Raw genomic sequence first — 57,671 nt, 5'->3', positions numbered from 1 at the left:
CGCCGTCGCGTGAGGTCCGTCACGTCATAGACGATGACCACCATCTCCCGGAACACGCCGGAAGAGGAGAAGATGCCCTGTCCGCAGGCTTCAACGACGCGCTCGCTACCGTCCACGCCGTGCAGGCGATAGACCTGCCGCACCGGTCCGTCGCCCGGCGCCGGCCGCAGCACGGCCAGTGCGCGCTCTCGCTCGCGATCCTCGGGATGCAAGGCGGCGAGGAACTGCGCCTCGTCGACCGGGCCTGGCTCGGCGTGGCCGAGCAGCAACGCCGTGCTGCGCGAGAACTGCCTCGCACCGTCCCGGTCAATGCGCAGGATGCCCACCCGGGCGGTTTCCAAGGCGAGTTGCAGGCTGGTTTCGGCGAGGCTCAGCGCACGCTGGGCTTCCATTTGCCTCGCCAGTGCTTCCTCGGCGCGGCGCCGTGTATCGAGAAGCTCCCGCTCGTAGGTGGCACGGTCCTTGGCAATGAACACCGCTACCGCCACGCCACCACCCTGTTCCAGATGCAGGTTGGCCAGGACCGGCAGTAACCCACCCTCGCTGGAGCGGATATCGAGTTTCAGTTCGGCAACGGAACCCTGGATCCGCAACAGCGGCAGCACGTGGGTCTGGTAGAAGATCCGTCCACCGACGCTGAGCAGGTCGCTGAAGGCGCGTCTGCCGACCAGCGCGTCCGCCGTATGGCCAAACCAGGAACAGAAGGTCGCGTTAACACGGACGATCACACCCCTGTCGTCCAGTACGGCCAGGCCGCAGGGGGCGTCCTGCCAGTCGCGGTGTCCCTCCGGCCCCGGATCGTTCACGAAGGCAGGACGTCGCGCAGGAACGCGTCCATCGCCCGCACGCTGGCATCGGGTGCACTCAGGTGCGGACAATGACCGACGTTGTCGATCAGCACATAGCGCGACCCCGGAATGACGTCCGCGAGGAACTCGCCGGCCGTGAGGGGAGCGATGATGTCCTCGGTGCACTGCAGGATGAGGGCCGGGCGGCGCACCTCCGCGGCTTCGGCGCGAAGGTCGGAGAGGAAGGTGACGCGGGCGAACTGGGCGGCGATGTCGGGATCCGTCCGGCAAAAGCTGTTGGTCAATTCTTCCGCCAGTTCCGGGCGCTCCGGCACGCCCATGATGGCCGGTGCCATCGAGCTCGACCATCCCAGGTAATTGGCTTCGAGGGTCTCGAGCAACTCGTCGATGTCCGCGCGCGAGAAACCGCCGGCGTAATCGCCGTCGTTCAGATAACAGGCTGAGGGCCCGACCATGACGTGGGCGTGCAGCAGGGACGGCTCCAGTTTCTCGACCAGCACGCCGATCATGGCGCTGACCGAATGGCCGACGAACACCACGGGCCCCTCGGCGTATGCACGGATGACCTCGACGAGATCCTCCGCGTAGGCGGTAAGGCTCGTGTAGCGGCCGGGATCATAGGCAGACACATCCGACTGCCCGCTTCCGACCAGGTCCAACAGGAGCACCCTGTAGCGGTCCGCGAACACCGGTGCGATGAAGCGCCACATGTTCTGGTCACAACCAAAGCCGTGAACCAGGACCAGCGTGGCCGGCCCGTTACCGACGACCCGGACACGATTGCGCTTTTGCAGGTCCATACGAACTCCGGCATGGTCCCGCTCATACAGGGACATTGATTTACGCGCGGGGTGCGCGACGGATTTACCCTTGCAAGTTTGTCATGTCCGTCGCCGGGCTGCAGGGGCGATTCTGTCGGTTCTTCACGCAACCGGACTTGTCGGCGGAGCCTCGGCGATTTTCCCCAACCTACTTCCTTCAGATAAACAAGTAGTACATATTCACGAGAGGGCCGACGGCGAGAGGACGTTCCGAATGCACGATCCCATCCATCCTGGCCGCCGGGGTTTTCTCCAGGCGTCCACTCTCGGAGCACTGGCATCGTGGCTCCCCGTGGGCAAGGTCGACGCAGCGGCAAGACCTGCCCCGGCGGCCGTATTCCCGCAGGCGCCTCTCGCGCCGCAACCCTTCCAGTTGCTCCCTGCAGGCTCGATCCGCCCGACGGGCTGGCTTCGGCGCCAGCTGGAGATCCAGGCCGAGGGTCTCGGCGGACGGGTCGACGAGACCTGGCCGGACCTCGGTCCGCAGAGCGGCTGGCTCGGCGGCACCGGCGAATCGTGGGAGCGCGGACCCTACTTCGTCGACGGCCTGCTGCCGCTCGCATGGCAACTCGATTCGCCGGCGCTGAAGGCCAAGGCCCAACGCTTCATCGATTGGACCCTCGACAATCCCTGGCCCAGCGGCATGTTCGGCCCGAAGTCCAACGACGACTGGTGGCCGCGCATGGTCATGCTGAAGGTACTGACGCAGTACCAGGAACTGACCGGCGACGCTCGCGTCGTGCCCTTCATGACGCGCTACTTCCATTACCAGCTGGGCGCGCTGCCGGAACGGCCGCTGCGCGACTGGGGGCGCATGCGCTGGCAGGACGAAGTGGCCTCGATCCTCTGGCTTCATGCGCGCACGCAGGATCCGAAACTCCTGGAACTGGCCGCACTGCTCAAGAAGCAGGGCTACGACTGGCAAGGCATGTTCGCCGAATTTCCGTTCCATGAGAAAACCGACGCAAAGCTGGTCGAAGCCAAGGGCGGCAAGAACGCTTTCATGGAAGACGATGGTTTGCAGGTACATGGCGTCAACGTCGCCCAGTCGCTGAAGGCGTCGCCGGTGTGGTCGCTGGTGTCGCGCGATGCGAACGACCGCGCGGCCATCCATCATCAACTCGCACAACTCGACACGTACCATGGCCTGCCCAACGGCATGTTCTCCGCCGACGAGCACCTGGCAGGGCGCAGTCCGTCGCAAGGTGTCGAACTTTGCGCCGTCGTCGAGGCCATGTATTCGCTGGAAATGGCGCTGGCCATTACTGGCGATGCCGTACTCGGCGACCGGATCGAGCGCATCGCGTATAACGCCCTGCCTGCCGCCTTCACCGACGACATGTGGGCCCACCAGTACGACCAGCAGCCCAACCAGGTGGAATGCAGCCTGCACCGGCGGCCGTGGACCACCAACGGACCCGAGGCGAACCTGTTCGGCCTCGATCCACATTTCGGCTGCTGCACGGCGAATTTCCACCAGGGCTGGCCGAAGCTCACGGCGAGCGTGTGGATGGCTTGCGCCGATGGCGGCCTTGCCGCCACCGTGTACGCACCGTGCCGCGTCAGCACCGTGGCCCGCGGCGTTGCCATCGAGATCGAGCAGGAGACCGACTACCCCTTCCGCGACGATATCCTCATGACGCTGCGGCCGGCGTCGCCGGTGGCGTTCCCGCTGCGCCTGCGCCTGCCGGGCTGGTGCCGTTCCCCGTCGGTGCGAATCAACGGCGAGACGGTGGAGGCGACGGCGGGCAAAGGCTTCCTCACCGTGGAACGCCGGTGGAATCCGGGAGACAAGATCGCCTTGTCGTTCCCGGCCGAGGTCGTTACCGAAAAGGGCTACAACGACTCCGTCAGTTTCAGCCGCGGACCCTTGGTGTTCTCGTTGCCGATCGGCGAGTCATGGATCAAATGGCGCAAGCGCGGCCTCACCAACGACTGGCAGGTCTACCCGACCTCGCAGTGGAACTATGCCGTGGGCGCGGCGGGCACGGTGGAGCAGCACCCCATCGGCAAGCGGCCTTTCGCCGGTGCGACACCGGCCGTGACGCTCTCCGTACCGGGCCGGCTCGTGGCCTGGAAGGCGGAAGAAGGCGCGGCGGACCCCGTGCCGGTGAAGCCGGCCGTGGAGGACGAACCGGCCACCACGCTGCGCCTGGTGCCTTATGCGGGTGCCAAGCTGCGCATCACCTCGTTCCCAGCAATGACTTCCTGATCGAGCGCATCCCGCAAACGCAAAACGCCCCTTTCGGGGCGCTTTGCGTATCTGGCGGAGAGTGAGGGATTCGAACCCTCGATAAGGCTTTTGACCCTATACTCCCTTAGCAGGGGAGCCCCTTCGGCCTCTCGGGCAACTCTCCGTGTAACGAGCCAGCAAGGATACTTGCCCTTGCTTCGGCCGTAAAGCGTTTACTGGTCGTCCCCGGTATGGCCGGCGGGATCGTTCTCGTTCTTGATGCGCTGGTAAATTTCTTCGCGGTGGACCGCGACATTCTTCGGCGCATTGATGCCGATGCGCACCTGGTTACCCTTCACACCCAGAACGGTGACGGTCACCTCGTCGCCGATCATCAGGGTTTCACCGACCCGGCGGGTCAGAATCAGCATGATTGATACTCCATAAAATCAGGTATTGGCTTCCCCACCAACGACAACCTCACCCCGAGTGCTTGCCGTCAATGGATCGACGTTTCGACCATCGAAGGCCGATTGCCTTCCCCGGCTCTAGTTGTGTGTGTGTCGCTGACCAGCTGTCCTGCCATCGCGATCCGTAGGATCGATGCCGAAGGATGCTTTCGACATTCGGATGATACTAGCCGAGCCAAACAGGCGGACGCAACGCACGAATCCCCGAATACGTGCACCAGAGCGCCCTTGCGGCACCCTGGCGACCACTCGGCCATGCTTCGTTCAGCGCAGGCGTGCCTCCACCCAGGCCGGGATACCGGCAAGGACGCCGGGCAGGGTCGGGCTGTCGAGGCCGCCGCCCTGGGCCATGTCCGGACGGCCACCGCCCTTTCCTTCGATGTGCGAGGCGACTTCGGCGACCAGGTCGCCCGCCTTCACCTTGCCCAGCGCGGCGCCGCCGACGCCCGCCACCAGCGAGACGCGGCCATCCACCGCACCCGCCAGGACGATCGCGCAATCGCCGAGCTGCTGCTTCAGCACGTCCATGGCGTCACGCAGCGACTTGGCGTCCATGCCTTCCAGCCGGGCGGCCACCACCTTGATGCCGCCGACGTCGACGGCCGAGCTCGCCAGGTCGGCCGACGCCGAGCTGGCCGCCTTGGCCTTGTACGATTCGATCTCACGTTCCAGTTTCTTCTGCCGGTCGAACAACTGGCGCAGCTTCTCGACCACGTCGTCGCCGGTAGCCGCCAGCAAGCCCGAAACCTCACCCAGGATGCGTTCCTCATCGGCCACGCGGGCCATGGCGCCTGCGCCGGTCACCGCCTCGATGCGGCGGACGCCTGCGGCGACGCCGGACTCGGAAACGATCTTGAACAACCCGATATCGCCCGTGCGGTTCACGTGCGTGCCGCCGCACAATTCGGTAGAGAAGCCGCCCATCTTCAGCACGCGCACCTCGGCACCGTACTTCTCGCCGAACAACGCGATGGCACCGAAGTCGATCGCCTCGTCGTAGCCCATGTGGCGGACTTCCGCCTGCGCATTGCGGCGGATCTCGTCGTTCACCATGCGCTCGATCTGGGCCAGTTCTTCCGGCGTGACCGGCTTGAAATGCGAGAAGTCGAAACGCAGGCGCTCCGGGGCGACCAGGGAGCCCTTCTGTGCCACGTGATCGCCCAGCACGGTACGCAGTGCGGCGTGCAGCAGATGCGTGGCGGAGTGGTTCAGGACCGTCGCTTGGCGCTGCGCGGCGTCGACGGAGGCCCCGACGATCGCGCCCTTCTCCAGCGGAGCGGACCCTTGCCAGGTGCCGAAGTGGGCGAAGAAGGCGCCACCCACCTTCTGCGTGTCGGCGACGGCGAACGAGCCCGAAGGATTGCCCAGCGTGCCGGTATCGCCCACCTGACCGCCGGACTCGGCGTAGAACGGCGTGCGGTCCAGCAGCACGAAGGCGTCTTCGCCATCGGCGAGACGGTCCACCGCCTTGCCCCCGCGAACGATGGCGACCACCTTCGCGTCGGCCAGGTCCAGATCGTCGTAGCCGGTGAACACGGTGGGCGCCACCGCACTGGCGACTTCGGCGGGCAGCTGCGCCTTGGTCGCGAAATTACTGGCCGCGCGGGCGCGCGCACGCTGCTCGCCCATGGCACGCTCGAAGCCCTCCATATCCACGCTCATGCCGCGCTCGCGCGCGATGTCGGCGGTGAGGTCGACCGGGAAGCCGTAGGTGTCGTAGAGACGGAAGGCGTCCGCGCCCGGAATGATCTGGCCGGACTTCGCGGCGATGTCGTCGAACAGGCGCATGCCGTGCTCGAGGGTTTCGCCGAAGCGCTCTTCTTCCGTCTTCAGGGCCTGCTCTACGAAGGACTGTTTCGCGGCCAGTTCCGGGTACGCCACGCCCATCTCGGCGACCAGCGGCGCCACCATCTTCCAGAAGAAATCGCCACGCACGCCCAGCATCCAGCCGTGGCGAAGCGCGCGGCGGATGATGCGGCGAAGCACGTAGCCGCGCCCCTCGTTGGACGGCAGGACGCCGTCGACGATCAGGAACGAACAGGCGCGCACATGGTCGGCGATCACGCGCAGCGACTTGTTCGCCAGGTCCGCCGTACCCGTGAGACGCGACGCTTCCGCGATCAGGTGGGCGAACAGATCGATCTCGTAGTTCGAATGCACATGCTGGAGCACGGCCGCCAGACGCTCGAGGCCCATGCCGGTATCGACGCAAGGCGCGGGCAGCGGCGAGAGCGTGCCGTCGGGCGCGCGGTCGAACTGCATGAACACGAGATTCCAGATCTCGATGTAGCGGTCGCCGTCTTCATCCGGTGAGCCAGGCGGGCCACCGGCCACGTCCGGACCGTGGTCATAGAAGATCTCGGTGCACGGACCGCAGGGGCCGGTATCGGCCATCTGCCAGAAATTGTCCGACGCGAACGGGGCGCCCTTGTTGTCGCCGATGCGGACGATGCGGTCCGCCGGGACACCGACTTCCTTGTGCCAGATGTCGTAGGCCTCATCGTCGGTGTGGTAGACGGTGACCCACAACCGCTCCGCCGGCAGCTTGTAGACGCCGGTCAGGAGCTCCCAGGCATACCGGATGGCGTCGCGCTTAAAATAGTCGCCGAACGACCAGTTGCCCAGCATCTCGAAAAAGGTGTGGTGACGGGCGGTGTAGCCGACCGCGTCGAGGTCGTTGTGCTTGCCGCCGGCACGCAGGCAGCGCTGCACATCGGCCGCGCGGACATAACCCGGCTTCTCGCTGCCGAGGAACACGTTCTTGAACGGCACCATGCCTGAATTGGTGAACAGCAGGGTGGGGTCGTTCGACGGCACCAATGATGCCGAGGGCACGATGGTGTGCTCCTTGGAGCGGAAGAATTCGAGGAAGGTCGAACGGATGTCGGCGGTTTTCATGAGCGATCGTGGCTTCGGAGCTGCGAGGTCTCGCGGGGACGCTCCGTCCAGAATCAAGGCTCACTGCCTTCAGTCGTCGTCGGCGTCTTCCGCATCGGCGTGGGTAAGAACACGTACTGTGGCGGCGGCGAAGCCACGACGCAAGAGGAATTGCGCCCTGCGTGCCCGTTCCGCGGGATCCGAGACCGGCGCGCCGTAGCGCCGGCGCAGTTGCTGGGCGCCGAGAGCCTCCCAATCGACCTCCGCCGCTTCGATCAACTGGCGAATGGTGGCGTCGCCTAAGCCCTGGCTGCGCAGTTCGGCCCGGATCCGGGCGGGTCCATAGCCCTGCCCTACGCGGCTCCGGACCAGCGCCTCGGCGAAACGGGTGTCGTCCTGGTAACCCTGGTCGCCCAGTCTCTCGACCGCGGCCTTGGATTCATCACGCGCGAAACCGCCGCGCTCGAGCTTCTGCGCGAGTTCACGGCGGGAGTGTTCGCGCCGGGCCAGAAGCCCGAGCGCTTTGTCATAGGCAGTGCGGGAAGGACGATCGGCCTTGCCTTCGCCCTTCCCGGTACCGGGATCAGACTTCCTCGAGCGCATCCAGCTCGGTGTCGCTGGCGGAAGCGGTATCGCCCTTGCCCGACTTCACCAGCAGGCGGGAACGCAGTTCGGCGTCGATCTCATTCGCCATGGCCGGGTTGTCGCGGAGGAACTGACGGACGTTCTCCTTGCCCTGGCCGATGCGGTCGCCCTTGTAGCTGTACCAGGCGCCCGACTTGTCGATCAGGTTCTCGCGCACACCCAGTTCGATGATCTCGCCTTCGCGCGAGGTGCCCTCGCCGTAGAGGATCTCGAACTCGGCCTGGCGGAACGGCGGCGCCACCTTGTTCTTCACCACCTTCACGCGGGTTTCCGAACCGATGACTTCCTCGCCCTTCTTTACCGCGCCGATGCGGCGGATGTCGAGGCGGACCGACGCATAGAACTTGAGCGCGTTACCGCCAGTGGTGGTTTCCGGGCTGCCGAACATCACGCCGATCTTCATGCGGATCTGGTTGATGAAGATGACGAGGCAGTTCGACTTCTTGATGTTGGCCGTGAGCTTGCGCAGCGCCTGGCTCATCAGGCGCGCGTGCAGACCCACGTGGGAGTCGCCCATCTCGCCTTCGATTTCGGCCTTCGGGGTGAGCGCGGCGACCGAGTCGACCACGACCATGTCCACGGCACCCGATCGCACCAGCATATCGGCGATTTCCAGGGCCTGCTCGCCGGTATCCGGCTGGCTGACCAGGAGGTCGGCAACGTTCACGCCGAGTTTCTCGGCATAGCTCGGATCGAGCGCGTGCTCGGCGTCGACGAAGGCCGCCGTGCCGCCTTCGCGCTGGCAGGAGGCGATGGCCTGCAGTGTGAGGGTGGTCTTGCCCGACGATTCCGGACCGTAGATCTCGACGATACGGCCACGCGGCAAGCCGCCGATGCCGAGGGCGATGTCCAGGCCGAGCGAACCGGTCGACACGGTGTCGATCTGGTCGTCGACGCGGTCGCCAAGACGCATCACGGCACCCTTGCCGAACTGCTTTTCGATCTGGCCGAGCGCGCTCGCCAGCGCCTTGCGCTTATTGTCGTCCATCGTGAATTCCGGTCTCGTGTGTAGGTGAGTATCTTGCCCGACCGTGGTCTCAGGGACTGCGATCCGCATTCCCCAAGTTTGCCATAGGCGGCGCGCGGTCAGTCCCTAGCTCATCGACTATTCCAGCAAGCGCCGCGGCCACCGTCTGTCGCCGGACCGCCTCCCGATTTCCATCGAAGTGATAGAGCTGTGCGTGGGCGTAGCCCCCGCGGCGCTTCCAGCCGATCCAGACCGTGCCGACGGGCTTCTCCGGCGTGCCGCCCGAGGGGCCCGCGATGCCGGTGACTGCGACGGCCACGCCCGCGCCGTAGCGGGAAAGCGCGCCGGAGACCATTTCCAGCACGGTTTCCTCGCTGACGGCACCGGTGCGCTCGAGCGTCCGCGGATTGACGCCGAGCAGCGCCTCTTTCGCGCTGTAGCTATAGGAAACGACGCCCGCCTCGAACCAGGCCGAACTGCCCGCGAGATCGGTGAGCGTCTTCGCGATCCAGCCGCCGGTGCAGGATTCGGCCGTGGCCACCATGGTCCGCTTCGCCTGCGCGGCGTCGGCCACCTGGCGCGCCCAGGCCTCAAGTTCGGCATCGGTCGGAATGAGGTCGGGTGACACGGCGAGTCCCTCGGATAAAAGAAGCAGTATGAGGGATGGGATTGCCAGCGTCGCGGGCGCCCGGTACCATGACAACAATCAGTTGCTCACATGGACTCGTTACAGGTGCCGTGCGTTGTCGTGATGACATCGCACGCGCCGGTGGAGACACCCCGGATGGTTCGACTTTCAGGCCACGCCGCGCTCAAGCACCCGTTCCGCCCGTCAGCAGCCGGCGGGCGCGTCCGCGCAGACTCTGCGGCAAACGCTCACAACGTGCGAGGGACCCCATACCTGACGACCTGCCCTGCGGTTGGATCAGCATTTGTGAGCGACAGCAGATGCGCTGGAAAGCCATCTGGATGTAGTGCGATTGACACCCTGGGCTGAGAGCCTTCGCTTCGAAATGGAAAACACTATGGTTACGATCGCAACCTTCACGAGACATGCACGTATTCGGCAAAATCCCGGACCAGTTGGCAGTCTCGTCGCGATGCGCGTCAAAGTATCGGCGCGTTTCACGCACATTACATGCCTGTGTTGTGTGACAAATGTCGCAAAAACAGGCAATTCAGGCTCTAGTCAAAAAACGGTTGTTGCGTTAGCTTTACATCGCGGGCAGGGGTCCGCTTAAGGTCGGGGAATCCAAAGGCTTCAAGTGTCGCAACTATGGGTGGGCGATTTGACATCGCCCCCGAGCGCGCGTGGCCATTCTTCGCTGGTACGTAATGCAAGGGCGCCTAGGCGCTTGTACAGGATGTTGTATGGATGATTTGCATGTCGCTCGAGGCCTCGTCGGCTCGAAGCGCTGGTTCCGGCAAAACAGAACGACCGCCAGCGGCGATGCCGCCACGGCACCTCCATCGGGACGCGCCCTTTCCCGAGACTCCCATCTCAGACCTCATACGGAGCGTTTTAAACGCTTGAGGCCTTCGCCTCGCGGCGAGGTTCCTTTGCGTCCGTCGCTACCGCCGTTTTATTGCCTTCCAATGACTTACGAGCCACGCGTGAAAACACACCTGTCTACGAAGCTCTCCGTCTGCCTTCTCGTATCGCTGGCGGCCCTGCTCTCGGGCTGCAGTACGCCACCGGCCAAGGATTTCGGCGGCCGCTGGCGGCCGGTCAACCGCTACGACGACAAGCCGGTCGAGATCCCTCTCGCCGTCCCGTATACCTATTACGCCGCGCCCATGGATGGCACGTTGAGGATCATGCTGACGCGCTGGACGAACGACACGGGCACCAAACTGTCGTATCGCTTGCGTTCCGACTTCACCTTGCCCAAGGCGGCTGCGGGCATCCATACCTCAGAAGTTCGTGACGCAACGAGCCAGCTGAGCGCGATCTTCGCGCAGCAAGGCGTGACGGTGGTCGTGGATGGCCCGGAAATCGTAGTCGAGGAAACCAGCAGGATCGTCCCGTCGGCCCCAGCCGCCGGCGAACCCTCCCCCCAACCGGACAAGCAGCCGCCCATCGCGCAAGCGACGGGCGCGGCCGCCGTTACCGCGCCCCAGACCCGCTGACCAGGCTCCCTCGATGCTCAACAAGAAGCAATCTCCGAAGATCGACGCCGCCGTAGCGAAATCGGTCGATTTCGAAATCACCGTGTCCGACCTTGCGCAACGCAGCGAACGCCGAGCCTGGATGGTGGCGTTCTGTGCGATCTCGATGTCCCTGATCCTTGCCGCCGGCTATTTCTACATGCTGCCGCTGAAGGAAAAAGTGCCTTATATCGTCCTCGCGGATGCCTACACGGGCATGAGCTCAGTCACGCGCATCACCGACGACGTGGTCAACCGGCGCATCAGCGCCAGCGAAGCCATCAACCGCAGCAACGTCACCCACTTCATCCTCGCGCGCGAATCGTTCGACGTGACGATGATCAACCTGCGCGATTGGGCCACCGTACTGACGATGGCCGCGCCGAACGTCGCAAAGGCATATACCGACCTGCACGCGCTGGATAATCCAGAAGCCCCCTACAAGACTTACGGTCGCGACAGGGCGATTCGCGTCAAGATCTTGAGCATCGTCCTGATCGGCGGCGAGGACGGAACGACGCCGAAAGGCGCGACAGTCCGCTTCCAGCGCAGTGTCTACAACAAGGTCTCCGGGCAGACGGTGCCCCTGGACAGCAAGATCGCCACGATGGCGTTCGCATACAAGCCGAACCTGAAGATGGATGACCAGTACCGGGTCGAGAATCCGCTCGGCTTCCAGGTCACCGATTATCGGGTGGACAACGACTACGCAGAGCCGCCGCCGCCGGAAAGCTCGGCGCCGACAACGGCGCAGTCCCCAGCCGCCGCACCGGCACAACAACAACCCGGGGCCGTGGCTTCCATGCCGCAGTCGCCGATCCCCGTCGACAACGCACCGGCTGTCGGCCAGCCGACGCAACCTGCGGCACCACAGGCCGCCACCATCGCCCAGCCGACCGCCGCCAACGGAGGGCGCCGTTGATGAAACACCAAACCTTGCTACGTCTGACCCTGGCCGTCTGCCTGGCGGCCACCGGCACGACGGGCGTCGTCCGCGCGCAGGCAGTCACGCCCTACCAGTACGAACCCGACAAGATCTACACGGTTCGCACTGGCCTCGGCATCACGACGCAGATCGAACTGAGTCCGAACGAGAAGATCCTCGACTACAGCACGGGCTTCAGCAGCGGATGGGAACTGACGCGCCGAGATAACGTGTTCTATGTCAAGCCGAAGAACGTCGACGTCGATACGAACATGATGATCCGTACCGCGACGCATTCGTACATCTTCGAACTGAAGGTGGTAGCCACGGACTGGAAGACCCTCGAACAGGCCCGGCGTGCCGGCGTCCAGTACAAGATCACCTTTACCTACCCATCGGACACGAGCTTCCTGGCCGAAACGAAGAAGGTAGCCGAAACACCGGAGCTCGATACGTCGCTGGTCAAGGGGCGCGACTACAACTTCGATTACGACTACGCCATGAAGCGCAACACGGCGCCATGGCTCGTACCGACGAACGTCTACGACGATGCCCGCTTCACGTACATCAAGATGCCCGATCTGAAGCAGTTCCCCACAGGGAACTTCCCGACCGTGTACATGCGCGAGAAGGAACACGGTGAGGATTCGGTGGTGAACACCACGGTCGAAGGCAACACCATCGTTGTCCACGGCACGTACAACTACCTGGTCATCCGGCACGACAACAACGTCGTGGGTCTGCGAAGGAACACGAAGAAGTGAGCCCGAATAATCCTTATCATCCGGACGACGAGACCCCCGACGGCCGCGTGCCGCCGCCGGAAAACAATGGCGAACACGCGGATCCGCTCGCAGGGAATCCGTATTCGGCACAGCGTCGCCAGGCACCGCCGCCGGACCTCGACGCTGGTGCCCCGCAGCTTGCGGAGGCCGACGTTCGCCGCATGAATCGCCGCGCGCTCGGGTTCCTCGCCGGCATCGTCGCCCTGCTGCTTTTCGCAGCATGGTTCTTCGTGAGCAGCGGCAGTTCGGCGCCGCCGCCGAAGAAAGCCAAGGCGGAAGAGACCGTCACCGTCCCCGAGGCTCCCCGGGTCGCCCCCGTGCCCGAGCCAGCACCGAAGCTGCCCGAGCCGATCGCGTTGGCTCCGCCTCCGCCATTGCCTTCGACGCTTCCCCAGCGTCCTGCAGCCATGCCGCAGGTGCGCACAGGCCCGTCGCTGGTCGAACGTCGCATGATGGATACGGAAGCCGCGCAAATAGCTGGCGGTGGTCAGCCGGCGGGTGGCGGTGGCGGCCCAGGCGGTCTCGGCAGTTCGTTGGGAATGATTCCCGGCATGCCCTATCCGGGTCCGCAATCCAGCGGTGTACCGGTGAACGCCAACTATGGCGCCAGGGCGCTGCCCGAGGTTTCCAATGCCTCGCCGCTCACCCACCCCGATACGCTGATGCTGCGCGGCACGTTCATCCGTTGCGTGCTTGAAACGAGGATCATCACCGATATTCCCGGCTTCACATCTTGCGTGGTCACCGAACCGGTCTACTCGTTCACCGGCAAGCGACTGCTCCTGCCGAAGGGTTCGAAGGTGCTGGGCAAGTACGAGATGGAGCCCAATGGCCCACGCGTCGCCGTCATCTGGGATCGCATCGTTACGCCCACGGGCATCGACGTGAACATGGCCAGCCCGGGCATCGATACGCTGGGCGGTGCCGGCCATCCTGGCTATTACAATGCCCACTGGGGCAGTCGCATCGGGGCAGCCCTGCTGATCTCGCTGCTCAGCGATGCATTCAAGTACGAAGCCGCCGAGCATGGCCCGCGCCAGACCACCATCAGCAATGGCGTAGTCACGCAAAGCCCGTATGAGAGCAACACCGCGGCGACGATCCAGCAGATCGCCAATTCCGCCGTACAGCGCGCCGTCAACCGTCCCGCGACCGTCACGATCAACCAGGGCACGGTACTGGCCATCTACGTCGCCAAGGATGTGGATTTCAGCGGCGTGGTGGCGCGGTATTGACCGATATGAATGGACCCGCGCTCGCCGCCGTCGGCAACGACTTCCTGGATTACCAGTACGAGGTACTGGGTATCCGGGACTACCTGTCATCGCCCGACGTCACCGAGATCTGCATCAACAGGCCAGGTGAGCTCTATCTGGAAAGCCGAGGCAAATGGCAGCGCGTGGAGGTGCCGACACTCACCTTCGAGCGCGCCCGCCAGTTCTGCACGGCCGTGGTCAACGAAAGCAACACGGGTCAACGCATCACCGATGTCGACCCGGTCGTTTCGTTGACCTTCCCGACCGGCCAGCGCGCGCAGTTCGTCATCCCGCCCGCGTGCGAGGCGGGACGGGTCTCGATCACCATCCGTCTCCCCTCCCGGCAGAGCAAGACGCTGGCGCAGTACCAGGAAGATGGCTTCTTCGACCAGATCCTCGAGGGCGCGAACACCATCACCGAGGCGGACCGGGAACTGCTCGAACTACGTGCGGAGCGCCGCTATGCCGATTTCTTCCGCCATGCCGTGCTCAGCAAGAAGAACATCGTCGTTTCCGGCGCCACCGGCAGCGGCAAGACCACCTTCATGAAGTCGCTGGTGGGCCATATTCCGGAAGACGAACGCCTCGTCACCATCGAGGATGCCCGTGAACTCTTCATCGACCAGCCGAACGTCGTGCACCTGCTCTATTCGAAAGGCGGACAGAGTGCGAGCAATGTCACTGCCAAGAGTTGCATGGAAGCCTGCCTGCGCATGAAGCCGGACAGGATCATCCTCGCCGAGCTTCGTGGCGACGAGTCCTTCTACTTCATTCGCAACTGTGCATCGGGACATCCCGGGTCGATCACGAGCTGCCACGCCGGCAGCGTCGAACAGACCTGGGACCAGCTGGGCCTGATGGTGAAGGCCTCCAACGAGGGCGCAGGCCTCGAGTTCTCCACGATCAAGCGACTGTTGATGCTCACGATCGACATCGTCGTGCACATCAAGGCGCACGCCGGACGCCGACACATTACCGGCATCGACTTCAACCCCGCTCGGGGCCTGGCCCCGGACGGGGGGTAACACGCGAAACACATCGGTCATTAGACAGGAGTTGTAACGGTGCTACCAGGATTGGAAATGATGGCTTGCCCCAACCTCGCCGTACCGGCGGAGGTGATGCAGCACGTCGTGAACGTCGAATCGTCGCGCAACCCGTTCGCCATCGGCGTCGTGGGTGGTCAGCTCGTGCGCCAGCCAGAGAACCTCGGCGAAGCGGTGGCGACGGCGCGCATGCTCGAGGCGAAGGGTTACAACTATTCCCTGGGCGTCGCACAGGTCAATCGCACGAATCTCGGGAAGTTTGGGCTCGACACCTACGAGAAGGCGTTCGACGTGTGTCCGAACCTGGTCGCGGGATCGCAAATCCTCGCGCAGTGTTATGCCAGTGCCGGCGGCGACTGGGGCAAGGCCTTCAGCTGCTACTACTCAGGAAACTTCACCACCGGCTACCAGGACGGCTACGTCCAGAAGATCTTCGAATCCATGGCGCGCCAGAGCGCGCCGGTGACGAACGCCACGCCCATACCGTTGGTGGGTAGCTCCGCAGGCACGACGGGAAAAGGAACGGCCCTCGGTGCCACGGACAGCTCCATGTACCGCGTGGCCATGCGAAGCGTGGCGGACGCTGCTCTCGCCAGCGCCTTGGCGCCCGCCGTCGCCAAGGCGGCAGGGGTTCCGCCGCCGAGCCGGGCGGTGGCACCGTCGGCAAATCCTGCCGTGGCTGAAACGCTGCCCGACGCCGCGTCCATTGCGCAGGCATTGCAGGCTGCCGAGGCAACACAGACTCAGGTCGGGACGATCATTCCTGGCAGCGGAGCTATCTCTCTTCCGGGTGGGACGCTGCCCGCGCCCGCGCCTCCCGCCGCGCCAGGGCGCATCCCTACCGACCCCAGCACGGCCGCGGTCATGTCGCAGATCGGCGTTTCGTCCAATCCAACGGGAACTGGCGCAGCGGACGACAGCGGCGTCTTCGTACCACGAGTGCAGGGCCCCAACGACCCGGCGCCCTCCGCCGCCGCCTCACCCGCGGCCCCTCCCACACCCGCGGGCGATCCCGCGGACCTGCGCGGGGGAGGAGCCGATGGCGCCTTTGTTTTCTGACCTGTTCGTCTCGTCTGAGGAAACGGGTCATCGCGAAACCGGCTACGGATCCGTAGCCGTCCTCAACCCGGCCGCGTTCGCTCGGCCGTACCCAGTCCAGTAACACGAAGGAACTACGAGATGTCCAAACTGCCCAGCATCCCGACCGACCGCACGTCGATCAACAAGGTGGCGATCTTTTTCATGATCGCCACCGTCCTGCTCCTGCCGTCGATCGGCCTGGCCCAGGACGTGACCGAAACCTCGAAGAAGGTCTGCGGTTTCTTCGAGAACATCAATTCTCTGCTGAATGCTGCATCGATCGTCGTGGTGACCATCGCCGTGATCTTCTCCGGCTACCAGATCGCCTTCGCCCACAAACGCATCGCCGACGTTGCGCCGGCACTCGTCGGCGGTGTGCTGATCGGTGCCGCCGCACAAGTGGCGAAGATGGTTGTCGGCGGCAACGGCGGCTCGCAGAACGCGTGCACTTCCAGCAGCGGCGCCTTCCTCATGGATTCGCTGCAGGCCGCCATGCACCTGCTGCACCTCCATGCATAAGAACGCGCTCTTCCGCGGCTGCACGCGTCCTCCCATGTTCATGGGCGTGCCCTATGTGCCCTTCTTCGTGGGGGCGGGCAGCGGCTTGCTGATGGCGATGTACTTCAATATGTGGTGGCTTCTCTGGATTCCATGCTCGATCTTCGTGATGCGCCAGATGGCGCGGCGCGACGAAATGATCTTCCGGCTGCTCGGACTGCGTCTTCAGTTCCGGACACGGGTGAGGAATCTGGCGGAGCACGACGGCACCTGGGTGTTTACGCCCAATAGCTATCGCGAGCCAGGCAGGGCGAAACGATAGGGCACTTCCCCGCCCTGGCAGCGTGCTGCCAGGGCCTTTCCAGCGCGTCTCACGGTAGACAGAGCCATGTTCATTCCAGATGCATCGATCGGGGAATTCATACCATTCTCCACCCACGTCTCGCCGACCGTCCTCAAAACGACGGGGGGCGATTTCCTGCTCGTGTGGCGCCTTGGCGGCCTGCCCTTCGTGGGCCGGGAGGAATGGGAGATCGAGCATCGGCACAATACCTTCAACCGCATGCTGCAGACGTTGCGCGCCCCCGACTTCGTGAACGTCGCCTTCTGGGTCCACGACATCCGCAGGCGTCGTGGCATCAAGGACAAGAGCAAGTTCGAGCACCGCTTCAACCAGGAGCTGTCCGACGGTTACTACGCGTCGCTCTCCGGCCAGAAGCTGATGCAGAACGAGTTGTACCTCACGATGATCTACCGTCCCGTGGTGTCGGGTAAGCGGTTCGTCGAGAAGTCTTCGAACGTCGAACGCCTTCAGTCGGAGCAGGCCCAGGCGATCGCGACGATCCTGGAACTGGCGGGCAACGTGGAGGCGGTCCTCAAGGACTACGCCCCGACCCGCATGGGCATGTATGAAGCGCCTAACGGCGTCGTGTTCTCCGAAGTGCTCGAGTTGTACGGATACATCCTGAATCGTCTCGACGAGCCGGTTCCGGTGCTCACCGCCGCCGTGAAGGACTATCTGCCTGTCAGCCGCCAGCGCTTCTCGTCGAAGACGGGCGACTTCGTCCTGACCACGCCCAACGGCGTCAACCATTTCGGTGCCATCCTCAACATCAAGGAATATGTGGAGGGCACCTACCCTGGCATCCTCAATGGCCTCAAATACCTCGATTTCGAATACGTCATCACCCACTCCTTCAGTCCGATGGGGCGGCAAGACGCCCTGAAGGCCCTGGAGCGTACCAAGGGCATGATGATCTCCTCCGGCGACAAGGCGGTCAGCCAGATCATCGAGATGGACCAGGCCATGGACCAGCTTGCGTCGGGCAACTTCGTGCTCGGCGAATACCACTTCACCATGGCGGTGTATTCGACGGCGCAAGAGGCGCTCTCGCAACAGATCGCGGCCACCCGCGCGGAACTTTCCAACGCGGGCTTCGTTTCGGTAAAGGAAGACCTGGCCGTCACATCGGCCTTCTACGCGCAGTTCCCGGGCAACTGGAAATACCGGACCCGCCTCGCGAACGTCAGTTCGCTCAACTTCCTCGGTCTGTCGCCGCTGCACAATTTCGCCACGGGCAAGAAGCAGAACAACCCGTGGGGCGATTGCGTCACCACGTTGCAGACCACCAATGGCCAGCCGTACTTCTTCAATTTCCACGCCACCCACCCTGCCGAGAACTCATACGGCGAGAAGGCCATCGCCAATACGATGGTTATCGGCAAGTCGGGTACCGGCAAGACGGCGCTGATCAACTTCCTCCTGAGCCAGGTGCAGAAGCTGGACCCGGCGCCGACGATCTTCTTCTTTGACAAGGACCGCGGCGCGGAGATCTTCGTGCGCGCCTGCGGCGGCAACTACCTCGCCCTGGAGAACGGCAAACCCTCGGGGTTCAACCCGTTCCAATGCGAGCGCACCGAAGAGAACGTGCAGTTCCTCGCCGACCTCATCAAGGTGCTGGCGGGAAAGAGCGTGTACAGCTCGCGCGAGGAGGAGGATATCTACCGTGCCGTGGAAGCTGTCCTCGACATCCCCATGCACCTGCGCAGCATGACCAACTTCCAGAAGAACCTGCCGAACCTCGGCGATGACGGTCTCTTCATCCGCATGCGCAAGTGGACTGCAGGGAATTCCCTCGGATGGGTCTTCGACAATCCGCTGGACACCGTGGACCTTTCCCGCGCCAACATCATCGGCTTCGACTACACCGATATCATCGACAATGCGGAAGTCCGAGCGCCTGTCATCAATTACCTCCTCCACCGTCTCGAGGCCTTGATCGACGGCCGACGCCTTATCTACGTGATGGACGAGTTCTGGAAGATCCTGGATGGCAAGGGCGGCCTCAAGGAATTCGCGAAGAACAAGCAGAAAACCATTCGCAAGCAGAACGGCATGGGCATCTTCGCCACGCAGAGTCCCGAGGACGCACTGGCCAGCGACATCTCCGCCGCGCTCATCGAGCAGACCGCCACGATGATCCTTCTGCCCAACCCGAATGCCAGCCGCGAGGACTATGTCGACGGACTCAAGCTCACCGATGCCGAGTACCAGGTGGTGGTGAGCCTGGACGAGCGCTCGCGCCGCTTCCTGGTGAAGCAGGGCCATGCCTCGGCCGTGTGTCAATTGAACCTGCGTGGCATGGACGATGCCCTCGCCGTGATCTCCGCATCGACGGACAACATCGAGATCATGCAGGAGGTCCTGGCACGCCAGGCCGAAATCGAGGGTGTCCATCCCGACGATCTGAGCCCGGACCAATGGCTGCCGCACTTCTACGAAAATCGCAAGGGCAGCGGCAAGAAGCCGTCGCCCGCCTCCCCCACGACACGCCCTGCCCGCTCGGCGGCTCGCTGACCCCGGAGACCACCATGGCTACTTACACCGAACAACATCGCCATACCTCGTCGCTTCGGCGGCTCCTTGGCGCAGCTGCCTTCCTCCTTGCGCTCGGATCGGTCGCGCCCGCTGCGCATGCGCAGTGGGCCGTCAATGACGCCGATGCCAACACTACCTTAAGTACCATCCAGACAAATACCAAGACCACCGCCGACAGGACAACGGATATCAACAACGTCCTCGGCAAGACGATCGGCGATGGCTCTACGATCAATGGCAACATCAACGCCATCAACGAGAAATTCAAGATAGGTACTTACAAGGACAGCCAGCCGGGACCACGCGTTGCGGACCCGCAAAAAGCATTACCTGAGGATTCGACGAAACTCGACGATGGCACGCGGTGCAAGGCCGTGGCGCAACCCCAGCAGGCGACCTGCCAGCAGATCGTCGATCTCGAGAACGCCCAGTACCAATACATGCTCACCATGTACAAGAACACCGCGACACGGGACTCCATGTTGCGTGAACTTCTCAAGGAGCGCGCGGCGATCGAGCCGGGAGACGCGAACCAGTTCGGCAAGCTCGAAGACAATACGAACAAGCTCACAGCGCTCTACAACCTGATTGCACTCGATCAGCAGCAGATGCAGACCGTGAACTATGCCTACGAAGCGAACCTCCGGTTTCTTCGCGCGCAGCAGACCATGGCTGCCAATGCCGCGAACATCGGCAAGAAGCCTTCGGACTGGGGATCAGTCTCCTTGCCTGGCATCGGCGACGTGAATATAGGTAACGCCATCAGCGGTCTTGCCACGGGCGCCGCTCTTAAAGCGTCCCTGGAAGGGGTGCAAAGCGAGAAGCCGAAGGGCATGCAAACGCTGGGCATCGGTGAATCCAATGGCTTCTGACCGGCTTCTCGAAATCAAGATAAATGGAACACCACGTCATGGCTGACTTCATGAACATCTTCGCCGGCCATTCGGCCCTATCCATGTTTGCCGGTCCGCTGGACACGGCGACCCAGTTCGTCTTTTTCCAGACGATCAACGACTTCCTGCGCACCGAAATCGACATCATGCAATGGAAGCTGCTGTCCGGCTCGGCCACGATCATCGGCTTCGTTGCCGTAACCGTGCTGACGGTCTGGATCATGTTTCAGGGATTCCGCATCGTCACTGGGCAGTCGCGCCAGCCGATGATGGTACTGGTGGGGGATTCTCTCAAGGCGACCCTCGTGGTCTTCATCGCCACGACGGCTGCCTACTCCTCCTCATCCGTTTACTGGACGCTGAGCGATGGCATGTCCACGGCCATCGCACAATACGTCACGGGAGAAAGCGGCAGCCCGTTCCAGCATATCGACAACAACCTGGCCGGCATGGAAGTAGCGATGGGCACCATCGATGCCATCGATACAGGCGGCGACCAGGCCGCACAGGATGCGAAGGACCGGGATCGCTGGTTTACCGGCATCGGTATCGCCGGCCCCAGCGTCATCGCCGGCTCCATGCTGCTACTGAACAAGATCGCGCTAGCTCTCTTCGTAGGCTTCGGGCCCATCTTCATCATGTGCCTGCTCTTCGAACCTACCAAGCAGCTGTTCAGCAAATGGCTGCTCTACGGCATCGGCACCGTGTTCTCCCTGGCTGTGCTCAGCGTCATGGTCACCATCGCCATGAAAATGATGGCCGCCGTCACGGCTGCCTTTGCGGTGAAGTACCTGCTATCCATGCCGAGCATGGGCGGCGCCGGCACGACCGACGGCATCAACAGCATGGCTCTCCAGCAAGGCGGCCTCGGCCTACTGCTCACGACCATGATCATCAGCGCCCCGCCGATGGCCGCCGCCTTCTTCCAGGGTACCTTGGGCCAGTTCAACTCGTACTCGCCGTTTGGGCATATCAAGCCTGAGCCGCCGAACTCGCGTGGTGGGTATGGCGTGCCCGGCACGTCGAGCTACATTCCAGCTACAAATAATCAGACACACGAACGAAATACGAATCAGAGTGTCGGCCAAAGCAATACTTTTGGGAACTACTCCCAGCTGGGATCTTCGCCAGGCGGTGATATTGCTGCAAACGATCGACTTAAACTGAAAGAAACCGGATACACGAAGGATCCTGGATACTCGTGAGAACCCTGGAAATGAAACATCTCAAGTTATTGATCACTTGCGCGGCTCTATCGGCAAATGTCGCATGGGGTCAGTGTGCCACCGGCGTGAGTACGGGCGGCGGCAACTGCGTACCTCCAGATGCATCCGGCATGCCGGGCTATAACCCTCCCCAAGGCAATCTGCCCGCAGCACCCCCGCCTGTGTGGAAGGACACGTGGGGAGCGATCGTCATTGACAGCGCCACTGGCGGCGCCGGAACGGTGACGGATCGGGACAGCAAGTCCGAAGCAATTCGCGACGCCACTCGAGACTGTGAAAGTCGAGGCGCGACGGGATGCAAGGTCGAGATGACTTATTACAACCAGTGCGCGGCAGTAGCCTGGGGTGTCGGCGGGCACGGGGTCGCTCGCGGGCCAGATAAAGGTGGGGCGGAAAGCGATGCAATGCTGTCCTGCAACGAATCGGCCTCGCAATGCAAAGTCGTCTACAGCGGATGCAGCGTTGCACGGCGCGTCCAGTGAGGTTAGCGATTCAATTCGTCCTATCGCCTTGGCGAGCGGCGGGGTTGTACACCCGCAAGAACATCCATCGTTGCAGTATCGAGGATGTAAATCGATGAAATCTCAGTTCCTCATTGCGTTGCTCGCCTTTTCCTCGTTAGGTTCGCCAACGCCCATTTACGCCGCGAATGCGCCCCATACCGCCTCGACGTCCGACACCAGGAACAAAGGAAGCAAGATGGACGACCTGAAATCATTCGCGACCGGTGGGGCGAAGATCCTCGAGTCCACGTCCGGCGATCTCAAAGGCGACGGTTCGGCGGGCGTTGTGCTGGTGCTCGACCCGCCATCCTCCGGAGCGCCGGCGTCGACGGAAGGCCCTCCGCGAATCGTGAAGGTCCTCGTTCGCGATGATGCCGGGAAGCTCCGCGAGGCCGCCTCCAATGTCCATCTCATTCCCTGCGCGACATGCGGCGGCATCGCCGGCGATCCTTACGGATACACGCGCGTAGAAGGCGGCAGCTTCACTGTCGCCATCGGCGGCGGCAGCCGCGAGCGATGGTCCGACGAGTTCACTTTCACCTATGTTGCCGCACGCAAGAACTGGTTCGTCACGCACGTATCCAGGCGCGTCGAAGACCAGGATACGGGTGAGCACAAGGCGATCGACTTGAAAGCCAGCGACTTGGGCGACGTCGCTTTCAGCGACTTCGACCCGGCGCGACTTCCAGAGGTGGCATTGCCCTGACGGGCATCGACCCGCCCGGGAGGGGGCGGGCCTAGGGCGCGCAAGGAGCCCCGCCGAACGTGGTAGTCAAACAGGAGCTACACATGGCGATTGATCGTGAATCACAACTGCTCGCGGCGGCGGCCGCGGCAGGCATCACCAGGCCAAAGGAACTGGCCAACTTCATGGCCCAGGTCTCGCACGAGTCCAACGGCCTCAACAGGATGGAAGAAAGCTTCCGCTATACCCGCAACATCGCACAGATCCCCGTGCAGTCCGCCTGGCGCGAAGGCGAGAAGTCGCTGGAAACGGCGCGCCTTGGCGCTTTGCAGGGCCACCCCGAAAAGCTCGCCGAACTCATGTACGGCGGTCGCAACGGTAACGACCGCCCGGGTGAGGGCTATCTGTACCGCGGACGCGGCTACATGCAACTCACCGGTAAGGACAATTACCGGGCGGCGGGCGAAGCCCTCGACCTCGATCTGGTGAAGCATCCTGAACTTGCCGCGGAGCCGAACAACGCGGCGCGCATCGCCGTCTGGTATTGGCGGAACCGGGTACCAGAAAACGCGCGCGAGGACGTCAAAGCCGCGACGCACGCCATCAATGGCCGCTACAACGGCCTTGAAGATCGCCAGGAACGTTTCGCCGCGTGGGAGAAGCGTCTGACGCCCGAAGTCATGGAGCGTCTCGTGCAACATCTGGCCGACGCCAGGCCGGCAACGCATGCGCCTGCCCACCCACGCGCCGCGCCGCTGCTGAAGCAGGGCTCGCATGGCGAGGATGTCCGTCGTTTGCAGTCCAGCCTCGCTAGGCTAGGGTACACGGACGCTCATGGCCACGTCTTGAAAGCCGACGGCGATTTCGGCCCCGCGACGAAGGCGGCGGTGAGGGCTCTGCAACGCCATTCGGGTATCGCCCAGGATGGCGTCGCCGGGCACGACACGCTATCTGCGATCGAGCACGCGCAAGACCTCGTGGAGGCCGGGAGACGTCATCGTCCTCATCACCACCATCCTCACCCCGATGGTCCCGGCTACCCACCCATGCCGGCGCTGAATCATGCCTCGCATCCGGACCACGCGTTGTTCCGCCAAGCCCAAGACGCCGTGCACCGGCTGGACGCCGAACACCAGCGCAAACCCGATCAGCGAAGCGAAAACCTCGCCGCCGCGCTGACGGTCGCCGCGCGTCACCAAGGGATGCAGCGCATCGACCATGTCGCGCTGAGCGCGGACGCCGGCCGCACGTATGCCGTGCAGGGCGATCCCCAGTCGCCGCACAAGCAGGTGGCCGAAGTCGCGACGCAGCAGGCAACGGCGACCTCGGTGGAGCAGAGCACCCAGGCGCTCGCAAAGCATGCCGTCCAGCCGGCTCACGAACAGCAACAGACCCAGCAGGCGAGCCAGCAGCAGGCGTCGCTGTCCTTGCCGCCACATTGAGAGGATCGACGATGCGTAACGTAACCCTGCCCTTCGTGCTTGCCGCGTTTTTGCTGGCGGCTTGCGACAAGGCTCCTGCGCCGACCTCAACTCCCGCGGCGGCTACCTCGACCGCGTCGATGCCTTCTTCCGCACCCACCTGCCCGGCTGAGCAGTTCGACCGCTTCCTGCCGCTGTTCGAGAACAACGTCGCTCTTCAGAAGATGTACGTCACCGACCCACTGCAAAGCGACTCGGTCGACCCCAACGCCGATCCCGAACCGAAACCGGTATCGAAATCGCTGGCCAAGGCCGAGATCGCGTTCCCCGTGATGCCCAGCCAGGCCGACCAGACGAAGGACGGACTGGTGGCCACCCAGACGGTAAGCGGCCCAACCGAGATCGCCGTGAAGCTGGTCAGGCCGGATACGGACTACCAGACGACGTTCTTCTTCCGGAAGGACGGCTGCTGGCACCTCTATCGCGTCAAAGACGATTCGCTCTGAGGGAGGGCGCACCATGCCATATCAAGACGTCATGAACGTGATCCTTCCACAGCAGGGCAAACGCTCGGCGCACATCACAGGCCATTACGGCGAGCATCGTGCCAAGGGCCCGCACGGTGGCTCCGACTTCAATTACGAAGGCGGGCAAGCCGGTATCAACCTCACCCACCCTTCCGTGCACACGCCGATCGCCGGCGAAGTCACGTTCGTGGGTGGGCAGTACGGCACGATCAAGATCCGCGATAGGGACGGCAACAGCCACGAGATCCTGCATACGCAATCGCAGTCGGTGAAAGTCGGCCAGCATATCGAGGCCGGCGACGAGATCGGCCGCATGGGCGGGCGTGGTCCCGATGGAGTGAGCCAATACGCCCAGCACGTGCATTACCAGATGAAGGATTCACAGGGACATCCGGTAAATCCGGAAACCTTCTGGCGAGAGCGCTCGGCCCCATCGGTTGGCGCCCATCCAACCCACGATGCACCTGCACACGAGGACAAGGCACATGGTTTGCGCGAAGGTGCCAGGGGGAATGAGGTGCAGGTATTGCAGGAACGGCTGAACGCGCTCGGTGTCCACGATGCCCACGGGCGCCCTCTTTCGCCCGATGGCCACTTCGGCGAGCACACCCGGGAAGCCGTGGAGAACTTCCAGTATTCGCATGGACTGAAGCCGGACGGCGTCGTCGGTCCGCGCACCGCGGAAGCACTCCAGCACCAGCAGACGCACGACGCGCCAAAGCTCGATTCGCCGGCGCATCCTGGCCATGAGCTCTACAAACAGGCCCTCGAGGGGGTCCGCCGCCTCGATGCGCAGCATGATCGAGTCTCCGACGGCAGGAGCGACCGTCTTGCTGCTTCGCTGGCCGTCGCGGCGCAGCAAGGTGGCCTGCATCGCATCGATCACGTCGAGTTGAGCGCCGACGCCAGCCGGGTCCACGCCATGCAAGACGATGCCCGTTCGCCGTTCAAGCAAGTCGCCGAAGTGGATACGCAGCAAGCCATGACCACGCCCGTCGAGCGCAGCAGCCAAGCCTCGCAGCAGGCAGCTCAGCAGGGGCAGGCTTTGGCCGACCATCAACAACAGCAGCAGGCACAACAACAGCAGGCCGCTCGGGCAACGCCGGGAGCGGGGCCATGAGGACGATAAGCAGCCTGACCTCCGCCCTCCTCCTGCTCCTGTCCACCCACGCATACGGTGCCACCATGAAACAGCCCGACATCAAGCTCAACCCGAATCCGCGCATGCGTTACGAGATCACCGCAACGGTCACCGGTGCTCCCGGAGCCTTCGAGCGGATAGAAGGTTCTGTGGATTACAAGGTTGTCAATGGAGCCTGCGTTCCACTGACTCCTGTCACGGGCGCGACGGTGGAGCCGCAGAAAAGACTCCCCGTCGTCTTCGAACGTGTTGGCGACAACACATTCAAGGGGGTGATCTACGTCGACCAGATCCAGGACGAGGACTACTTCGGCCTGGGCGTCTGCCATTGGTCGGTAGTCGGTGCCTCCGCAGATTTTCACCACGGCGGAGTAAACTTCAGTCCCGCGATTTACCACGACGACATTCTTAACCAGAATAGTGTCGTCCGGTATTTTTCGGAGCGCTCCTATGAACGGTCGTCACGCTCGCGCATCGACATAGGTTCTCCAAGCAAGTCGGACTTCAATGACGCAGGCTCGATCTTCTCCATCACCCTGAAGGCCGTGGAGAAACGGCAGTGAGTCCGCGGTCGACCGATTACGCCCTGCTTTCGCAGGACGTCTATCACGACACTCCTGTCAACCAGAAAGTCACCCTGGATGGGGTTACGTATCGCGTTCTTGCCGCCGAAAATAACCCGGCGACGGGCTTCCAGGCTCAGGCTTATATTCGCGAGGACGTACAACCGAGTCAGGTAGTCATCGCCTTTCGCGGCACCGAATTCGACCGGGAGCCGGTCCACGACGGCGGCGTGGACGCTGGCATGGTTTTGACCGGGATAAATCTGCAGACCCACGATGCATTGGCGTTCGCGGATCGCGCCATGGCTCAAGCTAGGCTGAACGCCGACGACCAGGGAAATTCTCCACCGGATATCTCGGTGACGGGTCATTCCCTTGGAGGAACACTGGCGGAAATCAGCGCAGCGCGTTACGGCCTCCATGGTGAGACGTTCAACGCTTATGGCGCAGCTGGTCTGCTACAAGGCATTCCGGCTGGCGGAAATCAGGTCATCGATCACGTGCGAGCCGGCGACCTGGTGAGCGCCGCCAGCGAGCATTTCGGCGAAGTACGGGTTTACGCCTCGCAACAGGATATCGACACCCTGTCGAAGGCCGGCTATCGCGACGACGGTGGCATTCTCTCACCGCGCAATCCGATCAAGGCCACCGATTTCGATGCCCATGCCATCGACAACTTCGTTCCGGGCAGCAATCTTCTCGGCCAGTCGATCATCAGCCCCGAAAGCGAGGCTCGTTACCGTGCACACGCGAGCATGATCGATCGCTACCGCGGCGACGTCATGAGCATGCGGACGGGGTTGTCGGCGTCGTGGGAAATACCGAAGGCCATCGGGGAAAGCGTCGACAAGCTAGGGCACGAGGCGGTCAAGGATATTGCGGGCGCAGGTCACGCGATGGGGCACGCAGTTCACGAAGTGACTGAAGCCACGAAGCGAGCCGGACATGAGATCACCGAGGATATCAGCGCTGCAGGGCATGTAATCGGCGAAAAGCTGTCCGGTGCCTGGGGCACTCTCACTCATCCTGGCTCGTGGTTCGACGACAAGCCAAGCCCTGACATCGACCAACCCGGGCACCCGGGTCATGACCTCTTTCGGCAGGCCCAGGATGGCGTCCGCCAGCTGGACCGGCTACATCAACGCTCCTCCGATGAAAGAAGCGACAGGCTTGCTGCATCCCTTACAGTCGCAGCACACCAGGGCGGCCTGCACCGCATCGATCACGTCGAATTAAGCGCGGACGCAAGCAAGACCTACGCGGTGCAGGGCGACGCCAACTCGCCCTTCAAGCAAGTCGCCGAAGTAGACACGCAGCGAGCGATGTCGACTCCCATCGAACACAGCAGCCAGAGTTGGCAACAGGCATCGCAGCGAGATCAGGCACTGGCTGGGCAGCAGCAACATCAGCAGACCGCCAGGGGTATGCCGGGAGCGGGGCCATGATAAACAGGTGCTCGACAGTCACTGAAAGCGACGAACACGACACAGTAGCAACCGTCGCAAGTTCAACCCGAATTTTCCAAAACTGACCTGACGGTGCGTCATGAAGATACGGATCATCCTTCTTGCATTGCTTTTCGCCCCGACGCTTTCTGCGCAGGATTCGGGATACTACGAGGTCATCCGATATCGGGACAATGACCCGTTTACCTTCTGTAGGGAGGGCCTCAAAGGATGGAATAAGTGTTGGATACCCCTCGATCCCGGTAGTGGCACCTTCCTCTACACATGGGAATGCGACGAACCAAATCCAAAGGGCCGAAGTTGGACTCTCGAGGACAGGGACTCGCTCGACCAATACCAGCGAATCTGTCCGAAGGCCATGCAGGCCGGCAAATGGAAGGGTAAGGGTAGCGGCGCGAACAACCCATACCCGCACTAATTGCATTCACGAGATCACATATGGCCAAGCGTCGTTTTTCGTGGGCGGCGGGTTCCGCCGTTGTAACTCTGGTTCTTGGATATTATTTGTCCGGCTATCTCACGCTGCTGTTCCTAGGCTTAAGGAACGAGCATGTCGGGTGGAATACGTATTGGAGCTATGTCAGAGCGTTGGATCTACCGCAGGTAAGGCCATATCTCTGGAAGATTGAAACAGCAGGCCTTGCAGGGTTCATGTTTCCAATCATGGTCTGGTGCGTCGTGCTGTACTTCCTGCTAAAGCCCAGGAAGCAATCCATGCACGGCGACGCACGCTTCGCCACCGCATCGGATCTGCGCAAGCAGAAAATGCTCGCCCCGGCGCCCAACGGGATCCTCGTGGGCAAGTTCAAGGGCGATCTGGTCCGTCTCCCCGGCCAGCAGTTCGTGATCCTCGCCGCCCCTACCCGCTCGGGCAAGGGCGTGGGAGTCGTCATCCCCAACCTACTGGACTACCAGGAATCGGTGGTAGTGCTGGACATCAAGCAGGAGAACTTCGACCTGACCAGCGGCTGGCGTGCATCACAGGGGCAGGAGATCTACCTGTTCAACCCGTTCGCCGAGGACCGCCGCACGCATCGGTGGAACCCGCTGAGTTACGTCTCGAAGGATCCAGCCTTTCGCGTATCCGACCTCATGAGCATCGCGTCGATGCTCTATCCCGACGTCTCCGACGACCAGAAATTCTGGGTCAGCCAGGCGCGGAATGCCTTCATGGCCTTCTCGCTCTACCTCTGCGAGAAATGGGACGATGACGATGCCAAGGGTCGCCCTGAAATCGTTCGCAGCAAACCCACACTGGGCATGATCTACCGTCTGTCGTCCGGCGACGGCACAGATCTGCGTGAGCTCTACACGCGACTTTCCAAGGATCCTTGCCTGAGCACGAACGCCCAGTCGGCCTTCGCCAACCTGTTGTCGCAGGCCAATGAGACCTTCGCTTCCATTCTGGGCACCTTCAAGGAGCCCCTGAATGCCTGGATCAACCCGGTGCTCGACGCGGCGACCAGCGACGACGACTTCCTCCTGACGGATGTGCGCAAGAAGAAGATGACGATCTACATCGGCATCCAGCCCAACAAGCTGGCCGAGAGTCGCCTGATCGTGAACCTGTTCTTCAGCCAGCTGATCAACCTCAACACCAAGGTGCTGCCACAGAACGATCCGACCCTGAAGCACCAGTGCTTGCTCCTGATGGACGAATTCACGTCGATTGGCAAGGTGGAGATCATCGCATCGGCCGTCTCGTACATGGCGGGCTACAACATCCGCCTGCTGCCGATCATCCAGAGCATGGCCCAGCTGGATGCGACTTACGGCAAGGATATCTCGCGCACCATCATCACCAACCATGCCCTGCAGATCGTTTACGCGCCACGCGAGCAACAGGATGCCAACGACTATTCCGACATGCTGGGTTACACCACCGTTCGCCGGGAGAACATCACCAAGAGCAAGAATGGCGATGTCTCCCGCAGCCACAGTGAAGAGAAGCGTGCCCTGATGCTCCCCCAGGAACTAAAGGCAATGGGTACGGAGAAGGAAGTGTTCCTCTGCGAAGGCATCCCACATCCTGTGATGTGCGAAAAAATTCGCTACTACCAGGACAAGTACTTCACGTCACGCCTGTTGGAAAGGGTGAACATACCGCAACTGACCCTGTGACATCGTCGGGTGCGTCGACGTTCTTCGTTCGTCCCCAACGGATTGGCAGCCCGCCCGGCAGGGAAACCTGCCGGCCGGGCCATCATTACCGGTGCATGCCGGGTTGTTCCGGCTGCTGCTGTTGTTGCGATTGCGCCGGCTGCTGCGCCTGAGCTTGGGGCTGCTGCCACTCCGCACTGCTCTGTGGCACCGTCTTGCCCACCGCCTGGACCACGTCCACCTCCGCGATCTGCTTGAACGGCGAATTGAGTTCGCCCTGCACGGCGTATATGCGGCGGGCGTCGTCGCTCAGCACCACGTGGTCGATGCGTGATAACCCCTCGTTGTGTGCGGCTGTGGTCAGAGAAGCCGCAAGGTTTTCGCTCAGCCGATCCGGCGTACGGCCTTGTTGCGCGTCGACGGCGTGCACCCCGCCCAGGGCCTGGCGATACATTGCGTTGCCGGGGTGACTGGCGTCGTTAAGAGCTATCGGTACCGGTTGCACCGTACGGTTGAGGGCTTCCATAGTCTTCGCTCCCACAACGCCATCGTCGCCAAGACCATGGTCGCGCTGGAAGGCTTTGACCGCGGCCGTCGTGTTCGCGCCGAAATCGTTGTCGGGATGTAGTGGACGGCCGTCCGCCCCCTTGTAGCCCAACTGCGCAAGCCGGCGCTGCACATCGCCTACTGCGGGCGCGTGGTCATGTTCACGCAGGGTCCCGGCGTGCTGCACGTGGTCGCCGGTGGCATGAGCCGGACCCTGGGCACGCACGTGGCCCGGGTGAGTGACGTGCAGCAAGCGCTCCTGCGTGCGGTTGCGCTGCAAGTTCACGTCCAGCGTGTGATCGGTATTGACGTGCGTGGAGATGTCGCGGCTGTTCACGGAAGTCCACTGGCCGTTGACCAGGGCTGCACCGTGGCCTGAGCGGTCCCAAGTCACAAGGTCGCGGCCTTCGGCATAGAAACCGCGGTGGTTCGAGGTCTGCGCATAAGAGCCGCCCCGCCCAAGGGCCTGCACCATCGGCCGCGAATGCGCCGGATCGGTGAAGGCATCCCGTATGGCGGCGTATTCGTGCGGAAGACTCGGGTGCGTCGGATCGTTGCCGAGCTGCGTCGGATTGACCAGCGGATTGCCGGCCACGTGATCCCATGCCGGGCGCAGTGGGTGATCGGGACCGGTGGCGCGCAGGTCGTTGAACAAGGCCGCACCCGCCAGCGCATGGTCGCGACCATCGGTCACGTAATCCGGATAGCGGTCGATGGACCGCCGTACATCGTCCACGCTGTGATGCTCGCCGCGCTGAAGCTCGCCGATGAGGCGGTTTCCATAGGTTTCACTCTGGTTATAGAGCTTGCCCGTCATCGTGATCAACCGGGCCTGGTCGGCCTCGGGCGCGTGGCGATACAGATCGGTCTGCTGGAGCGGCGCGATCGCATTCGTCATCAGCTTGTTCACTTGGGCAGTGTCGTGCTGATGGACGAAATTGACCCCGGCGTTGCTGCCCATGAAGGCATCAAGACGGGACTTCACCGTGGCGTCGAGCGGGCGGCCATGCTGGGCCTCGATCTGGTGACCCGTGCGGCCAAGGTCGGCAATGGTCTGCGTGCGCTGGGCGACGTCGAGCACCCAGTCTGGATGCGCGGTACGCGCCCATGCCTGGTAAGCATCGGTCAGCTCCGTCGCCACTTCAGGGTGTTGCCCGAGATCAGTCTGCAGCGTGCCGATGGAGAATCCGCTGTTACCGATCGGATGCATCGTGGGGTGGCCCTGGGCATCGTTGCTGATGTTTCCCGCGAAACTCAGCCTATAGGCCACGTCGCCACCCTCGGAACTCACGCCGATGGCGAAATAGGACAGTGCGCGTGCTTCATTATCAGTCAGTCCTGGCATGCTGCAGCTCCTGATCGATGGTCGGTGTTACATGTCGTCCTTGCACTGCTTGTCCAGCGGCGCCTTGCCGCCTTTCGCCACGCGCTCCAGCGCGACGTATTTCTCGCCGGCCCGATACCAGGCCAGCCGCTTGCCTTCCGGCGTCAGGTATCCGTCCACGTCGCCGTAGGCGGGGCATGCGGGATAGCCGCCGCGCTCGGCGTTTTCGGCGCAGAAGCGCATATGGAGCTTCCCATCGCGCCATTCGCCCTTGAAGCGGCCGGAGTTACCCTCGGTACGGCTGCCGTCCGACCATGTGCCCTCCGTCGCGGAGTCCGCCGGAACGTGCAACTGGACGGAATGGCCGAGGTTGCAATCGGTTCGATAACCCCAGTCGCCGGCTACCGCGGCGACCCCCTGGCCTGCAATCCGCCCCGTCGCACCCCGCAAGCGTTTCTCCAGTTCGTCCGCGCGAAAGCTTGTCTGGGTCGTGGTGCAGGTGTTCTTCACTACCATGCCGGGCTTGACGCCACAGGCCTGGTCGCGGCCGGCGATCCATTGCCGCTCTTCTTCCCGCAGCGCCTTCCTGCCAGCATCGTCGAGCGAGCCCGAAAGTTTCTTGTAGACGGCGTTGAGCCGCTCGTCCTGGGTATCGTAATCGTGCGATCCGGCATGCTGTGCCGCGGCCCCCGCCGCGAAGCCCAAGCTTATGGCCAAGGCGGCCAGCCATCGCATGCGGGCGCTCGCCCGCGCACCATCCATTCGCTTGCCGAGCATTGCAACTCCTGGTCGTGGACCCTTCGGCCCCCCTCCGCGGAGACGGTACCAGCACGTTGTGAAAAAAACCGTGCAACCGTCGCGCCCCGGCCGATTGATCGCGCCGGTTGGACGCGGCCGCCGCCCGTTATCTTGCCCGAGCGACGGCCCTCAAGTGGCCCGCCTTTGGCATGACCTACCTAACGATACGAAAATCCCCCGGCGAAACCGCGAAGAAGACATTCCCGTTACACCCCACCCGCACACGTGCCTTCGATTGCTCCCCGCTCAACTGCGGAACGCGGATCCACGCTCGTCCCGTATTCGGGGCGGACGCGAGCAGCGGCTCGTTAAGGTAGGTATGTCCGCCATCGATGGACAGATCGATCCGGACATTCCGGCACGCGATCGGACCCCGCGTGGTACCTGCGACGTTCCAATGGACGAACTGATGGCGTCCCATCCGCCACCGGTCTTGCGCAGACGGAGCCGTGACAGCGAAGGCACTTCCCGTGTCCACCACCCGGATTTTCCGGTCGATCGACGCCGTGGACGCATGCTCGCCGAGGTTGTCGCGCACCGTCAGGCGAAAATTGAGCTCGCGGGTGGTTTCGGGAAAGGCCTCTCCGGGACGGATGTCCTCTTCGCCAAGGACGGCTGCCAGCCTGGGGAAAACACGCGTGCCGGAAGGCGAGGGCGGGAATGAACGAAAGAGCGGTCCCTGTCCCTTGTCGTGCAAGACGTCGTCATTTTCCTGCTTCGGGCCCAGGTCGATCTGCTCCCAGACATAAGTGAGACGAGCGGCCGGATTCGGCGATACGGCCTGCGCATCGAGATAGAAAGGCGTCCTCGCCGGAATGAACGGCACGGAGTTCTCCGAATCCGGGACCGGGGATATGACGGGCGGGCGGCTGGGATTCGGGCGCGTGATTCCGCAGGTGGCTGCGTGCCCTGCAATAAAAGCGCGCACTTCTTCGATCGACTTGCCGTGGAAGTATGCGTCCTTCTCATCCTGAAGATTGTGCAGCGGATTGGGCAAAAGCACTCCGCCCGAATCGAGCGCGAAGCACTCGCCCGCGTAACTCATGATCGTTGAACCGCTCCCCGGCTCATAGCGAGCGTTGGCTTCGGTCGCACAGCCATTGAACGTGTGATCGGCGGCGAACTGGTGCCCAATCTCATGGATGAGTGTATCGATGAAGTCCTTGGTCAGCCCTGCCGGGCCATCGCTTGCAGGCACCAGCCCGCTGGCGGCGTCAGCCTTTTCGTCACCGCAAACGGCTGCGTCTTCCGCCTGCCCTTCAGCTTCCAGAACAACAACATGCCCCACGTCGAAATTCTCGCTGCCGATAAGACGGTTCAGCGTCGCCGTATTCTGGGACCGGGCGAAATCGTCCTCATTGTTTCCGGACCTGTCGATGTAGGGGTCGGTCGCGGGGTCGACGAAAATGATCCGGTCGTTGTCCTTTACCAGCGTCAGGTGTATGCCAAGATCCCTTTCGAAAACCGCATTCACACGATTGATCGACTCGACCACACTGGCGAGGCCACGACTGACGTTGCCCCCGAAGAATTGGGTATAAGCGCTGGTCGCCGCGACGGCCAGCCGGTACTCACGATGGTGATTGTCGATCGGCAGGCTTACACCATTCAGCTTGGCGTCCCGCCTGGGCTTCGGCAAAGCATTCCACGGGAAGACGCCCACCGGCCGGGGATAAGAGGCGGTACGCTGGACAAGATAATCTCCGTCTCCAGCAGAAGACCTGGCGGCCGTGGTCTCGGGTTGAATTGACCATTCCCCCTGGTCGTCGAACACCACACCGTGCACACCCAGCTCGGAGATGTCCAGGCGAAGCTCGCGACCGCTCTCATCGAATCCTTTAAAGCTACGGATGCTCGGGAATCGGGCCGCGAGTTCGGGGGGAAGAACCCCGGAATCCTTCAGCGTGAACACGGTTTCCCCGCCTTCCGGAAGCTGCACCTTGAAGCGAATGGTTCCGTTCGTCAGGGGAGCGTTCGCCGCCTGTTCCAGGGACGACAGGTCCAGGCGGACCTTGCGACTGGCGACGCGCGTTTTTGCCGTATCGGCCAGGCCCGACGGAGCACCGGGTTCCTTGGCGAGTGCGGCGTAGGGAATCGTTGCGGCGCTCGACGCCATGGCGCCTGCAATCAATCCGAGTCGTAAGCGTTGCATCATGCGTTTTTTCTCCTGTGGACCACACTAAGGTTCGACGGAAGCTTAGGGCTGATGGCTTATGCGGGCCGTCAGCCCTGTCCCAATCTGGTGTAGTCCAATGCCGCAGAGGTGTTCTCCCGAGAACCTCCAGCGGACCATGCACAGGTCGCTTATCATGTACGGCCGGCGCGGCACCCCCGGCCGCCGCACGACATCGACCTCGGAAAATCATGGCTTTAGACGAAGACCGTTCGACCACCGGGCATACCCCCTTCATGCGCCAGTACCTGGCTGCGAAAGCGGAGCACCCGGACATCCTGCTGTTCTTCCGGATGGGCGACTTCTACGAGCTGTTCTACGACGATGCCCGTAGGGCGGCGCGCCTGCTCGATATCACGCTGACCCAGCGCGGCCAGTCGGCCGGCGCCCCCATCCCGATGGCTGGCGTCCCCTACCACGCCGTGGAGAACTACCTGGCCCGGCTGGTGAAGCTGGGCGAATCGGTGGCGCTGTGCGAGCAGATCGGCGATCCGGCCACCTCGAAGGGCCCGGTGAAGCGCGAGGTCGTGCGCATCGTCACACCGGGGACGGTGACCGATGCGGCCCTGATGGAGGAGCGCCGCGACAACCTCTTGTTGTCGATTGCCGCCGGCCCCAAGGGCTACGGACTAGCGTGGGTCGATCTCTCCACCGGCCGCTTCCTGCTCACCGAGGTGGCGACCGCCGAAGGCCTCGCCGCCGAACTGGCGCGGCTGCAGCCGGCCGAGACCCTCGTCGGCGAGGACGTGGCGTGGCCGAAACTCGTTTCGTCCCTGCCCGGCCTGCGCAAGCGCCAGCCGTGGCACTTCGACGGCGACGCGGCCACCCGCGAGTTGTGCCGCTTCTTCAAGACGCGCGACCTGCTCGGCTTCGGCGTGGAAGGCATGCCCCTGGCCATCGCCGCGGCCGGCTGCCTGCTCGGCTACGTGGAAGAAACCCAGAAGAGCGCCCTCCCCCATCTCACCGGCCTCGCGGTGGAAAACGCGGGGGAAACGATCGCGATGGACGCGGCGACACGCCGTAACCTCGAGATCGACACGCACCAGAGCGGCAATGTCGAGAACACCTTGCTGGGCGTGCTTGATGAGACGGTGACACCGATGGGTGCGCGCCTCATGCGCCGCTGGCTCAATCGCCCGCTGCGCGACAGGCAGGTGCTGCGCGGCCGGCACCAGGCCATCGGCAGCCTGATCGATTCGCGCCGGCACGTAAGCCTGCGCGAGCGGCTGCGCGGTATCGGCGACCTGGAGCGCATCCTGGCGCGCGTGGCACTGCGCTCGGCGCGCCCGCGCGATCTTTCCACGCTGCGCGATGGCCTTGCTGCGGCGCCGAACTTGCGCCAGGACATCGAAGGCCTCGACAGCCCCCTGATCCACGCGCTGGTGGAGCGCATCGGCGACCACGCCGATACCGCCGCGCTGCTCGCATCCGCCATCGTTCCCCAGCCGCCGGTGCTGCTGCGCGACGGCGGCGTCCTCGCCGAAGGCTACGATGACGAACTGGACGAGCTCCGCCGCCTCTCCACCAACGCCGACCAGTTCCTGGTCGACATGGAAGAGCGCGAAAAGGCCGCCAGCGGCATTCCGACACTGAAGGTCGGTTATAACCGCGTACACGGCTATTACATCGAGATCACCAAGGCGCAGGCCGACAAGGCACCGCAGCATTACACCCGGCGGCAGACCACGAAGAACGCCGAGCGTTACATCACCGAGGAACTGAAGCAGTTCGAGGACAAGGTGCTTTCGGCGAAGGAGCGTTCGCTGATGCGCGAGCGGGCCCTGTACGAACTGCTGCTGGACAAGCTGATCGAACGCCTCCCGGAGCTGAAGATCGCCGCGGCGGCAATGGCCGAACTCGACGTTCTGGCCAACCTTGCCGATCGCGCCGAATCGCTGGACTGGACCGCACCGCAACTCACCGACGTGCCGGGCATCCGCATCGAGCGCGGACGCCATCCGGTCGTCGAGAAGGTCCGCGAGGAGCCGTTCGAACCCAACGACCTGGTGCTCGACAAGACTCGCCGCATGCTGGTGATCACCGGCCCGAACATGGGCGGTAAATCCACGTACATGCGGCAGAACGCGCTGATCGTGCTCCTCGCGCACATCGGCAGCTACGTCCCCGCGTCGGCCGCCACCATCGGCCCCATCGATCGCATCTTCACCCGCATCGGCGCGGGCGACGATCTGTCCCGCGGCCAGTCCACCTTCATGGTGGAGATGAGCGAGACGGCGAACATCCTGCATAACGCCACAGACTGCAGCCTCGTGCTGATGGACGAAGTGGGACGAGGCACCAGCACGTACGACGGCCTGTCGCTGGCGCGCGCGGCCGCCGTGCACCTGGCTGCCACCAGTTGCGCGTTCACGCTCTTCGCCACGCATTATTTCGAGTTGACCGAGCTCGCCGGCGAGTACCGCACCATCGCGAACGTGCATCTGGACGCCGTGGAGTACGGCGACCAGCTGGTGTTCATGCATACGGTGAAGGACGGCCCAGCCAACCGCAGCTTTGGCTTGCAGGTGGCGGCGCTGGCCGGCTTGCCCAAGAGTGTCATCGCCGACGCGCGCCGCTACCTGGCGGCGCTGGAGCAGGGCCATGAAGTCACCGCCGCGGTGGTGACGCCGCCTGCATCCGCGCCACAGATGGGCCTGTTCGCGCCACCGTTACCCTCGCCCGTGGAAGAAGCGCTGCGGGTGCTGGACCCGGACGACCTGGCTCCGCGGGAAGCCCTGGAACAGCTCTACAAGCTTCGCAAGATGCTGTTGTAGGAGCGCGCATAGCGCGAGACAGCTTTTGAGGCCGTGGCTTCGAGCTGGCGCGCGAGTCCGGAGACAGGCGCGAAAAGATGTCGCGCGCGAGGCGCGCTCCTACAGATCACAGGGTCTTCTTCAGGTCCTGGATCAGGCGGCGTGCGTGCTTGTCTGGTCGTGAGTCCGGCCGCAGCAGTGCGCCGCCGGTGAGGCGGCGGTCTTCGCGGCGGCGTTCCCGCTCGGCGATGCTTTCGTCGGTTTCGGTGTAGAGCTTCTGCGCTTCCGCTGCGGGCCCGCGCTTTTCGGACAGTGCCGCCACCACGCAGGCGATGCGCTCCTCGCCACGGGTGATCCGGAACTCGTCCCCCGGATGCACTAGCTTGGCCGGCTTGCAGGTCGCATCGTTGAGTTCGACCTTGCCACCCTCGATCGCCTGCTTGGCGAGGCTGCGGGTCTTGAAGAAACGCGCGGCCCAGAGCCACACGTCGGCGCGTACGCCAGGAGTCGTCGATGGGTTGGTCATGGAAGAAAGGTACGGTGGTCGTCGCGGATGCCAGGATTTATCCGGCTGGCAGCAGCATGTTACCGAGGGGGATCGTCACGAGCGAGAGAAGGATGCCCGCACCGAGGACGGTATTGGCCAGCTGCAGTTCCAGTTCGTACTGGTCGGCCAGGATCGCCGCGGAAATCATGGGCGCCATGGCGGCCTGCAGCACGCCCACCGTGAGGGTCAGCCCGCCGATACCGGCCGCCACGCCAAGCCCCAGCACCACCAACGGCGCCAGCACCAGTTTCCAGCCGAGCCCGGCGACCAACGCGCCCACCTGCTCGCGATGCAAGTGGAGGCGGAACTGCAATCCCACCGAAAAAAGCGCCAGCGGCGTCAGGGTCTGGCCGATCTGGAGCAAGGGTTTCTCGAGGGCCACAGGCAGGCCACCTGCCAGCCCGATGACGACGCCCACCAGCATCGCGATGAAGGCGGGAAACGTCACCACGCGGCGCAGGATCGCCGAGGCGCTCGTGCCCTGTCCCGAATACAGCGACGCCACGACGATGCCGCCCGCCGCGAGCATGGGGAAACAACCCAGCTGGTCGGCGATCACGGCGATGGAAAGTCCTTCCTTGCCATGCAGGGCTTCCACCAAGGGATAGCCCATGAAGGAGGTGTTGCCCAGTCCGCAGACGAGGGCGAGACACCCGACCCGGCGCGGCGACCAGCCGAAGATCCTGCCGAGCACCGCGAACAGGGCCCAGGCTCCGAAGAAGGTCACGTACATGCCGACGACGGGAAACCAAAGCCGCGTATCGATCGTCACGTGCGGCACCAGTGCCAGCACGAGCGCCGGCAGCGCGATGTTCAGCACCCACCAGTTGATGCCTGGGACGATGCCTTCGGGAAGCGGCGCGTAGCGCCGGCAGAGGATGCCGAGGGCCAGGCAGAGGAAGAGGATCAGGAGCGCGGACATGGGCGGAACGATAGCAGAGCGTCCCTGGGCTGCCGCACGCGTCGATCCGGGTGCATCGGGCGACTCTCCGCCGGGATAACGAGGACCCTTGTAGGAGCGGACTTGTCCGCGACGGCTTTTCGCGAAAGGCAGCAGGCCCTGTTGCGTTCCTGCGAAAGGCTGTCGCGGACAAGTCCGCTCCTACGGTACCGAGGTCAGCCCAGCAGCACCCGGTTCATCCGCTGCACGAACGCGGCGGGGTCGGCCAACTGCGCACCGGCGGTGATTTCCGCTTGTTCGAACAGCAGCGCGGCGAGGTCACCCGCCTTCGTGTCGTCCGTCTCGCCAGCCAGGCGCTTCACCAGCGCGTGATCCGGGTTGAGTTCCAGCACGGGCTTCGAATCCGGCACGTCCTGCCCCGCTTCACGCAGCAGGCGGGCAAGGTGCGGCGCCAGGTCGAAATCGGCCAGCGCGAGGCACGACGGCGAATCGGTCAGGCGCGCCGAAACGCGCACTTCCTTCACGCGGTCGCCGAGCAGCGTCTTCACCCGCTCGAGCAGCGGCGCGGCCGCGGCGGAAGCGGCTTCCTGCTTTGCCTTGTCGGCCTCGTCCAGCGGGAATTCGCCCTTGGCGACGTTGCGCAGACGCTTGCCGCCGTACTCGGTGAGGTAGCCGAGCATCCACTCGTCCACACGGTCGGACATCAGCAGCACTTCAATGTCCTTCGCCTTCAGCGCTTCCAGCTGCGGGCTGCCGGCGGCAGCGGCATAGCTGTCCGCGGTGACGTACCAGATGGTGTCCTGGCCGACGGCCATGCGCCCGATGTAATCGTCGAACGACACCGTCTTGGCCGCACCGTCGCCCTTGGTCGACGCGAAGCGCAGCAGCTTCGCGATGCGCTCGCGGTTCGCGGTGTCTTCGACGACGCCTTCCTTCAGGGTGTTGCCGAAGCCCGTGAGGAAGGTGGCGAACTTCTCCGGCTCGTCGCGCGCGATGCGCTCGAGCAGGTCGAGCACGCCCTTCACGCAGCGCGCCTTGATCTGCTCGAGCTGGCGGTTGTGCTGGAGGATTTCGCGGCTCACGTTGAGCGGGAGGTCGTCGGCGTCCACCACGCCGCGCACGAAGCGCAGGTAGTTCGGCAACAGTTCCTCGGCGGCGTCCATGATGAAGACGCGCTTGATGTAGAGCTTCAGACCCTTGCGCTCGTCGCGGCCGCCCATCATGAGGTCGAAGGGCGGCTGCTCGGGCACGTACAGCAGGGTGGTGAAGCTCTGGTTGCCTTCGACGCGGTTGTGCGTCCAGGCCAGCGCGTCATTGAAGTCGTGGCCCAGCGCCTTGTAGAAGTTCTGGTATTCCTCGTCGCTGATCTCGCTCTTCGGGCGTGTCCAGAGCGCCGAAGCCGAGTTGACGGTCGTCCACTCGGTGGGATCGGGCTTGCCGTCCTTTTCGGCCGGCATGCGGATCGGGAAGGCCACGTGGTCGGAGTACTTGGTGATGGCGCCACGCAGCGTCCACGACTTCAGGAATTCGTCTTCGTCCGCCTTCAGATGCAGCACGACGGTCGTGCCGCGCTCGGTGACGTTGGCATCTTCCAGCGTGTATTCGCCCTTGCCGTCGCTTTCCCAGCGCACCCCGGCCACGGCGGGCTGCCCGGCGCGGCGGGTGATCACCGTGACCTTGTCGGCCACGACGAAGGCCGAATAGAAACCGACGCCGAACTGGCCGATCAGGCGGGCATCCGCCTTGTGCTCGCCGGAAAGCGCTTCGAGGTAACGGCGTGTACCGGAGCTGGCGATCGTGCCGATGTTCGCGACGACTTCTTCACGGCTCATGCCGATGCCGTTGTCGCGCACACTGATGGTGCGCGCTTCCGGATCCCAGGTGACCTGGATGCGCAGGTCGGCATCGCCGTCGGTGAGGGAGGGGTCGGCCAGCGCTTCGAAACGCAGCTTGTCGCAGGCGTCGGAAGCGTTGGAGATCAGCTCGCGCAGGAAGATTTCCTTGTGCGAGTAGAGGGAATGGGTCACCAGGTGCAGGACCTGGGCGACCTCGGCTTCGAACTTACGGGTTTCCTGGCTCACGGTGCCGTTCCTTCAGGGTGGGACAGGCACGGGAGTATGGGGACAGGCGTGGGCCTATAAAAGGCCCCACCCGCCGCCCCTGAGCAGGCAGGGGCGGCGGGGGGATCAGCGAGCGGCCTGGAGGGCTGCGATGCGCTCCTCGATCGGCGGGTGACTCATGAACAGGCGCTTCAGGCCGGAAGCCAGGTGGCCAGAGATGCCGAAGGCCTGGATCGACTGCGGCAGGCTGGTGTCGCCGTGGTTGCCCGACAGGCGCTGCAGGGCCGAGATCATGGAGGCGCGGCCGGCCAGCTGGGCGCCGGCGGCGTCCGCCCGGAACTCGCGCCAGCGCGAGAACCACATGACGATCATGGAGGCGAACAGGCCGAAGACGATCTGCAGGACCATCACCACGACGAAGTAGCCGATGCCGCCTTCGCCGTCACGGTCGCGGCCACCGCTCAGCCAGCTGTCCACCACACGGCCGACGATGCGGGCCAGGACGATGACCAGGGTGTTCAGCACGCCCTGGATGAGGGTGAGCGTGACCATGTCGCCATTGGCGACGTGACCGATCTCGTGGCCGAGCACGGCCGACACCTGCTCCCGGTCCATCTGCTGGAGCAGGCCCGTGCTCACCGCCACGAGGGCATTGTTGCGGCTCATGCCCGTGGCGAAGGCATTCATCTCCGGAGCCTCGTAGACGGCCACCTCGGGCATGCCGATGCCCGCCTTCTCGGCGTGGCGGCGCACGGTCTCGAGCAGCCAGCGCTCGGATTCGTTACGCGGCTCGGTGATCACCTGGGCGCCGGTGGACATCTTCGCCATCCACTTCGAGATGGCCAGCGAGATGAAGGCGCCGCCCATGCCGAAGACCGAGGCGAACACGATGAGCCCGCCGATGCCCATGCCGCGTTGGGCCGCCCACTGGTCGATGCCGAGGACATGGCAGACGCAGGTCAGGAGGACGATGACGGCGAGGTTGGTGGCGACGAACAGGGCAATGCGCTTGAACATGATCGGTCTCTCTTTTGGCGGCTGGCGATGGCGCCGCCTGTGCCAAGTTTTCGGGGCGAACCGTGAACGATTCAATGCCGGCACGCCGATGGCGAGGGGAAAGCCGCCCCGGCGCGGCCCGGCGCTGTGGGCATCGCCTACACTTGTCGGCGTCCGCCCAGCACACCTTTGAGAATCCGCTCAAATCAGCCATGACACCCGTTTCCTGCTATCGCGGGCGCTTCGCCCCCTCCCCGACCGGCGCCCTGCATTTCGGCTCCCTCGTGGCCGCGGTGGGCAGCTGGCTGGTGGCGCGGCAGGCCGGTGGCGAATGGCTGGTGCGCATCGAAGACATCGATCCGCCACGGGAGGTTCCCGGCTCGGCGGCGGCGATCCTCGCCACGCTGGAGGCCTTCGGCCTCACGCCCGACCTGCCGCCGGTCTTCCAGTCGCAACGGCATGAAGCGTACGCCGCGGCCTTCGAGCGCCTGCGCGAAAGTGGCCAGGTGTTCCCGTGCTGGTGCAGCCGCGCCGACCTGGCGGCCCATGAGGGCATCCATCGCGACGGCCGCTGCGTCATCCCGCCGGACCCGTCACGTTCCCCGGCCTGGCGCCTGCGTACGCCGGACCTCACGGTCCGGTGGCAGGACGACCTGCAGGGCCCCCAGGCAGAGAACCTGCGCGAGGTCGCGGGCGATTTCGTCATCCGCCGCGTCGAGGGCTTCTGGTCCTATCAGCTTGCCTGCGTCGTCGACGATGCCGATCAGGAAATTACCCACGTGGTCCGGGGTGCCGACCTGCTGGATTCCACGGCCCGGCAGATCCATCTCCAGCGACTTCTGGCCTTGCCCACGCCGGGCTACCTGCACCTCCCTCTCGTGCTCGACGGGGAAGGCCGGAAGCTGTCCAAATCGACGGCGGCCCTGCCGGTGGACGCCCGGGATCCCCTGCCCGCCCTGCGCCTGGCGCTGGACTGGCTGGGTGTCTTGACGCCCTCTAGCGCAGGCACGCCGGAAAAGCTGCTGCGCGACGCACTGCACGGATTCGCGCCTGCGTCGCTTCGCCGCAGTAGTCTTGGCGCGGCGGCGACGCTATAAGAATCGTTTGCCCGGCGACGGGCCACCACGGGATCGCAGCGAGGATGAAGCAAGGCATGACACAGCGTACGGCACTGGTGACCGGCGGCACGGGCGGCATCGGTACGGCGATCGTGCGCTACCTTGCCCGCCAGGGCCACCGGGTCGCCACCAACTTCCGCGACGAGGCCCGCGCCGCTGCCTGGCGCGAGGACATGATCCGCGACGGCATCGACGTGGTGATGGTGCCGGGCGACGTGTCCGATCCCGTCTCCGCGGAATCGATGATCCGCGCGGTGGAGGAACTGGCGGGACCGGTGGAAATCCTGGTCAACAACGCCGGCATCACCCGCGACACCACCTTCCACAAGATGGACTACCAGCAGTGGACCGAGGTGGTGAACACCAACCTCAACGCCTGCTTCAACGTGACCCGGCCGGTGATCGAAGGCATGCGTTCGCGCCAATGGGGCCGCATCGTCCAGATCAGTTCGATCAACGGACAGAAAGGCCAGTACGGCCAAGCCAACTACGCAGCGGCCAAGGCCGGCGTGCACGGCTTCACCATTTCGCTCGCCCAGGAGAACGCGCGCTTCGGCATCACCGTGAACACGGTATCGCCGGGATATGTCGGCACCGACCTGGTCATGGCCGTGCCCGAGGACATCCGCGCCAAGATCATCGCGCAGATACCCGTGGGCCGGCTCGGCCGGCCCGAGGAGATCGCGCACGCCGTCGCCTTCCTCACTTCCGAGGATTCCAGCTGGATTACCGGATCCAACCTGGCGATCAACGGCGGCCACTACATGGGCTGGTAGGAGCGCGCCCTGCGCGCGACATGTTTTGGGGCCGTGAGCAGCAGGGCCTGTGGCTCATCGCGAAAGGCTGTCGCGCGCTGGGCGCGCTCCTACAGTTCCAGGTCTCGTATTGACCTGGGTTCCGTGATCGTCACGTTGTTGTGGTGCGCGCGGAATTTCGCCATCACCTTGTAGGCGACGCGGCGCGCGCGCATCACAGAGCCCAGCGGCCGGTGGGCGGCCAGTCCGTGCCATGGGCTGAACGCCATGCGGTCGTCGATGGCGGCGCGGCGGGCGGCGTTCCACGCGGGTTGCGGAGGCACGACGATGCGAGCGACGTCGATATAGGGGCTCTTCTCCTCAGGCCATGCCACCGAGGCATCCTCGATCGGCATGGATTCGGGATCCGTGCAGAACTGCACGCGAACATCCCACTCGCCACCTTCCTCCGCGAAGTGGTTCACCATCGCCTCGCGCAGGCCGTTCGGCTTGCCGTTGACGTTCAGCTCGGCATCGGTGAGGACGGTAAGGTTCGGCGAGCGCGGTGCCACGGCCAGTTTCACCACATAATCGCCGAAGCGCAGTGGTGCCTGGCTGTAATAGGTATCGCCGAGCGGATGCGTTTCGGGCTGGCCGCCCAGGTTCAGCAACGTGGCACTCTTGCCGCCGAAGGCTTCGATGATGCGTTCCGTGCCACGCAGCACGGCGGACAGGGCCTTCTTCGCTCCCTCCGCGCGGTCCGTCGTCGCGGCCACCAGCTTCAATGCGGCGGCGAAGCGCTTCGCGTTGGGCGCCGAGAACACGGGGCCGTTCACCAGCACGAAATCCTGGGTCACGTCGCCGTCGCTGCCCGGCAGACGCTCGCCTTCCACGCCGATGACCTTGAGGGCCATGCCGCGGGGCGTGGATACGCTGTCGTCCAGAAGGTCGCCGGGCACCGTCGAAAGCCGCATCACCAAGGGATAGCTGCCAGGCTTCGCGAAGAGGCCCTGAGCCAGTTCCCGCGGCAGGTCGTCGGGAACGACCAGCTCCCCGGTCAGCAGCGCGTGGCTCTTGGCATGCACCGAGCGATTGGCGTGCTTCTCGTGCTCCAGCGTGGTCTGGTTGATCCGCGTCAGCGTCTCGATCAGCTGCTCGACGGTCTCGGCCTCGTCGGGCTCGATGCGCTCCAGCGACTCGTCGAAGTGGATCGGCGGCGGGTGCAGGGAGAGGGGCATGGCGAAGCTCGGCGCTGGCGGTCGCGAAATCTTGCCGCCAACGCCGTGAAGGGCCGGTCAGATCCCGCCCCTGGCCAGCCGCCTTTGTACGACTGAGTCGAAAGCCGTTTCAGTGCACGGTGAAAAGTTTGTCGAAGCCCGCGATGCGCAGCGTGTTGCGGAGGTCGGCGCTGGCATTGACGATGCGGATCTCCGCGCGGTCGCCGCCGGCATGCTCGCGCAGGAGCATGAGCATGCCCAGCGCGGAGCTGTCCATGCTGGCGACCTGTTCGAGGTCGAGCACGTAGCTGCGTGCCGCCGGCACGTCGCCGAGGCAAGCGTCATGGAAGGCCCGGTGGATCGAGAAATCGAAGCGCTCGCCCAGGTGGAGGGTGAGGCAGCCCTGTTCGGAATCGTGGTGGACGTTGATGGCCATGGAAGCTTTCCTCAGAACAGGTCGATGTCGCCGGCAGCCATGGACTGCTGGAGGGCCGGGCCGCGCGAACGCAGGCGGGCACGCTCGCGCTGCTCGGCCAGCCGGGAACGCACGCGCTGCGCGCGGGCGCCAAGCTCGGAGGCGTCGGCCGGCGCGCAGGCCAGCTCCTCGATATCGCGGGTGCAGTCGGCGGTGATCTCCTGCAGTTCCACCAGCCTCGAACGGGTCTGGTGCAGCAGCTGGCTGAGGATGTCCTCGAACTGCAGCGAGCGGATGGTGGTGGACACGTCGTTGCCCAGGCCGCGGTTGATCGAGGCGGCCTCGTCGGCGGCGGCACTGGTGCGCGCGTTGGACTCGGTGATCGTGGACATCATCTCGTCGATTCCGCCCTTGGTGGACAGCGCCACGTTCATGTCCTGCGAGGCCATGTGGCCGACCAGTTCGCGCAGCTGTTCCATGGCCGTACGCGAGCGCTCCACGTGCGTGCCGATCTTCTCGTTGAACTGGTTGCTGTGCTGGGCCAGGTTGCGGATCTCGCCCGCGACCACCGCGAAGCCGCGGCCGGATTCGCCGGCGCGCGCCGCTTCGATGGCGGCGTTGAGTGCCAGCAGGTTGGTTTCCTCGGCGATGGTGTTCACGTTCTTCAGCAGCGCGAACACGGCGTCCATTTCCTTCGCCATGCCATCGATGCGGTAGACGATGCGCAGGCTCTCGCGCGAAAGCTGCACGATCAGGCCGACGAAGTGCTCGAGCAGGCTCGCCGTGCGATCGGCGAAGTCCTGCACCGAGATGCCCTTGCCGCCGGCCTCGATGATTTCGCTGAGCAGCTTCTGCTGCTTGCCGGTCTTGTGCGACAGGCCGTTGAAACCGCCGCCGAGCTCGGCCACGGCGTCACGCAGCAGCTCCAGTGCCTGGTTCAGTTCGCGGCTGGCATGGCCAAGCTCGTCGACGATGGCACTGCGCACGTCCTCCATCGCTTCGCGCACGGAGGCCTCGTCGCTGGTCGCGGAGCTCAGCACCACTTCCACCTCGGGCAAGCGCTCGGTACGCAGGCTGATCGCAATCCAGGTCGCCGTCAGCAGGGCCACCACGACCGGAGCGACCCAGGGCGAGTGGAATACCAGCACCAGCACCAGCGCGATGGCGCTGGCGGTGAAGCCGACGCTGTGTTCGTTTTTTGGGATCAGCATGATGACTCTCGTTAATCAGGTGCCGACGCGCGCGGCGGCGGGCACGGGGGTATTGGCGAGCGCGAGCAGGCGCGCGGCGATGGCATCGAGGGCAAGCATTTCGCCGGCGGCGCCGGCTTTCCAGGCGGCACCGGGCATGCCCCAGACCACGGAGCTGGCTTCGTCCTGCACGAGGGTATGGGCGCCAATCTCCTTCAGCTCGCCAAGGCCGCGTGCGCCGTCGTCGCCCATGCCGGTGAGCAGGCAACCGATCGTGGCGGCGCCGACGCTGGCGGCCATGGAGCGGAACAGCACGTCGACCGCCGGCTTGTGGCGGTTCACCGGTGGGCCGTCGTGCAGGCGGCACACGTGCCGCGCGCCGTCCCACATCACCAGCAGGTGCTGGCTGCCCGGGGCGATGTACGCATGGCCCGGCTGGATCGGTTGGCCGTCGCGGGCCTCGCACACGCGCATGGCCGAGCAGGAATCCATGCGGGCAGCGAACGGGCCGCTGAACGCGGCAGGGATATGTTGCGTGATGACGATGGGCGGCGCGGTGGGCGGCATCGCCTCGAGCACGACGCGGATGGCCTCGGTACCGCCGGTAGAGGCACCGATGGCGATGATCCGCGTGCCGCCGCGCGTACCGGCCGCCTGCGCGCGCGGCAGCACGGCATCGGCGGACAGGCGCGGCGCCACGTCGAGCTTGGTCACCGTCGCGCGTTCGCGCGGCTTGGCGCCGGCGGCGAGGCGCACCTTCGCGCAGATTTCGGGCGCATGCTCCATGAAGGTATTGGCCAGGTCCGCCGACGGCTTGGTGAAGAAATCCACCGCTCCGAGCTCAAGGGCCCGGAGCGTGACGTCGGCACCCTTCTCGGTGAGCGTGGACACCATCACCACCGGCATCGGGCGCAGGCGCATGAGGTTGTCGAGGAAGGTCAGCCCGTCCATGCGCGGCATCTCGACGTCGAGCGTGAGCACGTCGGGATTGAGCTGCTTGATCTTGTCGCGTGCGATCAGCGGGTCCGCGGCGGTGCCCACCACCTCGATGCCCGGATCGGACTCGAGCATGGCGGTCAGCACCTTACGTACCAGGGCCGAATCGTCGACGATAAGAACGCGTACTTTCTGCATGGGCTCTGGCAGCTCGGTGGCGGAGGCGGTGACGAGGCAGGCTGCCTGACGGGACACGTCAGAACAGCTCGACCTCTCCCTTTATCGGATCGTCAGCCAATCGCTTGAGGTACCGCTTCTCGCGATCGGCCAGGCTGTGGTCGTGCATGGAGCGCATCTGGCGCACCCGTACCTTGCCGCTCACCGGGAAGAACTGGACCTGGCGCGGGTAGATGTCGCCCACGTCGGCCGCGCAGAGCTTCAGTTTCTCCGTGGCGATGTACCGCTGCACGAAGGCGATGTTGCGCTGGCCGATGTCGGTCATGGTGGCGAGCACGCGGCCGCCCCCGAAAATCTTCACCTCGAGGTCGTCGCGCTTGCCGCCGGCCTTGAGGATGGCGTTGATCAGCTGCTCCATGGCGTCGTTGCCATAGCGGGCGGCGCGGCCGATCGTGGAACTCCAGCCGTCGCGCTCGCCGGTGGGCTCCGGCAGCATGAAGTGGTTCATGCCGCCGATCCGCCGCCGCGCGTCGCGCACGCAGGCCGACACGCAGGAGCCCAGCACCGTGGAAATCATCTCCTCCTGCACGCTGACGTAGTACTCGCCCGGCAGGACCTTCACCGTGACCACTTCCTGCGCCGGATCCCAGAAACGGCGCACATGCTCGAAGCCCGGCAGCACCTTCGCCGGATCGAAGCCGGCGAAGGTCCTCGGTTGCAGGACGAACGCATCGCTCATGTGCGCTTCCGGTAGACCGTGCGACCGATCAGGTCGAAGTCCTCGGACAGTCCGTACATGGACTCCGAGTGGCCGAGAAACAGGTAGCCACGGCTGTGCAGCATGCCCGCATAACGCGCGAACAGACGCTGCTTCGTGGGCTTGTCGAAATAGATGACCACGTTGCGGCAGAAGATGGCGTCGAACTTGCCCTGCATGGGCCATTCGTGGAGCAGATTCAGCGGCTGGATGGTCACCAGTTCGCGCAGCCGCGGATGGACCTGGGCGTAGCCGTCGTAGCTGCCTTCGCCGCGCAGGAACCAGCGCTTGCGCCGCGCGTCGCTGACGCCGCCCAGGCGGTCGACCGGATAGACGCCCTTCCGCGCCGCAGCGAGCGCTTGCGGCGAAAGATCCGTGGCGAGGATCTTCGCGTCGACGTCGACGCCGGTGCGCTCCAGCGCTTCGGCCAGCACCATGGCGATCGCGTATGGCTCTTCGCCGGTGGAGCAGCCCGCGGACCAGATCCGCAGGCGGCCGCCGCCACGCTTCTCTTCGAGCCAGCGCGGAAGGAGCTCGTCCACGAGCATGTCGTAGTGGTGCATCTCGCGGAAGAACGAGGTGACGTTCGTGCTGATGCAGCTGGCAAGCTCGCCCAGCTCCGACTCCGGATCGCGCCGGAGCAGGTCGCAGTAGGCGGCAAAGCCGGGAAGCCCCAGTGCGCGCAGGCGGCGCAGGAGACGCCCCTGCACCAGCTGGCGCTTGTGATCGCCCAGCGAGATGCCGCAATGCTGCAGCACGAACTCGCGAAGGAAGCCGAACTCGGCTTCCCCGAGGTTCGGACCCGCCGCGCCCGCCGGGCCGACGGCATCACCGCTGTCGACAAGCGCGTTCATCGATCAGAATTCCTTCCAGATTCCCGCGTCGGCGGTTTCAGCCGGACGTTGCGCGCGGGGCGCCGGCGCGCTGCGCACGGCGGCGAACACGGTTTCCATCTCTTCCTGTGCCGCGTCCTTCTTCTTGGCCTTGGCGGCCGGCGAGGCGGAAGCGTTACCACTGATCTGGAAGAACGACACCTGGCGGCTGAGCTCGGTGGCCTGCTCGTGCATGGCACGGGCGGCGGCAGCCGACTCCTCGACCAGCGCCGCGTTCTGCTGGGTCATCTCGTCCATCTGCAGCACGGCGTGGTTCACCTGGTCGATGCCCGCGGACTGCTCGGAGCTGGCGGCGGCGATTTCGGCGACGATGTCCGTGACCTTCTTCACGCTGTCGACGATTTCGGCCAGCGCCTTGCCCGACTGGTCGACCAGTTCGGAACCGGCGCGCACCTTGTCGGCGCTGTCGTTGATGAGACCCTTGATCTCCTTCGCCGCATTGGCGGAGCGTCCGGCCAAGTTGCGCACTTCCGTCGCCACCACGGCGAAACCGCGGCCCTGTTCGCCGGCACGTGCCGCTTCCACCGCCGCATTGAGCGCCAGCAGGTTGGTCTGGAAAGCGATCTCGTCGATGAGGCTGACGATGTCGGAGATCTTCTTGCTGGAGGAGTTGATCTCGCGCATGGCGACGACCGTCTGGGCGACCACCTCGCCACCCTTCTCGGCCTGCTCGCGAGCGCCACGGGCCAGCTGGTTGGCGTGGCTGGCGTTCTCGGCGTTCTGCTTGACGGTGGAGGTCATCTCCTCCATCGATGAAGCGGTTTCCTCGAGGCTGGAGGCCTGTTCCTGGGTGCGCTGCGAAAGGTCGTCGTTGCCGCGCGAGATCTGCTGCGCGGCCGTGCTGACCGAACCGGCGCCATGGCGCACTTCGGAAACGATGGCGCTGAGGCGCTCGTCCATCACGCGGAACGCTTCCTGCAACTGGCCGAGCTCGTCGTTGCGCGTGACCTTCACGTCATGGCCGAGCTTGCCCTCGGCGATGAGATGGGCGACGGAAACCGTCTGCGACAGCGTGCGGATGATCGAGCGGATGACCAGCACGGCGATGAGCAGGCTGATGCCAAGGCCGAGGGCCAGGGCGAAGATGCTCAGCGTGCGGATGGTCCGGTACTGGGCGGATTCTTTCTGGAAGATCGCCTCGGCTTCGATGCGCTTGCCCTCCATGAGCTTCTGCAGCTGGGCCTGGCGATCCATCATCAGCGGACGGACCTGGAGTTCGAGCACGTCGCTGGCACCTTCGTCGCCCTGGTTCAGCGCATCGAGCATATCGCTCTTGCTCTGGTCGTAGTCGGCGTTCGTGGCCTGCCACTTGTCGTAGTACTTCTTGATGTCGGGGGACATCGGGACCTTGCTGAATTCCTGCTTCACCGAGGCCATGTCCGCCTGGTACTTCTGGAACTCGGCGACCTTCTGCTTCACCTGGTCCGGCTTGCCAACCTTGGAGGCGGCTTCACCCAGTACCACGAAGGACATGAGCGAGTTCGCGTTGATGCGCGCGAGCATCTCCGACGGTGCCAGCTCTTCCTCATAGATCCTGCGCATGCCTTCGTTTTGGAAGTGCATGGCGCCGAGGCCGACGGCCGCGCCGCCGATCAGCATGAGCGTGAGCAGGCCGAGCACGCCGTACAGGCGTCCGCGGATGGTGAGGGCAGGCATTTTGAACTTGAACTTCTTCATTGCGATTCCAATCGGCAAGGTGCGGCAAGGGCAAACCAGGCATCACGGCGGGCAAGCCTGGTGGCCTCCCGGTGTTCGTACGCTCAGGCGACGGCTTTCACATCCGGCGAGGCGAGAGCCGCCTCGAGCATCTGGGCATCCTGCGGCTGGAGCAGGCGATCCACGTCGAGGAGCAGCACCATGCGCTCGCCGACGGAAGTCAGGCCCTTCAGGTATTCGGTATCGACGGTGGTGCCCATGTCGGGCACCGGTCGCACGGCGCCCGGGGCGACGTCGACCACGTCGGAGACCGCATCCACCACCACGCCGAACTGGCGGCCGGCGACCATCACGATCACGCAGACGGTGGTGGCGGTGTATTCCTCGCGGGCCAGGCCGAAGCGCAGGCGCAGGTCCAGCACGGGAACGATGGCGCCGCGGAGATTAAGCACGCCGAGCACGTAGGACGGGGCCTGCGGAATGCGGGTGACCGGCGTCCAGCCACGGATTTCACGGACGGCGAGGATGTCGACGCCGTATTCCTCGTTCCCGAGGTTGACGGTGAGGTACTGCGCGGCCTCGTCGGACGCGGCGGTGGCGGTGCTGGCGTGCTCGTTCATGTCGTTCCCACGGCGGATCGGTTCGGCGGTTCGGGACCCCTTCCCAAGGGGTATCGGCCGCGGCCGCAGGGACTTGAGGGGGGAATTCGAGGCGCCCAAGGCAGCAAAGGGCTGCTGTGTAGGAGCGCGCCTTGCGCGCGACATCTTTTGAGGCCGTGAGCAACAGGCCCTGCTGCTCCTCGCGGAAAGATGTCGCGCGCAAGGCGCGCTCCTACGACGGCTTCCTTCGATCAGGCGGCCTTGCGGCGCCCCTGCATGCGCACCAGGCCGGTCACGTCGGCGATCAGCGCCACCGAGCCGTCGGCCAGGATCGTGGCGCCGGAAATCCCCGCCACGCGCCGGTAATTGGCCTCCAGCGACTTCACCACCGCCTGCTGCTGGCCGATCAGCTCATCCACGAACAGGCCGATGCGGGCGCCCTCGCCTTCCACGACGATCACGATGCCCTCGTCGATCGCCCGGCGGCGGCCATCGCAGCCGAACACGTCGAACAGACGCACGATCGGCAGCCACTGGTCGCGGAAGCGGAACAGCTCGCCGCCGCCGGCCACGCTGCGCACAGCGTCCGGCTTCACCTGCACCGATTCCACGATGGAAACCAGCGGCACGATGTAGGTCTCCTCGCCTACCGCGGCGGTGAGGCCGTCGATGATGGCGAGGGTGAGCGGCAGCGTGATGGTGAAAGTGGTGCCGCTGCCCTGCGTGCTGCGGATGCCGACGGTACCGCCGAGATCCATGACATTGCGGCGGACTACGTCCATGCCGACGCCACGACCCGAAAGGTCGGTGGTGGCGGCCGCGGTGGAGAACCCGGCCTCGAAGATCAGCTCGGCCACGGCCTCGTCGGACATGCCGTCACCCGACGCGATGATGCCGCGCTGCACGGCCTTCGCCACGATGGCGTCGCGGTTCAGGCCGGCGCCGTCGTCGGCCACTTCCACCACGATGGAACCGCCGCGATGGAAGGCCTCCATGCGCAGGGTGCCCGTATCGGACTTGCCCGCGGCGAGGCGCTTCGCCGGGCCTTCCAGGCCATGGTCGATGGCGTTGCGCACGAGGTGGACCAGCGGATCGCCGATCTTCTCGAGCACGGTCTTGTCGAGTTCGGTGGTCTCGCCGCGCAGGTCCAGCACCACCTTCTTGTCCAGCTTCTGCGCCAGGTCGCGGACCAGGCGCGGGAAGCGGTTGAACACCGTGCTGATGGGCAGCATGCGGATGCTCATCACGCTTTCCTGCAACTCGCGCGTATGGCGGCCCAGCTGGGCGAGACCATGACGCAGCATTTCCAGCTGCGACGCGTCAACGCCGTCATGGAACTGGCTGAGCATCGACTGGGTGATGACCAGTTCGCCCACGAGGTTGATCAGCGTATCGATCTTCTCGATGCCGACGCGGACGGAACTGGATTCGCTGTTCATGGCCACGTCGCGCACGGCGCGCGGGGCGGACGGCGCAGCCGGGGCGGTGGGCGCGGTGGGCGCGGCCGGAGACGGCGCGGCGAGACGGGGTGTGAGGGTCAGGTCGCAGTCGCCATCGACCCAGTCGAACACGCCTTCGACGGCGGCGCGCTTGGCGCCGGCGTCGAGGTGGAGCGTCCAGCCGAGGTAGGACGATGAGGCGTCCATGTCGGCCAACGCGGGAAGCCTGCTGGCATCGCATTCGGCGCGAAGCGGCCCCAGCGCGCCGAGTTCGCGGAACATGCGCGCCGGATCGTTGCCGGTCTTGAGCAGGTAATCGAAGGGGCGGAAGGCGATGTCCCAGCCTTCGATGGCCTCGGCAGGCGCGGCGGCCTTGGCGGCCACAGGCGCCGCGGCCGTGCCGCCGGACACCATCGCCGAGAGCTCGGCCAGCAGGGCCTGGCTCTCGGCCGTGGCCGCGGGCTTGCCCGCCATCGACAGGGCCAGCATGTCGCGCACGGTGTCGCCCGAGCGAAGCAGCAACTCCACCACGGCCTTTTCCATCGGACGGCGGCCGCTGCGGACCTCGTCCATCAGGTTCTCGGCCACGTGGGTGAACGCCGCCACGTCGGTGAAACCGAACGTGGCCGCGCCGCCCTTGATCGAGTGGGCGGCGCGGAACACCACGTTGATCAGCTCCGGATCGTCGGCACCTTCGTCCAGGGCGAGGAGCGCCTGCTCCATGGCGTCGAGGCCATCGAGGCTTTCCTCGTGGAACGCCTTGTGGAATTGCGCCAGATCGACTTTGGACATGGAGGTGGATCCTGGATTGCCGGAACGTCTTGGAGCGGATTAACCGAGCACGCGGGCGACGGTGGCCAGCAGCTGGTCGGGGTCGAACGGCTTCACCAGCCAGCCGGTGGCGCCGGCGGCCTTGCCTTCCATCTTCTTTTCCGGGTTCGACTCGGTGGTGAGCATGAGGATGGGCACGCCGCTGTAACCGGCCATCGTGCGCATCTCGCGGACCATGGAAATGCCGTCCATCACCGGCATGTTCACGTCGGCCAGGACCAGGTCGAACTTCGTGCCGCGCGCCGTATCCAGCGCCGCCTGGCCGTTATCGGCCTCGTCCACGTCGTGGCCCGCGCCACGCAGGGTGAAGGCCACCATGCTGCGCATGGAGGCCGAGTCGTCTACCGCAAGAATCTTCGCCATCGGAGCACCTTCAGTTCACGCCGGCGTGGGCCGGCAGTTCGATCAAAGCATCAAGGCCCAGCACGGACACGCCGCGCCGGAGAGGGTCGCTGACACCGGTCCAGGCGACGGGAAGGCCCGCCGCACGGGCGTCGCGGGAGAACGCCGCGAGGACCTGCAGTGCCGCCGTATCGACCTGGGCCACGGACGCGCCGTCGAGCTCGACGGGCTGGCCGGCGGCCAGGACGCCCAGCAGCGTATCGCGGAGCGCCGGCGCCGCGCCGATACGCAGGTCGGCATCCAGCGCCAGCGGGGCGCGGGGGGCGTCTTTGGAGGATTTCTTCGCCATCGTCCGTACCGTTGGGACCCTTGGCGCACATCGCCCGGGGGGTCGTTCGATGGGCTTATCGGCTTGCGGGGGGAAAGCTTTAGGGGTGTGGGTTACCCGTTTCGACGCGGGACCTCAGCCCTTTCCGCTATCCCTGCCCTGGTTAGCTATCGATCCGCGACGCACCTTCTGGACCCAAGGGAGCAAGCCGCAAGGATTCTCACGAAACTGCCGCGTCATAACCTCATCCATCGGAATCCTTTCGTCCCACAAGCCCACTCCTCCCACGACAACGCACAAGAACAGCTCCACGCCGACTGCTCGCACCGAATACATTTCTTCGCGATCAATGAATTCGATTTCCATGTACCCAATTCTATAAATGCCTGGCGGCAGGATCCTCAAGACCAGACGTGATTAGAAATGCGCACCACACTGGATGATCGACATTGATGTCAAAAAAGTCTTCAAAGTAAACAAGGCCTAACTCTTCGAGGCGCCGCAGGAACTCGCGCTGCGCCTCAGGGCCGAAGGACGGGCCGAATGAAATCAACTCGTCATTGATGCCTGTGGGTAACGAGGTCTCCCATGCACATGTACACCTGATCAAGCCCTACGCCTCGCTCGATCAGAGACGCGCGCCTAATCACAATCCCGAACTCAACTGATGCATGTATGGACGTCACAACACTACCTATAGTTCGTCGCGATACGGGGCGGATTTCAACGTCTCCTCAAGCGCTTCCTTCACTCGAGCACCCCATTTCGAATCCAACTGACTCATCAGTTTAATTCTCTCGGGAAACGCAATACGATAGCCGCTCCCTATACGTTCCACCAATAGCGGTGCGCTGATGATGCTCCATACGGCCAAATAGTACTCGTCGTCCGAGCCTCCGCGGGTCCCATTCCGTAGTCGGAATATAGGAAGCTCGCTAGCTCATCTGGCACTAAATGGTTCCAAACCCGTTGCGATCGGCACACCGCCGAACAGCGCCGTGTACTGCCGGATATTGTTTTGACACTTAAAGCAAGCCGGCAATTTTTCTTGCCGGTTGTAGCGGTGCGCCAGGGTAACTTTCAATCCACGCCCTGGATCCCTCTAGAATGTCCTGCCCTGCGTTCTCCAGATGTTGGGCCAGGATTCCAACATGAAGATTGAGCCATTGCGCACGAGTAGTCGTTACTGGCTCTTTGGCAAAGAAAGTCAGACGATCTTTGCGAGTGGCCCATAGAAACAAGAACAAGTTGTACCCAGCAATCGGCTCCCCTTGAGTGTCGATATAGATCATGCTCACCCCGTCCCTATCGGTCATGATGTCAATGGCATATTTCGGACCTCGAAGCAGAACATTGTCGGTATCAACGTCGATCACACTGAGGCCGTAGGCCGAGATCAAGTACCCCCATGACACGCGGACGACCTCAGCCAAACTCGAAATGTAATTCATTTCACGAATTTCCCGTCTTTATAAACATACCCCGCCCGTTTGAGCATCAAATATTCTCGCCCGTAGCCCGACAACTCCATCAGTCCCGTCGTCTCATTTGGTTTCACGAGAACGCTAAAGAGACGATTGACGCCTTGCACGTCGAAAGCCGGACGTGTAGCCGCGAGAATGTTATCGCCGCGATCAATTGCATTTGCAAGCCAGGGCTGGTTGTAGTCTGTCCAGAACTGCCTGGGGTTCACATACAGATCGTCCGGAATGTTCAGCACGTTGAATCCACCAGTTCTCGGACCAAGGTTGGTCGTCTTAACGTTCCCAAGCTCATTAATCACCGACTCCATGTCATTCGAGTAGGAGCCAACAATCGTGGTCGTACGACCCTCTGCAGACTGTAAAACCACCCCTGAGGTTGGCTTGTATGTCAGGGTAGCAGTCGCTTCAGCGCTCAGGAGCGTGGCACCTTCCCTGGCACGCGCAGCCGAACTCAGCGCACCAGCGACATTCATAGTTCCAACTGCGCCCAGCGCACCGTAAATGAGTTCTCCGGCGCCCTCTGATATTCCGAACCCTTTCGAGATCGAAGAGCCTATAAATGTGGCACCGTTGGTGCCGGTTGCCGCGGTATCGGCTCCCGCCTTCCAGTTGTCGGCGCCCCAGCCGACAGCAAGCCCTCCTACCAAAGCGGCACCGCAACCTGCACCGAACGACTCCGGACAGGCTGCAAGCCCCCCTGCCGTGAGCACACCCCCTCCAACCATTGCCGCTGCTCCGCTGGCGGATTGAAGCAAGCCGCCCGCACGCGTCACTGGACGGCCGTAGCTATTGTTGACCCATGAAAGAGTGTCAGACAGCCCGCTGTCATACTGAAAGAGATATTCCGTAACTGGAGTCGCCTTGCCGTCCGAGTTCACCCCCATCCGCTGGTAAGACTGCGCTTGTAGAAGCTCCCGCTCACTCGCGTAGTCACTTCCATTGCCGATGGCTTCAAGCTTTGAGTAGTACGCGTACTCCGGGGAGTCCTCCGCGTACTCTGCAGAGCAATGTACAAGCGCACACGCGGCAGCGCTCAGGCGAACCTCCTTGGTCTCGTCCCCGCCAGCAAGTACCTCGATCCTTTGCTTCTCGGTCTCGTGCAGCTGGCGGTTATACAACTCACCATCGAGTGCCGCCGCCGCACCCGCACTGCCGCCAACGGCTCCGCCCACGGCCGTCGCACCCAACTCCATGTACGTCTTCCACTCTTCCGATCCCGGGACGACGCCACTTGAGGCCAGATAGTCTTGCATGGCCTTCGAAGCGGCTTCGGACGAAGCAGCACCGAGCGCTCCCTGCGCTGCATTACCACCCCCGAGTGAAGCCATCGCGGCGCCCACCACGCCGTGAAGAATGACCTTGTTTCGGCTGCCATCCGCCCATGCGTCTCGTTCCTCGTCTGTCGTCGCGTGGTCCTGCATGTACTGCGCAATCGCACCTACGCTGCGCATACCCACATAGCCCGCTTGTGCAGATAGCTCCTGTTCCTCAGCCACCTTCTTGGCGTCATAGCTGTTCTTCAGAGCTCCATCCGCCGGAGTCGGATCCCTATCC

At 64.0% G+C, this 57,671-nt stretch carries 50 protein-coding genes, 1 tRNA gene and 1 pseudogene (1 of these 52 running past the window's edge); 23 read left to right on the top strand and 29 right to left on the bottom strand.

The genetic code is table 11. The features are described from left to right. Window positions 1-806 carry the 5' portion of a sensor histidine kinase gene (locus ACR9ZH_RS10025; RefSeq protein ID WP_481290617.1) on the bottom strand. 685 nt of this gene lie to the left of the window's left edge, so only the first 806 of its 1,491 coding nucleotides appear in the window; its start codon is at window positions 804-806; the stop codon falls past the left edge of the window. Then, a complete protein-coding gene (locus ACR9ZH_RS10020; RefSeq protein ID WP_481290616.1) occupies window positions 803-1,609 on the bottom strand; it encodes an alpha/beta fold hydrolase in 807 nt (268 codons plus the stop codon). The genes ACR9ZH_RS10025 and ACR9ZH_RS10020 overlap by 4 nt, the downstream gene beginning before the upstream one ends. A gap of 235 nt (window positions 1,610-1,844) precedes the next feature. Here ACR9ZH_RS10020 and ACR9ZH_RS10015 point away from each other — a divergent pair, with 235 nt between their 5' ends. Further along, complete coding sequence (locus ACR9ZH_RS10015) at window positions 1,845-3,842, top strand: beta-L-arabinofuranosidase domain-containing protein (RefSeq protein ID WP_481290615.1); 1,998 nt, start codon at window positions 1,845-1,847, stop codon at window positions 3,840-3,842. A 52-nt stretch (window positions 3,843-3,894) separates the two neighbouring features. Here ACR9ZH_RS10015 and ACR9ZH_RS10010 read toward each other — a convergent pair. The 6 genes from ACR9ZH_RS10010 to ACR9ZH_RS09985 all read right to left on the bottom strand — a co-directional run bounded on the left by ACR9ZH_RS10010 (window position 3,895) and on the right by ACR9ZH_RS09985 (window position 9,390). Beyond that, window positions 3,895-3,987 (bottom strand) — tRNA-Ser (locus tag ACR9ZH_RS10010). Window positions 3,988-4,036: 49 nt separating this feature from the next. Next, entirely contained in the window at window positions 4,037-4,234 is a 198-nt protein-coding gene (csrA, locus tag ACR9ZH_RS10005) for a carbon storage regulator CsrA (protein ID WP_216164886.1), read from the bottom strand. A gap of 303 nt (window positions 4,235-4,537) precedes the next feature. After that, window positions 4,538-7,171 (bottom strand): alanine--tRNA ligase, encoded by a 2,634-nt coding sequence (gene alaS / locus ACR9ZH_RS10000; RefSeq protein WP_481290614.1) that lies wholly within the window; start codon window positions 7,169-7,171, stop codon window positions 4,538-4,540. Between the two features lie 69 nt (window positions 7,172-7,240). Next, window positions 7,241-7,753, bottom strand: coding sequence for a regulatory protein RecX (locus ACR9ZH_RS09995; RefSeq protein ID WP_481290613.1), 513 nt, complete (start codon window positions 7,751-7,753; stop codon window positions 7,241-7,243). Next, on the bottom strand, window positions 7,734-8,783 hold the full coding sequence (gene recA / locus ACR9ZH_RS09990; RefSeq protein WP_481290612.1) for a recombinase RecA: 1,050 nt from the start codon (window positions 8,781-8,783) through the stop codon (window positions 7,734-7,736). The genes ACR9ZH_RS09995 and recA overlap by 20 nt, the downstream gene beginning before the upstream one ends. Window positions 8,784-8,832: 49 nt before the next feature. Then, the gene (locus ACR9ZH_RS09985; protein WP_481290611.1) at window positions 8,833-9,390 is read right to left on the bottom strand and encodes a CinA family protein; all 558 of its coding nucleotides are present in this window, start codon (window positions 9,388-9,390) and stop codon (window positions 8,833-8,835) included. A gap of 986 nt (window positions 9,391-10,376) precedes the next feature. On the opposite strand from ACR9ZH_RS09985, the gene ACR9ZH_RS09980 reads away from it, so the two are divergent. The 19 genes from ACR9ZH_RS09980 to ACR9ZH_RS09890 all read left to right on the top strand — a co-directional run bounded on the left by ACR9ZH_RS09980 (window position 10,377) and on the right by ACR9ZH_RS09890 (window position 29,924). Next, window positions 10,377-10,892, top strand: coding sequence for a hypothetical protein (locus ACR9ZH_RS09980; RefSeq protein WP_481290610.1), 516 nt, complete (start codon window positions 10,377-10,379; stop codon window positions 10,890-10,892). Window positions 10,893-10,905: 13 nt separating this feature from the next. Next, window positions 10,906-11,832: a VirB8 family type IV secretion system protein gene (locus ACR9ZH_RS09975; RefSeq protein ID WP_481290609.1), complete on the top strand. Its 927-nt coding sequence runs from the start codon at window positions 10,906-10,908 to the stop codon at window positions 11,830-11,832. Then, window positions 11,832-12,599 carry a TrbG/VirB9 family P-type conjugative transfer protein gene (locus ACR9ZH_RS09970; protein WP_481290608.1) on the top strand — a complete coding sequence of 256 codons (768 nt, stop codon included), beginning with the start codon at window positions 11,832-11,834 and terminating at the stop codon, window positions 12,597-12,599. Before ACR9ZH_RS09975 ends, ACR9ZH_RS09970 begins: the two co-directional genes overlap by 1 nt. Next, window positions 12,596-13,855, top strand: coding sequence for a TrbI/VirB10 family protein (locus ACR9ZH_RS09965; protein WP_481290607.1), 1,260 nt, complete (start codon window positions 12,596-12,598; stop codon window positions 13,853-13,855). Before ACR9ZH_RS09970 ends, ACR9ZH_RS09965 begins: the two co-directional genes overlap by 4 nt. A 5-nt stretch (window positions 13,856-13,860) precedes the next feature. Then, entirely contained in the window at window positions 13,861-14,901 is a 1,041-nt protein-coding gene (gene virB11, locus ACR9ZH_RS09960) for a P-type DNA transfer ATPase VirB11 (protein WP_481290606.1), read from the top strand. Between the two features lie 39 nt (window positions 14,902-14,940). Then, window positions 14,941-15,981, top strand: a complete 1,041-nt coding sequence (locus ACR9ZH_RS09955; RefSeq protein ID WP_481290605.1) for a lytic transglycosylase domain-containing protein — start codon at window positions 14,941-14,943, stop codon at window positions 15,979-15,981. A 183-nt stretch (window positions 15,982-16,164) separates the two neighbouring features. Further along, the gene (locus ACR9ZH_RS09950) at window positions 16,165-16,521 is read left to right on the top strand and encodes a TrbC/VirB2 family protein (RefSeq protein ID WP_481290623.1); all 357 of its coding nucleotides are present in this window, start codon (window positions 16,165-16,167) and stop codon (window positions 16,519-16,521) included. Continuing rightward, complete coding sequence (locus ACR9ZH_RS09945) at window positions 16,514-16,822, top strand: VirB3 family type IV secretion system protein (RefSeq protein WP_481290604.1); 309 nt, start codon at window positions 16,514-16,516, stop codon at window positions 16,820-16,822. The genes ACR9ZH_RS09950 and ACR9ZH_RS09945 overlap by 8 nt, the downstream gene beginning before the upstream one ends. Before the next feature lie 66 nt (window positions 16,823-16,888). Then, the gene (locus ACR9ZH_RS09940; RefSeq protein ID WP_481290603.1) at window positions 16,889-19,357 is read left to right on the top strand and encodes a VirB4 family type IV secretion/conjugal transfer ATPase; all 2,469 of its coding nucleotides are present in this window, start codon (window positions 16,889-16,891) and stop codon (window positions 19,355-19,357) included. A 14-nt stretch (window positions 19,358-19,371) separates the two neighbouring features. Further along, window positions 19,372-20,250, top strand: coding sequence for a hypothetical protein (locus tag ACR9ZH_RS09935; RefSeq protein ID WP_481290602.1), 879 nt, complete (start codon window positions 19,372-19,374; stop codon window positions 20,248-20,250). A gap of 38 nt (window positions 20,251-20,288) precedes the next feature. Continuing rightward, a complete protein-coding gene (locus ACR9ZH_RS09930; RefSeq protein WP_481290601.1) occupies window positions 20,289-21,476 on the top strand; it encodes a TrbL/VirB6 family protein in 1,188 nt (395 codons plus the stop codon). A gap of 11 nt (window positions 21,477-21,487) precedes the next feature. Then, on the top strand, window positions 21,488-21,979 hold the full coding sequence (locus ACR9ZH_RS09925) for a DUF4189 domain-containing protein (protein WP_481290622.1): 492 nt from the start codon (window positions 21,488-21,490) through the stop codon (window positions 21,977-21,979). 217 nt (window positions 21,980-22,196) lie between these two features. Further along, complete coding sequence (locus tag ACR9ZH_RS09920; RefSeq protein ID WP_481290600.1) at window positions 22,197-22,706, top strand: hypothetical protein; 510 nt, start codon at window positions 22,197-22,199, stop codon at window positions 22,704-22,706. A gap of 83 nt (window positions 22,707-22,789) precedes the next feature. Continuing rightward, entirely contained in the window at window positions 22,790-24,127 is a 1,338-nt protein-coding gene (locus ACR9ZH_RS09915; protein WP_481290599.1) for an XVIPCD domain-containing protein, read from the top strand. Between the two features lie 11 nt (window positions 24,128-24,138). Beyond that, entirely contained in the window at window positions 24,139-24,612 is a 474-nt protein-coding gene (locus ACR9ZH_RS09910) for a hypothetical protein (RefSeq protein ID WP_481290598.1), read from the top strand. A 13-nt stretch (window positions 24,613-24,625) separates the two neighbouring features. Continuing rightward, complete coding sequence (locus ACR9ZH_RS09905; protein WP_481290597.1) at window positions 24,626-25,753, top strand: XVIPCD domain-containing protein; 1,128 nt, start codon at window positions 24,626-24,628, stop codon at window positions 25,751-25,753. A gap of 65 nt (window positions 25,754-25,818) precedes the next feature. Next, a complete protein-coding gene (locus ACR9ZH_RS09900; protein WP_481290596.1) occupies window positions 25,819-26,337 on the top strand; it encodes a hypothetical protein in 519 nt (172 codons plus the stop codon). Continuing rightward, complete coding sequence (locus ACR9ZH_RS09895; protein ID WP_481290595.1) at window positions 26,334-27,782, top strand: XVIPCD domain-containing protein; 1,449 nt, start codon at window positions 26,334-26,336, stop codon at window positions 27,780-27,782. The genes ACR9ZH_RS09900 and ACR9ZH_RS09895 overlap by 4 nt, the downstream gene beginning before the upstream one ends. A 459-nt stretch (window positions 27,783-28,241) precedes the next feature. After that, window positions 28,242-29,924 carry a type IV secretory system conjugative DNA transfer family protein gene (locus ACR9ZH_RS09890; protein WP_481290594.1) on the top strand — a complete coding sequence of 561 codons (1,683 nt, stop codon included), beginning with the start codon at window positions 28,242-28,244 and terminating at the stop codon, window positions 29,922-29,924. 85 nt (window positions 29,925-30,009) lie between these two features. On the opposite strand, the gene ACR9ZH_RS09885 is transcribed toward ACR9ZH_RS09890, so the two are convergent. The 3 genes from ACR9ZH_RS09885 to ACR9ZH_RS09875 all read right to left on the bottom strand — a co-directional run bounded on the left by ACR9ZH_RS09885 (window position 30,010) and on the right by ACR9ZH_RS09875 (window position 34,726). Beyond that, the gene (locus ACR9ZH_RS09885) at window positions 30,010-31,794 is read right to left on the bottom strand and encodes an XVIPCD domain-containing protein (protein ID WP_481290593.1); all 1,785 of its coding nucleotides are present in this window, start codon (window positions 31,792-31,794) and stop codon (window positions 30,010-30,012) included. 27 nt (window positions 31,795-31,821) lie between these two features. Then, a complete protein-coding gene (locus tag ACR9ZH_RS09880; protein WP_481290592.1) occupies window positions 31,822-32,490 on the bottom strand; it encodes a lysozyme inhibitor LprI family protein in 669 nt (222 codons plus the stop codon). A gap of 235 nt (window positions 32,491-32,725) precedes the next feature. Next, complete coding sequence (locus ACR9ZH_RS09875) at window positions 32,726-34,726, bottom strand: reprolysin-like metallopeptidase (RefSeq protein WP_481290591.1); 2,001 nt, start codon at window positions 34,724-34,726, stop codon at window positions 32,726-32,728. Window positions 34,727-34,935: 209 nt separating this feature from the next. On the opposite strand from ACR9ZH_RS09875, the gene mutS reads away from it, so the two are divergent. Beyond that, window positions 34,936-37,518: a DNA mismatch repair protein MutS gene (gene mutS, locus ACR9ZH_RS09870; RefSeq protein WP_481290590.1), complete on the top strand. Its 2,583-nt coding sequence runs from the start codon at window positions 34,936-34,938 to the stop codon at window positions 37,516-37,518. A gap of 106 nt (window positions 37,519-37,624) precedes the next feature. On the opposite strand, the gene ACR9ZH_RS09865 is transcribed toward mutS, so the two are convergent. The 4 genes from ACR9ZH_RS09865 to htpX form a co-directional block, all read right to left on the bottom strand. Further along, complete coding sequence (locus ACR9ZH_RS09865) at window positions 37,625-38,023, bottom strand: RNA-binding S4 domain-containing protein (RefSeq protein ID WP_481290589.1); 399 nt, start codon at window positions 38,021-38,023, stop codon at window positions 37,625-37,627. 37 nt (window positions 38,024-38,060) lie between these two features. Continuing rightward, window positions 38,061-38,966 carry an AEC family transporter gene (locus ACR9ZH_RS09860; protein ID WP_481290588.1) on the bottom strand — a complete coding sequence of 302 codons (906 nt, stop codon included), beginning with the start codon at window positions 38,964-38,966 and terminating at the stop codon, window positions 38,061-38,063. 194 nt (window positions 38,967-39,160) lie between these two features. Beyond that, on the bottom strand, window positions 39,161-41,026 hold the full coding sequence (gene htpG, locus ACR9ZH_RS09855; protein WP_481290587.1) for a molecular chaperone HtpG: 1,866 nt from the start codon (window positions 41,024-41,026) through the stop codon (window positions 39,161-39,163). 105 nt (window positions 41,027-41,131) lie between these two features. After that, entirely contained in the window at window positions 41,132-42,022 is an 891-nt protein-coding gene (htpX, locus tag ACR9ZH_RS09850; RefSeq protein WP_481290586.1) for a protease HtpX, read from the bottom strand. A gap of 191 nt (window positions 42,023-42,213) precedes the next feature. On the opposite strand from htpX, the gene gluQRS reads away from it, so the two are divergent. Together gluQRS and phbB are read left to right on the top strand one after the other, a co-directional pair. Further along, window positions 42,214-43,098 (top strand): tRNA glutamyl-Q(34) synthetase GluQRS, encoded by an 885-nt coding sequence (gene gluQRS / locus ACR9ZH_RS09845; RefSeq protein ID WP_481290585.1) that lies wholly within the window; start codon window positions 42,214-42,216, stop codon window positions 43,096-43,098. 56 nt (window positions 43,099-43,154) lie between these two features. Then, window positions 43,155-43,895: an acetoacetyl-CoA reductase gene (gene phbB, locus ACR9ZH_RS09840; RefSeq protein WP_481290584.1), complete on the top strand. Its 741-nt coding sequence runs from the start codon at window positions 43,155-43,157 to the stop codon at window positions 43,893-43,895. A gap of 89 nt (window positions 43,896-43,984) precedes the next feature. Here the strand turns inward: phbB and ACR9ZH_RS09835 are convergent, their stop codons facing one another. The 14 genes and pseudogenes from ACR9ZH_RS09835 to ACR9ZH_RS09770 all read right to left on the bottom strand — a co-directional run. Then, a complete protein-coding gene (locus tag ACR9ZH_RS09835; RefSeq protein ID WP_481290583.1) occupies window positions 43,985-45,091 on the bottom strand; it encodes a catalase family protein in 1,107 nt (368 codons plus the stop codon). Between the two features lie 109 nt (window positions 45,092-45,200). Next, entirely contained in the window at window positions 45,201-45,506 is a 306-nt protein-coding gene (locus ACR9ZH_RS09830; RefSeq protein ID WP_481290582.1) for an STAS domain-containing protein, read from the bottom strand. A gap of 11 nt (window positions 45,507-45,517) precedes the next feature. Continuing rightward, on the bottom strand, window positions 45,518-46,696 hold the full coding sequence (locus ACR9ZH_RS09825; protein ID WP_481290581.1) for a methyl-accepting chemotaxis protein: 1,179 nt from the start codon (window positions 46,694-46,696) through the stop codon (window positions 45,518-45,520). Between the two features lie 15 nt (window positions 46,697-46,711). Then, complete coding sequence (locus ACR9ZH_RS09820; RefSeq protein ID WP_481290621.1) at window positions 46,712-47,809, bottom strand: protein-glutamate methylesterase/protein-glutamine glutaminase; 1,098 nt, start codon at window positions 47,807-47,809, stop codon at window positions 46,712-46,714. A gap of 58 nt (window positions 47,810-47,867) precedes the next feature. After that, window positions 47,868-48,527, bottom strand: coding sequence for a chemoreceptor glutamine deamidase CheD (cheD, locus tag ACR9ZH_RS09815; protein ID WP_481290580.1), 660 nt, complete (start codon window positions 48,525-48,527; stop codon window positions 47,868-47,870). Beyond that, the gene (locus ACR9ZH_RS09810) at window positions 48,524-49,399 is read right to left on the bottom strand and encodes a CheR family methyltransferase (RefSeq protein ID WP_481290579.1); all 876 of its coding nucleotides are present in this window, start codon (window positions 49,397-49,399) and stop codon (window positions 48,524-48,526) included. The genes cheD and ACR9ZH_RS09810 overlap by 4 nt, the downstream gene beginning before the upstream one ends. 3 nt (window positions 49,400-49,402) lie before the next feature. After that, a complete protein-coding gene (locus ACR9ZH_RS09805; RefSeq protein WP_481290578.1) occupies window positions 49,403-51,115 on the bottom strand; it encodes a methyl-accepting chemotaxis protein in 1,713 nt (570 codons plus the stop codon). A gap of 83 nt (window positions 51,116-51,198) precedes the next feature. Then, entirely contained in the window at window positions 51,199-51,714 is a 516-nt protein-coding gene (locus ACR9ZH_RS09800) for a chemotaxis protein CheW (protein WP_481290577.1), read from the bottom strand. A 230-nt stretch (window positions 51,715-51,944) separates the two neighbouring features. Then, entirely contained in the window at window positions 51,945-53,924 is a 1,980-nt protein-coding gene (locus ACR9ZH_RS09795; RefSeq protein ID WP_481290576.1) for a chemotaxis protein CheA, read from the bottom strand. Between the two features lie 39 nt (window positions 53,925-53,963). After that, window positions 53,964-54,326: a response regulator gene (locus ACR9ZH_RS09790; protein WP_166697679.1), complete on the bottom strand. Its 363-nt coding sequence runs from the start codon at window positions 54,324-54,326 to the stop codon at window positions 53,964-53,966. Between the two features lie 10 nt (window positions 54,327-54,336). Beyond that, complete coding sequence (locus tag ACR9ZH_RS09785) at window positions 54,337-54,654, bottom strand: STAS domain-containing protein (protein ID WP_481290575.1); 318 nt, start codon at window positions 54,652-54,654, stop codon at window positions 54,337-54,339. A 114-nt stretch (window positions 54,655-54,768) separates the two neighbouring features. Continuing rightward, window positions 54,769-54,999: a hypothetical protein gene (locus tag ACR9ZH_RS09780; RefSeq protein WP_481290574.1), complete on the bottom strand. Its 231-nt coding sequence runs from the start codon at window positions 54,997-54,999 to the stop codon at window positions 54,769-54,771. 659 nt (window positions 55,000-55,658) lie between these two features. Then, window positions 55,659-56,084: a hypothetical protein gene (locus ACR9ZH_RS09775; RefSeq protein ID WP_481290573.1), complete on the bottom strand. Its 426-nt coding sequence runs from the start codon at window positions 56,082-56,084 to the stop codon at window positions 55,659-55,661. Further along, window positions 56,081-57,671, bottom strand: a pseudogene (locus tag ACR9ZH_RS09770) (hypothetical protein); the annotation flags it as partial. The gene ACR9ZH_RS09775 and the pseudogene ACR9ZH_RS09770, both read right to left, overlap by 4 nt.

It is taken from the genome of Luteibacter sp. SVR4-7G (genome assembly GCF_056755555.1).
Note: the sequence above shows the minus strand (reverse complement) of the source record. Positions and strands in the feature narration are given on the sequence as shown.

Coding starts and splice junctions, on each gene's coding strand:
- ACR9ZH_RS10020 (WP_481290616.1), bottom strand. CDS start 1,609: ATGGACCTGCAAAAGCGCAATCGTGTCCGGGTCGTCGGTAACGGGCCG.
- csrA (WP_216164886.1), bottom strand. CDS start 4,234: ATGCTGATTCTGACCCGCCGGGTCGGTGAAACCCTGATGATCGGCGAC.
- ACR9ZH_RS09810 (WP_481290579.1), bottom strand. CDS start 49,399: ATGAACGCGCTTGTCGACAGCGGTGATGCCGTCGGCCCGGCGGGCGCG.
- mutS (WP_481290590.1), top strand. CDS start 34,936: ATGGCTTTAGACGAAGACCGTTCGACCACCGGGCATACCCCCTTCATG.
- ACR9ZH_RS09915 (WP_481290599.1), top strand. CDS start 22,790: ATGGCGATTGATCGTGAATCACAACTGCTCGCGGCGGCGGCCGCGGCA.
- ACR9ZH_RS09805 (WP_481290578.1), bottom strand. CDS start 51,115: ATGAAGAAGTTCAAGTTCAAAATGCCTGCCCTCACCATCCGCGGACGC.
- ACR9ZH_RS10015 (WP_481290615.1), top strand. CDS start 1,845: ATGCACGATCCCATCCATCCTGGCCGCCGGGGTTTTCTCCAGGCGTCC.
- alaS (WP_481290614.1), bottom strand. CDS start 7,171: ATGAAAACCGCCGACATCCGTTCGACCTTCCTCGAATTCTTCCGCTCC.
- ACR9ZH_RS09885 (WP_481290593.1), bottom strand. CDS start 31,794: ATGCCAGGACTGACTGATAATGAAGCACGCGCACTGTCCTATTTCGCC.
- htpX (WP_481290586.1), bottom strand. CDS start 42,022: ATGTTCAAGCGCATTGCCCTGTTCGTCGCCACCAACCTCGCCGTCATC.
- ACR9ZH_RS09865 (WP_481290589.1), bottom strand. CDS start 38,023: ATGACCAACCCATCGACGACTCCTGGCGTACGCGCCGACGTGTGGCTC.
- recA (WP_481290612.1), bottom strand. CDS start 8,783: ATGGACGACAATAAGCGCAAGGCGCTGGCGAGCGCGCTCGGCCAGATC.
- ACR9ZH_RS09785 (WP_481290575.1), bottom strand. CDS start 54,654: ATGGCGAAGAAATCCTCCAAAGACGCCCCCCGCGCCCCGCTGGCGCTG.
- phbB (WP_481290584.1), top strand. CDS start 43,155: ATGACACAGCGTACGGCACTGGTGACCGGCGGCACGGGCGGCATCGGT.
- ACR9ZH_RS09780 (WP_481290574.1), bottom strand. CDS start 54,999: ATGGAAATCGAATTCATTGATCGCGAAGAAATGTATTCGGTGCGAGCA.
- ACR9ZH_RS09900 (WP_481290596.1), top strand. CDS start 25,819: ATGAAACAGCCCGACATCAAGCTCAACCCGAATCCGCGCATGCGTTAC.
- ACR9ZH_RS09875 (WP_481290591.1), bottom strand. CDS start 34,726: ATGATGCAACGCTTACGACTCGGATTGATTGCAGGCGCCATGGCGTCG.
- ACR9ZH_RS09945 (WP_481290604.1), top strand. CDS start 16,514: ATGCATAAGAACGCGCTCTTCCGCGGCTGCACGCGTCCTCCCATGTTC.
- ACR9ZH_RS09910 (WP_481290598.1), top strand. CDS start 24,139: ATGCGTAACGTAACCCTGCCCTTCGTGCTTGCCGCGTTTTTGCTGGCG.
- ACR9ZH_RS09860 (WP_481290588.1), bottom strand. CDS start 38,966: ATGTCCGCGCTCCTGATCCTCTTCCTCTGCCTGGCCCTCGGCATCCTC.
- ACR9ZH_RS09775 (WP_481290573.1), bottom strand. CDS start 56,084: ATGAATTACATTTCGAGTTTGGCTGAGGTCGTCCGCGTGTCATGGGGG.
- ACR9ZH_RS09925 (WP_481290622.1), top strand. CDS start 21,488: ATGAAACATCTCAAGTTATTGATCACTTGCGCGGCTCTATCGGCAAAT.
- ACR9ZH_RS09995 (WP_481290613.1), bottom strand. CDS start 7,753: ATGCGCTCGAGGAAGTCTGATCCCGGTACCGGGAAGGGCGAAGGCAAG.
- ACR9ZH_RS09905 (WP_481290597.1), top strand. CDS start 24,626: ATGCCATATCAAGACGTCATGAACGTGATCCTTCCACAGCAGGGCAAA.
- ACR9ZH_RS09940 (WP_481290603.1), top strand. CDS start 16,889: ATGTTCATTCCAGATGCATCGATCGGGGAATTCATACCATTCTCCACC.
- ACR9ZH_RS09790 (WP_166697679.1), bottom strand. CDS start 54,326: ATGGCGAAGATTCTTGCGGTAGACGACTCGGCCTCCATGCGCAGCATG.
- ACR9ZH_RS09950 (WP_481290623.1), top strand. CDS start 16,165: ATGATCGCCACCGTCCTGCTCCTGCCGTCGATCGGCCTGGCCCAGGAC.
- ACR9ZH_RS09800 (WP_481290577.1), bottom strand. CDS start 51,714: ATGAACGAGCACGCCAGCACCGCCACCGCCGCGTCCGACGAGGCCGCG.
- ACR9ZH_RS09795 (WP_481290576.1), bottom strand. CDS start 53,924: ATGTCCAAAGTCGATCTGGCGCAATTCCACAAGGCGTTCCACGAGGAA.
- ACR9ZH_RS09835 (WP_481290583.1), bottom strand. CDS start 45,091: ATGCCCCTCTCCCTGCACCCGCCGCCGATCCACTTCGACGAGTCGCTG.
- ACR9ZH_RS09920 (WP_481290600.1), top strand. CDS start 22,197: ATGGACGACCTGAAATCATTCGCGACCGGTGGGGCGAAGATCCTCGAG.
- ACR9ZH_RS09970 (WP_481290608.1), top strand. CDS start 11,832: ATGAAACACCAAACCTTGCTACGTCTGACCCTGGCCGTCTGCCTGGCG.
- ACR9ZH_RS09975 (WP_481290609.1), top strand. CDS start 10,906: ATGCTCAACAAGAAGCAATCTCCGAAGATCGACGCCGCCGTAGCGAAA.
- ACR9ZH_RS09825 (WP_481290581.1), bottom strand. CDS start 46,696: ATGCTGATCCCAAAAAACGAACACAGCGTCGGCTTCACCGCCAGCGCC.
- ACR9ZH_RS09930 (WP_481290601.1), top strand. CDS start 20,289: ATGGCTGACTTCATGAACATCTTCGCCGGCCATTCGGCCCTATCCATG.
- virB11 (WP_481290606.1), top strand. CDS start 13,861: ATGAATGGACCCGCGCTCGCCGCCGTCGGCAACGACTTCCTGGATTAC.
- ACR9ZH_RS09830 (WP_481290582.1), bottom strand. CDS start 45,506: ATGGCCATCAACGTCCACCACGATTCCGAACAGGGCTGCCTCACCCTC.
- cheD (WP_481290580.1), bottom strand. CDS start 48,527: ATGAGCGATGCGTTCGTCCTGCAACCGAGGACCTTCGCCGGCTTCGAT.
- ACR9ZH_RS09820 (WP_481290621.1), bottom strand. CDS start 47,809: ATGCAGAAAGTACGCGTTCTTATCGTCGACGATTCGGCCCTGGTACGT.
- ACR9ZH_RS09935 (WP_481290602.1), top strand. CDS start 19,372: ATGGCTACTTACACCGAACAACATCGCCATACCTCGTCGCTTCGGCGG.
- ACR9ZH_RS09890 (WP_481290594.1), top strand. CDS start 28,242: ATGGCCAAGCGTCGTTTTTCGTGGGCGGCGGGTTCCGCCGTTGTAACT.
- gluQRS (WP_481290585.1), top strand. CDS start 42,214: ATGACACCCGTTTCCTGCTATCGCGGGCGCTTCGCCCCCTCCCCGACC.